This window comes from Patescibacteria group bacterium, from assembly GCA_041664365.1.
GTDB lineage: Bacteria > Patescibacteriota > Patescibacteriia > UM-FILTER-42-10 > UM-FILTER-42-10 > JAHJEX01.
On the sequence record JBAYKW010000001.1, the window covers coordinates 1 to 57,671 of the forward strand.

Sequence of the window (57,671 nt, forward strand, 5' to 3'; positions counted from 1 at the left end):
AAAAAGTATGTCACAAACTACAGGAAAAATATCACAAATTATCGGTCCGGTTGTTGATGTGAAATTCGACAAAGACCTGCCACTTATTTATACCGCTCTGGAAGTGTATAAAGAGGAAAATGGAAAAAAGCATAAGATTGTACTGGAGGTTCAACAGCAGTTAGAAGGTAACGTAGTCCGGACTGTTTCCATGGACTCTACTGACGGTCTGAGTAGAAACATGGAAGTTATCAATACTGGCGGGCCAATAACAGTTCCGGTTGGAAAAGAAACATTAGGTAGAATGTTCAGTCTACTCGGCGAACCCCTGGATGATAAAGAACCGGTTAAGACGGCAAAAAGATATCCGATCCACAGACCGGCGCCAAAGTTTGAAGATCAGACTACGCAGTATGAGATTCTGGAAACCGGAATCAAAGTTATCGACTTAATCTGCCCGATTTTAAAAGGTGGAAAAGTCGGTCTGTTAGGCGGAGCCGGAGTTGGTAAAACGGTGGTTATTCAGGAGTTGATCAGAAACATTGCCCAGGAGCACGGCGGATTTTCTGTTTTTGCCGGAGTTGGTGAGCGAACCAGAGAGGGTAACGATCTTTACCATGAAATGAAAGATTCTGGCGTGCTGGAAAAAACAGCATTGGTTTTCGGTCAGATGAATGAGCCACCAGGAGCCCGTGCCAGAGTCGCACTATCCGCGCTAGCAATGGCTGAATATTTCCGTGATGAAGAAAAACAGGATGTATTGCTATTTGTAGATAATATTTTCCGATTCACTCAAGCCGGTTCAGAAGTATCCGCATTACTCGGACGCATACCTTCTGCTGTAGGTTACCAGCCGACATTAGCGACAGATATGGGTGAATTACAGGAACGCATTACCTCCACAAAGAACGGATCGATTACTTCCATGCAGGCTGTGTATGTTCCCGCTGACGATTTGACTGATCCGGCACCGGCCACAACGTTTGCCCATTTGGATTCCACTGTAGTATTATCCCGCGCGCTTTCCGAACTGGCTATTTATCCGGCGGTTGATCCACTCGATTCCGCTTCGACAATCCTTGATCCGAGAATTGTGGGACAGGAGCACTATGATGTCGCTCGCGGAGTACAGAAGATTTTACAAAGGTATAAAGATTTGCAGGATATAATCGCGATTTTGGGGATGGAAGAACTGTCGGACGAAGACAAAATTATCGTTACCCGCGCCAGAAAAGTTCAGAAGTATCTGTCACAGCCTTTCTTCGTAGCGGAAACATTTACCGGAACTGAAGGAAAATATGTTACGCTCAAAGACACGATTCGTGGTTTCAAAGCGATTCTAGACGGTGAATTCGACACTGTACCGGAGCAGGAATTCTATATGAAAGGCAGTATTGACGATATTAAAAAACAATAATAATTATGGCAAACAAACTACAATTTGAAATAACCACTCCCGAGGGTAAGGTTTATTCCGACCAGGTGGATGAAGTTATTTTACCTACTCCCAAGGGGGAGATTGGTATTCTGCCGAACCATATTCCGCTGGTTTCTTTGCTTAGTCCGGGAGAGGTAAGAATAAAGAAAAATGGGGAAGAAACATATCTGGCGGTCTCCGGTGGTTTTATTGAAGTGAGGCCGGATAAAATTGTAGTGCTGGCTGACACTGCGGAACATGCAGATGAGATTGACGAAGCTCGTGCCGAAGCTGCGAAAATTCAGGCGCAGGAATTGGTCAACGTTAAAAGGACTGATGATAAGGAATTTGCCGCTTTAACCGCCAAGATTGAAAAAGAATTTGCCAGACTGAAAGTTGTCAGGCGCAGGCGCAGAAGACGAGATGTGCCACCAACGTCAGGAAATTAACACTGCATAAACAGAAGATAATAATCAAAAAAATGAAATCAAATTCACAACCGGAAAAAGATAATAAAAAAAATGCCAGTCCGCTCGTGCAGGAAGTTATTGAGCGCAATCTCGAGCAAAGCGCAATCTTCCGCGGTCCGGATGCTTATTTAGCCCGGAAATATTATCGTGCCCAACATCCGACGGAAATATTATGGTTTAAATGCATGGATGGACGTTTGCATGGGCCGGTAATTACTGAAACTCCGGTGGGAATCATTCAGCCGCTACGTAATTTAGCTGGTTCATTTGAACTAGGTTGGGGTTATCTGGCTGACATTTTCCTGCAGTGGGTAATGTACGCTGTGCAGAACGGCAGACGGTGTCTGCCATTCATTACTTACCATTGGTCCAAAAGTGATATCCATAAAGGGTGCAAAGGCCACAATTATGATGTGGAAAAAGCTAAGACGGATGCCAGTGGCTTGGTTGCCAATATTGAAAAAGCATTTGGTAAAGATCACCAGGTTGTTTATCCGATTATGGTCGGCATTGAAACGGATGAAGATGCAATGGTTTTACATGGAGTTAACGGCAGCTCGCTTAACATGATAAATGAGTTAGAAACAGCGGCTGATATACTGAAAGAAAAAGTTCGTCTGCTATATCCGGACATGCATTCGCAGGTGATTGATGATTTGTTTGCTTTGGTTGCCGGTAATATTAAACATATACTTCATCTACGTGCCAATCCGAGACCGGACCAGCAAACAATGCACAACGAACAGATTATTGCGGTGGGCAGGGGATTTGACTGGTTGCACTGGCAGAACCGCGCTTTGATCATTGGGCCTTTTTCCTATGATGTGGCAACTCCGATCGCAACCGCGGCCACAATTATACTTGATAATATCAATAAAGGTTTAATTCCGGCGGAAGAAGGAGCACTATTGATGACGACAGGAGTTTATCGCCTACCAACCGGTCCGGAACCGATTCTCGCTGAACTGAAAGCCAGCTATCTGGAAGAATTTGCGTTGAATGTAATAAAGACTAGAGTACCGGAATTATATCCTTATCTGCATGTCTTATCCGGCACAGTAGATATGGAAACCCGATTATTCAACATATTGACTGCTAAATAACTAAACTCATATTTGATACTTGTCGTAAGCAAGTAATTGTTTAATTTATTATTTTTCTAAAAGCGCCCGCTGTGGGCGCTTTTGCTTTGTTAAATTATTATAGGGATACCGTTTTTCTAGTTTCTAATTTTCCAGTTACTATTGACTATCCATTTAATACTGGTCAATTCTTTCAAACCGATTGGTCCGCGGGCATGTAGTTTTTGTGTGGAGATACCAACCTCCGCCCCTAATCCGAACTGAAAACCGTCAGTAAAACGAGTTGAAGTGTTTACATAAACAGCAGCAGCATCTATCATTTCAAGGAATTTCTTTCCCACTCTTTTGTCTTTCGTTAAAACTGCTTCTGAATGCCCCGATGTGTGTTCTTGAATAAAGCTGATCGCCTCAGTAAAGTTTTTTATAGTTTTCACTGACATTTGTAAACCAAGAAATTCTTTGCCGAAATCGTTCTTCTTTGCCTTTTGCAACAACTCCTTTGGATAGCATGATTGCAAAATTCTATAACTGGCCGGATCGGCTTTAATTAATACCTGATGTTTTTTCAGTCGAACGGCAGTTTGTGGTAATAATTTCGGGGCAATCGCATGATCCAGAACGAGCGTGTCCAGGGCATTGCAAACTGTCGGACGCTGGGTTTTGGCGTTTTCGATAATTATTGCCGACTTAATGATATCGGCTGTTTTTTCCACATATGTATGGCAAACCCCCGCGCCGGTTTCTATTACTGGCACGCTGGCATTTGCACGTACAAAGTCAATCAATCTTCTGCTACCTCTAGGTATCAACACGTCAATATATTCATTCAGGCGGAGCAGTTGGACTATCATGGATTTTTTTGGAGCGTCCAAAAACTGAACGGTGAATTTTGAAAAACCGTTTTTTTCCAAAGCACGCTGAATTAATGATACAAATATTTTGTTGGTAGAATTCGCTTCCTTACCGCCTTTGAGGATTACGGCATTTCCTGCCTTGAGTGCTAAACTCGATATTTCAACTGTTACATTCGGTCTTGATTCGTAAATTACACCCATGACGCCGATTGGAACTCGTACTCTTAAAATATGCAGTCCGTTTGGTTGTTTGAAATTTTCGGTTATTTCTCCAACGGGGTCGGGTAATTGGATAACAGCTAGCAGGCTTTTTCTGATGAACTTTAAGCGTTTCGGATTCAGCATTAGGCGGTCTGAAAGAGGATGATTCTCACCTTGTCTTTGTATGTCCTCGCGGTTTGCTCTAATAATTGCTGATTCATTTTTCTGTATTAAACCAGCTAGCGTTTTTAACACTGCATTCTTTCTGCTATTAGATGCCTGTGAAAATTCCCGCGAGGCTACCCGCGCCCTTTTCCCGATTTTTTGAATTGGCTTATTCATATTTTTTTGAAATTACTTTTGCTTTTTGATGGGCGGCGTTGATTGCTTCTTTCCAGATCTTCACAAACCCGGGACCTAATTTATTGATTGCCGCTTCGGTAATGCCTTTTTTTGATGTTACTGCTTTTCGTAGTTCCTTTAATGACCGGGAGTCGTTTTCCAAAAGTCGCGCAGCCCCATAGAGAGTTTTATTTACTAATTGTGCTGCCTCATTCTTTGTGAACCCAAATTTCCGCGCCTGCTGTTCTAGTAATTCCGCAGTGTAAAAAAAGTACGCAGGACCGCTTCCGCTGATTGCTGTAACTTTATCCAGCATGGATTCATTCTTAACTTGCATAGATGTACCAATAACAGATAACAAATTCTTGATTGTGTTTATATTATTTTTAGCGCATTTTTCCGGTGCGTACCATGCAGTTATACTACTTCCCACCTTTGCTGCTAGATTTGGCATTGTGCGGACGATGTTTGTATATGCTAAATGTCGGGCTAAGGAATTATATGTTACTCCTGCCATTATTGAAATAACCAGTTGGTTATCTTTAAATTTTCCAGCCAACTGTCCGGTTAATGATTTATACTGCTGTGGTTTAATGGCTAGGAAAATAATTTCTGATTTTGCGATAGCATTGCCCAGGTCGGATTCAACTTTAATTCCCGAGTGTTTTATCTCTTTCAATCTTTCCGGATTATTGTCGCAGGCAGTTATTGTTCTTTTAGTCGCATATCCAGTACTAATCAGACGTTCCATGATGACAGTACCCATATTTCCGCAGCCGATTATTGTGATTGTATATTTTTTCATGCTATATGCAGGTTATTGATATGGATTACTTCTTTTTTTAATGAATGTGGACGGTCTAACGCTTTGGTTAATTCATCAGATGAATAATTTGTTATTCCATAGCCAACAATATTTTCACGGCGGTCCACAACCTCAACAATTTCTTTCTTATCAAAGCACCCACGAATCTTTTTAACCCCGACCATTAGAAGACTTTTTTTCTTTAGTAATGCCTGTGCCGCTCCGTCATCTATAATAATGCCGGCAGAAGCGTTTTTGGCGCATAGGATCCAGCGTTCTTTTTCGGAAAGTTTGCTCACCTTTGCTATTAGATTCGTTCCAATCTTTTTCCCATTGATGATTGCGGTAATATTTTCCGGATGCAGTCCGTTTGCAATCCATGTTGGAATTCCGGCATTGGCGGATAATTGCGCGGCATTAACTTTGGAATGCATACCACCGATGCCGTGGGTGGAACTGGAGTTATCGGAAATAGCAGAAAAAATTTCGTTGACATCCTTTATATTCCGGATTAATTTTGCATCTCTTTTATTCTTTTCTGGATTTGCTGTCATAACACCCTCCTGATTGGTTAAGAGCAGAAGTTTGTCAGCATTCAGAGCAATTGCAGTAGCGGCAGCTAATACGTCATTGTCACCGAAGGAAAGTTCCTCAACCGTCACCACATCGTTTTCATTAATTATCGGTACAATATTATTATTAATCATGCCATATAGCGCGCGCAGTGCATTATCATAGCGTGTTCTGTCCGCAAAGTCTTCTCTTGTCAATAATGCTTGTCCGACAACCACCCCCAGTTTTTGAAAAAGTTTTTCGTATTCATGCATCAGACGCGCTTGACCGACGGCGGCATAAATCTGACGCTGGGTAATACTTTCCATATTATCTGAAAGCTTGGTGATTTCTTTTCCGGCAGCTACCGCACCAGAGGTAACAAGCACTGACTTATACCCCATATTGTGTAGCTCAACCAACTGTTTCACTAGATTACGAATAAGACTGCGATTAAGTTTATCACCGTTGGCTGTCAGGATATTTGTCCCGACTTTGACTATAATAATCCCGGGTTCTTTTTTCATAGTACCGGTAAGTATAACAAATTTTTATCATAAATAAAACGAGGAGCCGTGGGAAGTGATTAGTTTCCGTATGACTCCTAAAGAACAAGAGGTGCTTACTCATTACTGCGAAACCCCCAGGGCTTGCTCCACGGTGTCGAAAAGCTCGAACATCGATGCGATCTGCGTGTTCACCAGTACCTTTTCGACGCTCTTGTTGGAGCCCGCGATGATGATCGGGATAGGCCCGTTGTGGCCAAATTTGATCGCCATCCTGCGGACGATGATCAGGATGCCGATGCCGTTCGAGGACATCGTTCTGACCTTGGAGAGGTCAAAGACGATCCGCTCGAACTGGCGGAAGGTCCATGGCTGGAGGAGCGGTTCACGGTTCTCGATACCTTCGAAGTAGTCGGGAGCATCCTTGTGGAATTCCCCTTCGAGCGTGATCACGAGAACATTGCCCCGCGCTTCCATGGTGTGTTTCATGACGCTAGTCATTGTTCTCACCACCTTAGGAGGTTTGAGGGTGAAAGGTGCTACTTCATGTTCTTTTCCGCACTTTACTGCGGTAAAGAACTGTCAAGGGTAGCATAGCATAATACTTTTGTCAATGGAAGTGGCATGGTCGATGCTGATTTTGCTGTGGATTTGTGATACAATAATCATATGGAATTACTAAAATCATTGAACGCCGAACAGAGAACAGCCGTGATACATGGAAACGGACCTTTGTTGATTGTGGCTGGTGCCGGTACCGGAAAGACTACTGTTATAACCCAGAGAATTGCCTGGTTGATTGATCAGAAAAAAGCCCAGGCGGATGAAATACTGGCACTGACCTTTACCGATAAAGCGTCGGGTGAAATGGTGGAACGCGTCGATCAGCTACTGCCTTATGGCTATGTAGATTTATGGGTCTCAACATTTCATGCTTTCGGCGAACGCGTCTTGCGGGATTATGCACTGGAAGTTGGACTTGATTCCGGATTCAAACTGCTTTCAAGTATCGATCAATGGATGCTCCTAAAAAAGCATCTGGATGAATTTGAACTGAAATATTACAAACCGCTCGGCAACCCTACCAGATTTATTTATGCGCTGATCCAGCATTTCTCCCGCGTAAAAGACGAACATGTTTCGGCAAAAGAATATCTGGCTTACGCACGGAAATTAAACAGCCGAAAAAACCTGAAACCGGATGAGAAGGAAGATGCGGAAAAGATATTGGAAGTGGCAAAAGCTTATCAGCAGTACCAGTTGCTGTTGCAAAAAAACGGATATCTGGATTTTGGCGATCTAATCATACAAACTCTTGAGCTATTTAAAAAAAGAAAAAAAGTATTGGAGCAATTCAGGAAGAAGTTCAAATACATATTGGTAGATGAATTCCAGGATACTAACTATGCTCAATATGAATTGATCAAGATATTGGCATCTCCTAAAAACAACATAACGGTTGTGGGTGATGATGACCAGGCGATCTATCGTTTCCGCGGGGCATCCATGAGTAATATTTTGGAATTTAAAAAAGATTATCCGAAATCAAAAGAAGTTGTATTAATTAATAACTACCGTTCCCGGCAAAATATTTTGGACTTGTCTTATGAATTTATCCAGAAGAATAATCCGAACCGCCTGGAATATCAGCTGAAACAGGATGCCGTGCAGAAGAAAAATCCGAAGATAAAAAAAGTGAGTAAAAAACTGGTTTCAAAAATTGATGGTGAAGGAATTATCAAACATATTGAATCAGATACTCAAGAAGATGAAGTGTTCAATATTTTGCGGGAAATTGAAAAGATTAAAAAAAGCGATCCGAAACTGACCTGGAATGATTTTGCAATACTAGTACGCGCGAACAGCCAGGCGGATATTTTTGTAAATGTTTTTACCAACCAGGAAATTCCCTACCAATACGTAGCCGCCCGCGGTCTTTACCAGCAGCCCGAAATTCTGGATATCATCGCCTGGCTCAAGATGCTGGATAACTATCATGAAAGCCCGTCGCTATTCCGTGTTTTATCAATAGATCTGTTTAAAATAAAAACATCAGATTTGATCAATCTTTCCAATGAAGCAAAGAAGAAACGCATCTCGCTTTATGAAGTGATAGAAAGTCATCAGGAAGTCGGCGGGATTAGCCAGGATACCAGAAAATCCTTAAACTATATTTTGGATCTGATAAAAAAACAGACAGCACTCGCCAAGGAAAAATCGGTCGGGCAAATCTGTTTTGAATTTCTTAAGGCAATCGGTTATTTGAATAAAATGAGCACTAAAGATGCTGAGGGGTATCACATTAAAATTCAGAATATCAGCAAGTTTTTTCGTAAAGTCCAGGACTTTGAGCGCAATAACGAAGACAAGTCAGTGAAAAAATTCATGGAAGAACTGGAATTGGTTATTGATGTCGGTAACGATCCCGCGCCCGCGCAGATGGAAGAGGGGCCGGAAAGTATAAAGATAATGACAGTACACGGAGCGAAAGGTTTGGAGTTCTCTTATGTATTTATCGCCAATCTGGTGGATAAGCGTTTTCCCAGCATTGAGCGCCGTGAGCAGATTGAAGTTCCCGGTAAACTGATTAAGGAAATTATTCCGGAAGGGGATATTCACTTGCAGGAAGAGCGCCGGCTTTTTTATGTTGCCTGCACGCGGGCGCGGAAAGGCCTTTTCTTCAGTTCCGCCAAAGACGTGGGCGGAAAGACTGCCAAAAAACCATCACGGTTTTTATTTGAGATTGATATGGTAAAAGGGGAAAGATCGGAAAAATCTGAACAGCTGAATCTGGGATTTGATATTGTCAGGAAGAAAAATTTGAAAGTTGAAAAAATTAAATATCCGCTGCCAAAAACATTCAGCTACTCTCAACTCAAGGCCTACGAAAAATGCCCGAAGCAGTATAAATATATGTTTATTTGGAAAGTTCCGGTTTTGACCGGGCGTCACACCTACAGCTTCGGTACCTCGGTGCATAATACATTAAAAGCGTTTTATGCTTTAGCACAGCAGGGGCATAAACCCACCAAAGCGCAGCTGATGAAGTTGTACGAGGAAAACTGGATTGATGACTGGTATGACTCCCGCCAGCATATGCAGGAAAGAAAAAAAGCAGGAAAGCTGATGCTGGAGGAATATTTCAAGACCAATAAAATAATCAAGGCTCCTGTATTTCTGGAAAAGGGTTTCAATCTGAAAATCGGTGATTATTCATTCCGGGGGTTTATTGACCGGGTTGATTCTTTGGATAAGGAATCCGTGGAGATTATCGATTATAAAACAGGCAAGAAGCCGGCGCGTAAAACGGAAATTGACCATGAACAGCTGATGATTTATCATATAGCTATGCAGGAGGTCTTTAAAATGAAGCCTGCAGAACTTAGTTTATATTTTTTGGACGGTAATGTTAAATATTCATTTACGGCATCGGTAAAAGACATTGAAGATCTGAAAGTAAAGATTATCGAATCGATCAAAGAAATTGAAAAAGGGGATTTTACTCCGGCACCGACCATTTATAAATGTGCGACTTGTGATTTCAGGGAAATCTGCGAGGATCGTGCTGTATAAAATATATGATTACAATCAATCAGGAACAAATTGAAAAGATTTCGGGATTGTCAGCCGAAGCCGTGTTGGAGAAGCAGACAAAGTACGGTTACAATGAGCTGAATTCCCAGAAGAAACATAATATATTTCAAATCCTTTTTGAAGTTATCAAAGAGCCGATGCTGGCTCTTTTGATTTCCATCAGTGTTATCTACCTCTTCTTAGGCGAGCAAAAAGACGCCTTTGTTTTAATGTTCGCGGTGGTGGGAGTAGTCGGCATCACACTGTTTCAAAAACGCAAAACAGAAAGAGCGCTAGACGCTTTAAAAAATTTATCCAGTCCTCGTGCATTGGTGATTCGTGAGGGAAAACAAATCAGGATTCCCGGCAGAGATGTGGTAAAAGAAGATATTATGGTTTTGGCCGAAGGAGACAGGGTGCCGGCGGATGCAGTAATTCTTTCCAGCGTTAATCTGCAGGTAGATGAATCATTATTAACCGGTGAATCGCTTTCGGTAAAGAAAACGCAATATGAAGGGCAGGATCTGCCGAAAAGACCCGGTGGGGATAATCTGCCCTACGTTTATTCAGGCACGCTGGTTGTTCAAGGTAAAGCAACAGCCAGAGTTGAAGCAATCGGCGCGGATACGGAAATGGGGAAAATCGGCAAGGCGCTGGATTCCATAAAAGAAGAGGATACCCTACTGCAGAAAGAAACCGCCCGGCTGGTGCGTTATATCGGCAGTATCGGTTTGTTGCTTTGTGTTTTAATATTTCTGATCTACGGGCTGGCAAGAGGGGAATGGATTGCCGGTTTACTGTCCGGTCTGACTTTAGCCATGGGAATACTGCCGGAAGAGTTTCCGATTGTTCTGTTAATATTTTTAGCCCTAGGAGCATGGCGGATATCAAAGAGAAATGTTTTGACCAGGCGCATGCCGGCGATTGAGACTTTGGGAGCCGCTACTGTTTTATGTGTCGACAAAACCGGAACAATCACACAGAACAGAATGTCTTTAAATACTATTTATGTTGATGGTGAATACTATGACGTCGCTGAAAAAAAATCATTGCCGGAAAAATTCCACTCACTTTTAGAATATGCCATGCTGGCCAGTCAGGAAGACCCATTTGATCCGATAGAACAGGAAATTAAAAAAGTAACTGTGGGTCTTCTTGAAAATACCGAGCATATCCATAAAGCATGGCAATTGAATAAGGAATACCCATTTACTAAAGAACTGCTTTCCATTGCGCACGTTTGGGAATCCAAAGATATGAAGGAATACACTGTCGCCGCCAAGGGCGCTCCGGAAACAATCGCTGATCTGTGTCATTTTACGACGGAAGAATTCAAAGAGCTTGAGGAAAAAATTAATGTTTTGGCCAATCGCGGTCTTCGGCTTCTCGGAGTGGCGAAGGCGACTTTTGAAAAAACAAATCTGCCTCAATCACAACATGATTTCAAATTTGAATTCGTGGGACTGCTCGGATTCTTAGATCCAATCCGTACGCAGGTACCGGGCGCATTGCAGGAAGCATACAGCGCAGGTATTCGTGTAATTATGATTACCGGTGACTATCCGGGAACTGCCAGTTTTATTGCCCGGCAGATCGGGTTGAAAGATCCGGATAATTTTATCACCGGTCCACAGCTGGAAGCGATGAGCGCGGAAGAATTGAAAATTAAAATTGATTCGGTAAATGTTTTTAGCCGGGTTGTACCGGAACAGAAGCTGGCGATAGTCAATGCCTTGAAGGCACATGGTGAAATTGTGGCGATGACCGGCGACGGGGTAAATGATGCCCCTGCTCTGAAGTCGGCAAATGTCGGTATCGCTATGGGTAAAAGGGGAACAGATGTTGCACGTGAAGCCGCTTCACTTGTTTTACTGGATGATGATTTTACTTCAATCATCCAGGCGGTAAAGCGGGGGAGGATTATTTTCAAAAATCTAAAAGAGGCCATATCGTATATCTTCGCGGTACATGTGCCGATCGCCGGACTGGCATTTTTACCAGTTCTGTTTGGCATGCCGGTTATTCTCCTACCGATTCATATTACTTTCTTGGAATTGATTATTGATCCTGCCTGCACGATTGTTTTTGAAGCGGACCAGGCGGAAAAAGATGTTATGAAGCGCCACCCTCGGAATTTGAAAGAGCCATTATTTAATCGTAAGGCACTATTTTTTAGTCTAATTCAAGGGTTGAGTGTATTGATGATTACATTTGCGATTTATTTAATTACTTTAAACATTGGCAGAGGAGAACTTGAGGCTAGGACGCTGACATTTATCAGCCTGGTTGTAGGTAACTTGATTATGATTGCGGTAAATCTGTCCTGGTCGGAAAGTATCTTGAGTATTTTCAAATCTTCCAATCGCATAATGTGGTTGGTAATATCCGGCACGCTTGCTTCGTTAGTATTGATTTTTTCAGTTCCCTGGTTGACTGATCTGTTTCATATGTCCAGGATGAATTTGCAGAATGTGGTTTTGATTCTGATATTTGGTATAGTTGTTGTATTCTGGTTTGAGCTCATGAAGAAGATTTTCAAGAGAAAGTATAAGGAGATTTAAATAATAATCATTAGGGTGCGAAAAGAAGTTAAGAAATTATAAATGCAATTCTACTCATAAAGGAAATTAACAATCATAAATATTATGGATGTAATAGCTACAATCTGGAAGGTACCATATTATTATGACCGTAATCAGCGGATGATAGATAGGGGTGTGGATTGTTTTAGGGTGAAATGCTCACACAACAGTGCTGATGAAATTATAAATTGCCTGCGGTCTGCCCGTAAACAGATTAATCAGAGCGGAAAACCAGTAAGACTATTAGCCGATCTTCCGGAAGCCAAAATTCGTTTGGGAGAATTCCCGCAAGAAAAAATTAATTTACCAGAAGATTATCAGTGTCTTTTCAAAAAAGCACAAAATTCTTCGGATCCTCTGGAATTTATTCCAATTAGAAATGAGAACGTAGGGAAATATTTGATTGTGGGGGATGAATTTTATTTAGGGGACGGGCAATTATCATTTACGGTGATTAAAATTAATAGTACCAATGAATTTGTTGCAAGGACCAACAATTCCGGCAGGCTTATTTTTCGGTCTTCTATGACCATACCAAAGATGATGGATGAGATTAATCACATTACCCCATTTCTCGATGAAATAATCCCTCGGCTTCCCGAGGCTCAACCCGAAATGGTCGCTTTTTCTTTTGTTAGTTCCAAGGAAATGCTCCAGGAATTATTAACTAAATTGTCTAAATACACAACTCCTGATTGGCAGCCAAAAATAATCGCAAAAATTGAATCTCAAGCAGGAGTGGAAAATATTGATGAAATATTGGAATTGGCGGACGGGATTATGGTGGCAAGGGGAGATTTAGCATTAACTATGCCCTATGCAAAATTGGGGATTACTCAAAAAATGTTAGTAAGCAAAGCACGCAGTGCCGGAAAGTACGTAATTGTTGCTACACAAGTCTTGCAGTCTTTACTTGATAATTATCTTCCGATGCGTTCTGACATATTGGATATCACTAATATGTGTTTAGATGGAGCATCTGCCGTAATGCTTTGCGCTGAAACGTCACATAGTGATCATCCAGAGAGAGCGGTAGAGGTTGCCAAAGAAATAATAACCGCGGTGAATAATACTATAGTTTAAACTAATAACATCGTTTAAGTATTTATATGAAGTAATAGTGTCGGGTCTTGACACTTTTTTTATTTTTTGTAATATGTAGTCTCGCGCATAAATGGTTTCTGATCTGAAGGAGTCAGCTGATGACTAAAGAGCAGGGCGACAGACTGCCCACACCCCCTTCACAAACCGACCATCATGGTCAAAAGCCTCTTGCGACGACCTCCGATTTCGAAAGGGTTCAACAGTTCTCTGATGAGTTCCTGGAGACCTACGGCGGCCACGATCAGATCCCTCAAGGTCTCTTTCTCGGCTAGATGCCTCATTGGCGGCCGTCTGTGCGGGCTTCCGGCCTTCATTGAGGTTTCGCACCCTCGGACCAATCTCTCCGGTCCGGAGCCCCCGACCTAATAAGCTGCGCGCGGATCGCTCGTTCTCGGGCCTTGCTGTTGTTTTTGACAGCGGGCCTTATTTTATTTGCATTGAAATTCGCCTTGGGGTCTTGACCCCGTTAGAGAAATTCTCTAACGGGGTTGACAAAATGAGTGTTTTGCTGTATGATGACACGTTTGCAGTATTGTCACAGTGACAGTACCTGTGAGCAGTCTACAGCGTTTCACTCCGAAGCGCGTAGACAGTACCTTAGCTAGGGGAGAGTGTCATGCCGTATTTCCTTCAGGCACTGCTCGTAAGCGTCGTCTCCATCATGGTGCCGATCGCTTTCGGCGCTGTGCTGAAGTACCACCGTCCCACAATCGCTTGGGCAGGTGGTTTCCTTGCCACTGTCCTGTACACTCTCATCGTGTTCTGGCTTTTCTGGAGCGGCGCTGTCGGCGTGTACGGACCGACTCCGTTCGCTGATGCGCTCATCTTCGGGTTCGCCCTGTCGGGTGTCTTCATCGGCCTCGGGAGCGCCAAAGGGGGGTACAGAAACGAGTTCTCCGGCCGGAGTGTCATTGGCTTCGGCTCGGGCTGTGCTGCGATGCTGTGGGTGCTCGGCGTGAGCGTGTTCGGATCTTCGGACATGGTGCATGCCGAGAAGAAGGCAAGGGTGATCGGTACGGTCGCGGAAGTGACCGAGATCGCTGACGTCATCCAGCCCGCGGATCCGGCACACATCTGTCTTGTGTCCGAGTCGATCGCGCGCGTGAAGGCCAACCAGGCGCTGTCCGAGTTCAAGATGGACGGCGGTGTGGTGGCAGGATCGCGTTTCAAGATCGGTGACCCGACGAAGCAGTTCGTCTCCGGACAGCTGTGGTGGATCTTCCCGGTGGAGTTCCAGGGCTGGCTCAAGTGGCGTCAGTCCAAGGAAGTCCCCGGCTATATCCGCGTTTCGGCGGAAGATCCGTACACGGAAGGTCAGGCTGTTCAGCAGGATAGCAACGGGCAGCCGATCGTCATCCGGTATCTGGAGAGCGCCTGCTGGGAGTTCCGGGCTGACCGCTACCTGCGGGGACACGGGTATATGAGCGTGATCCTGAAGGATTTCACGTTCGAGGTAGACGACAACTGGCGTCCGTTCTATACGGTTTCAGTCATGAAAAGAACCGTCGGTTACGCCGGCGAAATCACGACCGGAGTCGTCACGCTTGATCTGCAGACCGGCGATGCCAATCCCTACGGTATCGCGAACCTCCCTTCGTGGATCGACCGCGGTGTTCCGCTCGACGTGATCGACAAGAATCTCAAGCGCTGGGCGAAGTACCGGCTTGAGGGATGGTGGTACTGCCTCCTACACAACGACAAGTCGATGGAACCAACGGAAGGATGGTTCCTGATCACCGATCCCGACGGTACCAGTCAGTGGTTCACTGGGCTCACCTCAACCAACGCGGGCGACGAGGCACTCACCGGCTACACGGTTTCGGACACACGCACAGGTCTCACGACATACGTGAAGGCCCAGGGTGTGACCGAGTCTGTCTCGGCTCAGGCTGCGAAGTCGCTCTGGAGCAACTTCGATGGGTACGAACCGACCGAGCTCGTTCCGTACAATCTCTATGGACGTCTGACGTATGTCATTCCGATGGCGTACAACGGACAGTTCAAGGGCGTCAGTCTCGTCTCGCTCTCCAACCAGGAGGTTGCGGCGAAGGGAGCGACGCTTGAAGAGGCGCTTCGTGAATACCGCAATGCGCTCGCGCGTTCGGGCAGTAATGCCCTTGCACCGAGCGGTGGAGACCTCGCGCAGCTGACAATCACCGGCGTGGTGGGGCGGGTCGGGCAGCCGATCAGCCAGCAGACTGGGCAGCCGGTCATTCCGTTCACGATTGATGGCGTGGCCAAGGTGTTCACGGCCATCTACACGTACGACAATCCTGCCGTACTCGTGATGCGATCCGGCGACGCTGTGACAGTCGAGTACCTCCAGACTGGCGAACGCGTGATCGCTTGCGAATCGGTGATCCTGTCGGGCATCCCGATTTCCGACGAGAACCCGGTGCAGGCACGCGCGAATGAACATCGTGCAATCGCCGATCGTGAACGCGGTCGGATCGATACGCAGCAGGAGCGTAACCAACTTCTCGAGAGCAACCGGATGAACAACGTTGATCCGGAAGCACTCAAGAAGTTCCTCGACAGCCAGTCCGACAGCACTGCTCATTAGTCCTTCGGGACCGCTACGAAGCCAGCGCTTGGCTTCCGCAAGACCCTATCATCCTCACCGATGATGCGATACCGGGGTCTTTTTCTTTTGTGTAATTTTCCTATTTGACACAAAGTCAATCTTATGGTATGATATCAATATTAATATGTGACTAAATAAATAAACATGTGGATTTATTATCCATTTCTGCAATCAACCCGACAATATGATTTGGTTGTTTTTGTTTATGTTGACTAAATAGTACATCATGAAAAAAATTATAACGTTTTTTCTGACATTAACGATATCAGTAATTTATTTAGTGGGTGTATTTCATAATGCTTATGCTGAATCAAATCAAACTGAGGATTCTAATATTGCTCAATTACAAAATGAGGACGGGAAGGAAACATTAACTGATCTGCAAAACAAGTTGGGAGATAATCTGCAATACACTATCGATCAGAATACTGGCAATTTATCTTTTATAAAAAGCCAGGGTAATGGAATACCGCTTACTGGTGCAAGTAGTAATGCAGTGGGTGGAACAAGTATGGCCGGGTTATTTTTGAAAGAATACGGCGCGTTGTTTGGGATTAATGATCCGGTGTCAGATTTATCCGTAATGAAAGAGACAACGGATGCATTGGGCATGAAACACATCCGATATAATCAGCGCTATGCCGGCGTGCCGGTCTTTGGTGGAGAGGTGATTGTCCATTTGAATGGTAATCTGACGGTTGCTTCGGCCAACGGCAGGGCTATATCTAATACATCTTTAGATGTTACTCCTGTAATTTCCAGTGAAGTTGCTGTAACAAAAGCGAAAGAAATTTGGCAAAATCAATTCGATACAGATAATCCGGAAGTGCTGAAAACAAACCTGTATGTTTTTAATAAATCGCTTTTTAACAAAAATAATGAAGATCAAAATTATTTAGTTTGGCAAATAGAATTATATAAAAAAACTCCCAGTCTGCATGAATTTTATTTTATTGATACCCGAGACGGCAGTCTCGTTCACCAAATTACAGGTATCAAGAACGCCATTAGTCGCCGTATCTATGACTGTTCTTACGGAGATGGTTTTTGTTACTTAGATGCATATGATGCAGTCTCCGCTTATACATTAGGCCGTTCCGAAGGAAAGCCGATCCGCGGTACCAACCCCTGGTATGGTCTAACCGATGTGGATAATTTGTACAGTATAACAGGTTATGCTCATAATTATTTTTTAAATACATTTAGCCTTAACGGTGCAAATAATTTAGGCGGGCTGGGAGATGGAACTTATGTCCCATATACAAGGACTGAAGGCCTAGCTTATATAGACCCGGTGTATCCAGCATGTCCAAATGCTTTTTATGATGGTTACGCTATAAATTTCTGTACTGGCTGGGTAACTACCGATATTGTTGCTCATGAGTACGGTCATGGTGTTACTCAATTTTCTGTAGTAGATGGTTATGGAAATCCTGCCGGTTTGATTTATTCTGACGAATCGGGTGCTTTAAGTGAGTCTTATGCTGATGTTTTTGGTGAAGCTGTTGAGAATTATAGTGATGGATCTGGTGATTGGTTGATTGGCGAGGATTTGACCGGTGGTGCCCTGCGCAGCATGAGTGATCCGATGAGTATGTCATATCCCGATCGTTTTAACAGTCCTTATTTTTATTGTGGTGATTCTGACCAGGGGGGAGTTCATATCAATAACTCAGTACCGAATTACGCCGCATATTTAATGGCTATGGGTGGTACTTTCAACAATTGTACGATTAATGGTATCGGGCGGGCTAAGGAAGAAGCAATATATTACCGCGCACTTACTCAATATCTCACCACCAGTTCCGGTTTTAATGATGCATATAATGCTCTAGTCACTTCCTGCCAGGATCTTTATGGAGCTTTGAGCAGTGATTGCCGGCAAGTAGTTAAGGCTTTACGTGCGGTGGAAATGAATCAGGGTGGATACTGCAGTGGACAGACAGCTGTTGACCCGGGTTGTGCTGTTATTGATGCGACGCCAAGTGTTACTCAAGTTTCATCTGATAAAGCTGACGGTACTTATATTGCCGGTACCGTGATTGATATTGATGTTACTTTTTCTAAAGCGGTTACTTCAAGTGGTGAAATTACTGTAACTTTGGAAACGGGCGCTACAGACAGAAGTTGTACTTTCTCAGTTAGCAACGCTGCTTTCGGCAGTTGTGACTATACCATTCAAGCCGGTGATAACAGTAACGATTTAAATGTTAAAAGCATTTCTGGCTCGATAACAGATGCTTACGGTAATACGGTAACTGACCTTACACCCGGAAGCGATTTGTCTAGTAATAAAAATATTAAAATCGGTGCTCCTACGCTTGGACTGTTACTTTCACAAGCATCTGATACTGAACCTTTCATCAAACGTGTTGGTCATCATGGCAACAAAATTAAATCATTCGCTGTACACAAAGGAAAAGGAGGGGTATTAAGTGTTGAAGCCGATATTAATGGTGACGGAATTAATGAAATTGTCGTTGCGCCAGAAGCCGGACTCGGAGGTAAGGTAAAGGCTTATACAAAAAACGGGGCAGCGCTTGCTTCTTTCAGTCCTTTTGGCAGTAAATTCAATGATGGAATCAGTCTTACTTCGGGCGATGTGAACAACGACGGGAAAAAAGAAATCATTGTTTCCCCGCTCACTAAGGGAACGCCAAAAATAAAAGTTTTCCGCTACGCAAATAAAAAATTTACACTGCTGAAAGAGATTAAAGTTTTTGGCAGTAGTGTCCCGGGCGGTCTGATTGTAAGTTCCGGTGATGTCAATGACGATAATATTGACGAAATTATTGTTTCGCCGTATCAGGATCAGGATAAAAAAGATCGGGTGGTAAAAATCTATGCTTACCGTAACAACAAACTGGTTAAACTTGCTTCAAAACAGCTCTATAGTAAACGCACTGAATATCAGGGAATTAAAACTACCACTGCCGATCTGGACGGTGATGGCAGAGATGAAATTATTGCCACTCCTTCGCTAAATTTTGGCGATGACATCCAGGTCTACGGATATGCAAACGGGGGGTTAACGCATCTGGATGATGTATGGGCATACTCCGCGTCTTTTAACGGGCTTACATCTCTTGCAACCGGCGACATTAATTCTGACGGCAGAAATGAAATTATGCTTACGATAAAAACCGGTGGATTACCTTATGTCTTTATCTATAAATTTAACAATGGAAAACTTGTTCTGCATGACAAATTCCGCGCATATGATAAGGAATTTACCGGCGGTGTCAATCTTGCCGTGCTTGATATTGATGGAGATAATAAAGCGGAAGTGATCACTGCACCATATAGTGGTAAACAGAAAGTAAAAGTATGGGACGTCGAATCAACTAAACAAAAACTGCACTCTTCCTTTTGGGGGTTTGGCAAGGATTTTGAAGGTGGAATCAATTTTGCCCGGTAATTTTGTGGACAATATATATTAATTCTTCATGAAAGCAACGTAACACTTTGATTGCTATATTTTGTGTATTTGAATAAATAATTTCGGTAAATAAGATACCGCTTTGACATGCACTAATATGTATGATAATTTAGTTTTTCCGCGCTCCAATTGTCTGTGTCGTTCCAGGGAGGGCAGAAATGAAGTTGCTGGATGCCGGCGTCATGCTGGTGCTCGTGGTGCTGATGGCATGCTGCATGATCAACCGTGATGATGTGGCAACCAACAAGCCGGATATCAGTACGGCTCAGGCGGCGGTGGATACCGTCTCCTACGATCCACTCAATACTCCGCCGTCAGGGATATCGGCGGTCAACCGCTTCTACGCCATCGTGGCGGAATACTTCCGCACTGTCGAAGAAGAGAATTCCGCCTGGATGAGTAATGAGCAGCATTCCAAGACCCGGTTCGAGAAGGAAAATCTGACCAGCTTTTTCACCTGGTGCTGTTTGAGGGACTATTACCAGGACAAGCTGACACCGGAAGACAAACGCTGGCTGTTTGCCAATCTGGACGGATCGCGCCCACTGCCAGTCGGCATCGCGTTCGACTACTGGGGTCCGATCACGGACGTCCTGGGATTTGAGCCGACGGGTAATCCGCGTGCAGATTTTGAGGACTTTCTCCTCAACTCCTTTCCGGATACGGATTACCAAACGGGGTTCGACGCCTTTCATGACGCAAAAGCCATGAAGGCAATTCACCAGACGGTCCGTGCGCGGATGAAATCGCTAGGGGTCGAATATCCCAATGATCTTTCGCAGGCCGAGAGTCTGCTCACGTCCGAATAGAAGCAACCGCTTCTGTCCGGATTTTTTTATTTTACCCCCACACCAATATTATTAATAAAAATGGACGGATATTTAATTGTAATTATGTTAGATTTATAAAATGTAAATTAAACTACCATATTGGTGTGGGGATAAAAAAACGAAGACATGGTTAGTCTTCGCAGGAAAGAGCGGTAGCGGGCGAGTGTTCGTCAGATTGTTCCGGAATCCTCCAGATGGCCAGCGAGCGACTTTTGGTCTTCCGGTATCCGATACCGTCGTCCGTGGCTATCAGATCGCGCATTGCGCGCAGGATCCGTGTTTCGCTGACGCCCCAGCCTTTGGCATTGAGGCGTTGCCGCACGTCGTTCGGTCGGATCTCCTTCAATGGCTTTGCCATAGCCAGGATTCCGCGGATTTCCGCGAACAGGAGTTGGTCCGATTCCGCAGTGTCGGGGTAGTCGCGTGTTCGTACCTGTTCGGTACAGGGTACGATATGACGTAGCTTCGCCCTCTTGAGTGTCTCCTTTTCGCGCTTGCGATAATCCCTGATGACGGGGACGGCGAGCAGGGCGACCCAACCCAAGACACAGATGGCGATCAGCAGGTCCCCGTACTGACTGGCTCCCTGAGCGGTGGTCGTGACCGTGGTGTCCATAATAACCTTTCTTGTTCGGTTACTCTCCCGTCTGGCAAACATCGGTTCCACGGCGTTTGCAGTAATAAAACCTAGCACCACTAGTCTTGTTTGTCAACGAGTGATATAATTCTATAATAATAATTGATTGTAATAATATGCCTGAAAAACAAGAAAAAAAAGAAGAATTCGTAATTTCCGGCGATAAAGTTGTGGAAAAAGTGAAGGAATTGATCAAAGAGGGAAATGCCCGTCGGATTATTATTAATAATGAAAAAGGCGAATCAATTATTGAGATTCCCGTAACAGTAGGGGTAGTTGGTGCTTTGATTGCGCCAGTTTTAGCCGCTATTGGTGCGGCAGCCGCTCTGCTGACAAAATGCACAATAGTCGTGATTAAAAAATAGTGTATGCCAGAAGCAATTATCAGTGTTAAGAATTTTTCTAAATCCTTCGGAGACAATAAAGTTGTAACTGATCTTTCTTTTGATGTACAAAAAGGAGAAGTCTTCGCCTTGCTCGGTGCCAACGGATCGGGGAAAACAACAACTATCCGCTGTCTTTTAAACATTCTACAACCGGATACCGGATCGCTTCTGATTGATGGAAAAAAATATGACCAGTCCATGTCCGGTCACGTCGGCTATTTGCCGGAGGAAAGGGGATTATATACTTCCGAAAGAGTAATTGATACCATGGTCTATTTCGGCGAACTGAAAGGAATGTCAGCTAGCGATGCCAAAAAATGGTCCTATGGATATCTGGAAAAAGTCGGATTGCATGATAAGGCAAGATTAAAAGTTAAAAAACTGTCATCCGGCCAGCAGCAAAAGATTCAGCTCGGGATTACGATTATCAATCAGCCGGATTTATTGATACTGGACGAGCCGACCAAAGGGCTAGATCCGGTAAACAGGACTCTGCTCATGGATATGCTTTTGGATATGAAGGAAAAGGGAAGTACGATAATATTTATTACTCATCAGATGGAAGAGGTGGAAAAGATAGCCAACCGTCTCCTTATGATCCAGGACGGCAAACGGATTTTATACGGAGCGGTGGATGAAGTAAAAGCGCAATTCGGCGAGGATCGGATACACGTTCAGTTCAGAGGTATATTGCCGAAAAACGACCAACTCTATTCCATCGCTAATGACACGACTAATTCCGCCTCCTTGATTTTAAAAGAAGGAATCACCCCGAAAGACACGCTATCATATTTAGCTGGGACAGAACTGAAAATTACAAAATTTGAAGTGGCGGCACCTTCATTAGAAGAAATATTTGTAATGGTATCAAAACAACAATGAATACAATCCTGAAAGTTGCGAAAAAAGAATATTTGAAGATAGTTCAGAAACCATCTTTTTGGATTATGATTGTAATTGTTCCAATTCTCTATCTGGGCTTAGTCGCCATTTCGGGAACATCAGCAACTCAGGTTGAAAAAAAGATAGCGGAAGAAGTAAAAAATATCGATAATGTATTGATCATTGATCAGTCAGGGATTGTTAATAAAGATTCGATTGTTCCCCCATATTTTGTTGCTACGGATATTGACCAGGCTAAAGAGCAGGTTAGGGAAGGAAAAGCAGATGCGGCGTTTATCTATCCAGAGAATATACTGAATGATAAAGTGATTGAAATATATGCTATTGATACTAGCCTCATTTCACGTGACCGGTTTAATATTGTGGCAAAAGAAATACTGAAGCAGAATATTTTAATGGAAATCCAGGATCCGGCAAGAATTGCATTATTCTCAAGTGAAATAAAACTGGAAAAAACTTTATACAAAGACGGGGTGGTGGTAGATCAGCGATTTGAAATATTCATTATTCCGATAATTTCCATATTGGTTTACTTTGTGATGGTCATGTTCTCATCCGGATTTATGTTATCCAGTGTCTCAGAAGAAAAAGAGAATCGGATGATTGAAACAATACTGTCTATTGTTAAACCGCGCCAGCTAATCTGGGGGAAACTGATCGGACTTACCGGTGTGTCTTTGACTTCACTGTTTGCCTTAGGAGCTCTGATGACCGGGATCGTAATTGTTTCGACAAATATTTTTCCGATCACGATTGACTGGTCGGCCGTCGATGTAACATTCGGACAGGTACTTTTATCCATATTTTATACGATCGGCGGATATCTATTTCTGTCCAGTATCATGGTGGGAGTAGGTGCGGCAATGCCGAAATACCGTGATGCCCAGCAGTTTTCCTCTGTTTTTATTATCCTTTCAATAATCCCGGTCTATTTCGCATCATTTTTGCTGGCGGAACCATCAGGAGTATTATCGAGGACGGTAAGTTTTACCCCATTTACTGCCCCGCTGATTTTGATTTTCCGCAGTTCAATCGGTGCGTTAACCACCTGGGAGTCAATAATGGGAGTCGTAGTTGTATCGTTATACGTTATGATTGGATTCTATTTTGCATTCAAATTGTTTGAGGTCGGATCGCTGGAAGTAAATAAGAAAATATCCTTTAAATTTCTCTTACAGAAGCAAAAGGAAAAGAAGTAAATTATATCGATAAAAGACCTGCCGAATCAGCCGGTCTTTTTTGTATTACCCGCATGGCTTGACTTCTACCCCTACACTTGAGTGTGGGGGTTGACAAAAAATTTTATTCTGGTAGTATTGGCAATTACTGTCGCAGGTGGACGAAAAGTTCGCCACATGGATGTGAACCAAAGCCTCTAAGGGGACTGGTACATGCGTAAGCAGGCAAGTGCTTCCGTCGATCGCGTGGAAAAACTCCGCCTCTGGGTGGAACGCTGTGATGATCATGACACGGGGAGTCTCTTCATGTCGATCCGGCCGGGTGCTTCAACACATGAAGGCGGCGTATATATCAGCTGCCAGGAAGGTACGAGGTACCTCTTCGCTGGTGAAGCAATTAACCTCAAGTCGCTGAATGCTGCTCTCGCGAGTAATATTCGCGACGAATTCGAGGTGATTGTGACTGGCGTTCTCTACCAAGTCATTCATGGCGCCTTCGAGGTAGTTACTCAGGCACATCTGGCCGACACCGAGGATGGTGAAGGCAAGGTTGTGGCACCGAACTGGTCAGAAAAAGAACTGGCACGCATGCGCCGGGACTTTGCTCCCATCCACTTCATTCAGGCGGAAACGCTTGTCGTAAACCTGTAGACAGTCCGTTCTTTTGGTCTTAACCGGCCGCCCGTAAATCCCCATTGGAATTTGCGGGATTTTTTTATTTATGAATTGGGGTGCTTAACCCCGTTAGAGAAAATTATCTAGCCAGATTGACGGAATATTATTTTCTGTTAAGATACTTATTCACAGTCAGGTATATTTCGATATCTGAATTGTGACCAGGCACATTCGAGGAGTGGAGAGAGGAGTGGAGAATGGAACAACAGGGCAGACATCATTCAGCCAGCGTGGAGAAGATTTTCGTTGCAGTGATACTGCGTCCTGAAGCTCTGCCCCAGGGCATGAGTTTTCTGGGAGACACGAGGGTTAACTTTTCCATCGGAGAAGTTGCCTTTCCCGAACTGCTTCCTTCGGATTCCTATCATGTCGACGGAGAGTTGGATCAACTCACGGACGCTGGTCGGGAGAAGGTCAGGCCCGTCTGGAATCGTGCTGTGGATCAAGCCAGGACCCGACTGCCGGAATTGGCGACTGTCTTCCCCGATTGGGAGGTGCGCTCCATCTTCCTTTATCGGAACGTCAACAATACCATGGTTCGTGATGTGGATCGATTTGATCTTAAACTTTAGTTGCCATAGGCAACTCCCGCAATATCCCACTTGGTATTCGCGGGATTTTTTATTGTAATATATTCAATTTTTGCATCAGAATTATGGTTTGGAAGACGGGGGTTGACAGAATATTAAATTAGGTATATCATTGCATGTTTTGCTATTAATAAACGGTTGAAACAGATATTATCAAATAAATGTTCTAATCTTAGCCAAATAATTTTGTAATAAGATGATTGCGACAAAACAGGTTACCGATGCCCTGAGAAAAGAGGGTATCTTATCCAAAGAAACATCGCATAAACTCAAGGAGTACGAAAAACTCCAGATGGGTAATGTTTTGGATTTTTGTATTGAGCAAGGCATGGTCCCGTCATCTAAGCTGATTTCATTACTGCAGGAATCTCATTCACTGCAGGTAGTTGATTTGAATCAGGTAAAAATATATCCGGAAGTGGTTAAAAAACTTCCTTCTTCAATTTGTCTGGAACATTTGGTACTGCCCTTCCAGGAAGATAAAGCATATATTTATGTGGCAATGGCCCGACCGGAAAATACGGAACTGATTACTTATGTAAAAAAGTCGCTGAAAAAGGATGTGGCGGTGTATCTGGCCAATCAGAGGGATATTAAACAATACCTGGAGGAAACATTTAATAATTCCGCGGAATCAAGTAAAAAAGCAATTGATGAACTGATTGTCAGGGCATGCCGGATAAATAACACGCCGGAAACAATGGGACAGGAAGCCCCGATCATTTCATTATTAAACCAGATGATAATCTTCGGTATAAAAAGCGAAGCAAGCGACATGCATATTGAGCCGCGCGAAGATTCAGTTGCTGTGCGTTTTCGCATGGACGGCATGCTGCACCAATTTTTCACCCTGCCGAAAGAACTGCTAGCTCCGATAATTGCGCGTACTAAAATATTATCTCAGATCCGTATTGACGAACATATGCGTCCACAGGACGGGAGATTCAGTTTTGACGAATCGGGATATAAAGTGGCGGTCCGTCTTTCTATCATCCCGACTCTGCACGGCCAGAAAGCATCCTTAAGATTTTTAGATACGGATAACGAGAACCTTTCGCTCAATACTTTGGGCCTGGAAAAAAACAATCGGGAAAATTTGAAAAAAATTCTTGGGTTTACCAATGGAATGGTTCTAATTACCGGCCCGACCGGCTCGGGTAAAACAACAACTTTGTATTCATTGATTAAAGAGATTAATAATCAGCAGGTTAATATTTCAACAATTGAAGATCCGATAGAATACCATCTGACCGGAGCGAACCAGATTCAGGTAAATCCGCATGTAGATTTGAATTTTGCGAGCGGTCTGCGTTCAATTTTGCGCCAGGATCCGGATATTATTATGATCGGAGAAATTCGGGACAAAGAAACTGCGACCATTGCCATTAATGCCGCGATGACCGGTCATTTAGTATTAACATCTTTACATACCAACAGCGCCGCCGCCGCAATCCCGAGACTTTTGGATATGGGTGTGGAGCCGTATTTAATAGCTTCCACCTTGAAAGCAATTATCGGCCAGCGTTTGGTGCGTAATATATGCGCATCCTGTAAAACGGAATTTGTTGTCGATTCAATTCCTAAAGAACTGGTAGAAAAATACTCTGCCACAGAAAAACCAATCGCTGCAAAAGGACAAGGGTGCCCTGAGTGTTTAAATACCGGATATTCAGGCCGAACCGGAATTTTCGAAGTTTTAAATGTCGATGAAGATATCCATGATCTGATTATTAATCGGGCACATTCTTCATCAATAGAAGCAGCTGCCATAGCAAAAAATATGAAATCGATGTATGAAGATGGAATAATCAAAGTACTTAATAAACAAACTACCTTAGAAGAGGTAATAAGGGTTACTAAATAATTACAAACATGAGCAATTTTGAATATACATTTATTGATCTGGAAAACACCATCCACCGTGGATTAGCACGGGGTTGGACCAAGAAAAGAGTCTCAAAACAACTGTCCAATGAAGGCAATTCAGTTGTTACTTTAGTAAAGATAAAAAATAGAAATGCAATTTTTCAGAGTATGTTCCGGTATATTTCCAGGATTGACCGTATTCTTTTCATGCGCAGTCTGATGACTATGATGAAAGCGGGACTTAATTTACCGGACGCGCTGGCATCATCCCGGGAACAGAACTCCAATCCGAACATGAAAATAATTATTGCGGATCTTGAAAAGGCTGTTAATTCGGGAAAAACACTTTCATCCGCACTGGAAAAATACAAAAATGTTTTTTCCCCAGTTTCAATTGCCATGATCAGAATCGGCGAACACGGAGGAAAACTAGTTGATGTTCTGCAATTTCTGACTACTCAGCAAGAGAGTGATTATAAATTACTCAGGAAGATCAGAAATTCTTTGGTATATCCGGCTCTTATTTTTGTAACAATGATTGCAATCGTGGCTGTGATGATGGTGGTGGTAATCCCGAGGATTGCAGCAATCTATGATGATGTTTCTGCGGAACTGCCATTATTCACCCGCGCATTGATTGCGATCAGTAACTTTATCGTAAGCTACGGTTTGCTTCTGGCAGTCGGAATTGCGTTATTGATAATTTCTTTTCGGCTTGGTATTACGTATTCCGAGAAATTCAAAAAATCAATCCATCGTATGACACTTCGTTTGCCGATGGTTGGAATGGTTGTTAGAAAATTAAATTTAGCAATGATTTCCAGATCTCTACATATGTTAACCAAGTCCGGCGTTTCAATTGATCAAAGCCTGATATTAGCCAGTAATGCCGCAAGCAATGTTGTCTATCGTGATGCTGTCCGGTCAGGTGAAGTTTTTGTCAGACGCGGTGTTTCACTTTCCGATATCTTTAAAGGCGAGCCGGATCTGTTTTTACCGTTATTTCAGAAGATGGTTTCAACCGGTGAAAAGACCGGTTATCTGGATGATATGCTTCAGCATTCGGCAAAATATTATGATGATGATATTCAGAATTGGAGCGATAATCTTTCAACGTTAATTGAACCGGTAATGCTCTTAATCACCGGCGTGCTGGTCGGCGGACTGGCCTTGGCAGTAATGTATCCGCTCTGGAACTTTGCAAACATATTATGAACAAACTAAAAAAACAACCCGGGTTTACTGTAATTGAAGTATTGATTGTTATTATCGCGATCAGCCTGATTGCCGGTGTGGCTGTAATTTCATTATCAAAGGGAAAAACAGGAGCGCAGGCTGTAACGGAAGCGGAAAAAGTCGCCCAGATTATCCGAGATGCTCAAGCGCGATCACAGTCGGCGGAAACAGGTCGCGCATGGGCGGTTCGATGTAACGGCAACTCAGTTGATTTAATGGCAATTAATCCGGAATCAATATCTGAAACATACAGCTTCCCGGAAAGATTTACGTGTTCTGCAAGCGATGACATTATTTTTGATAAACTAACCGGTATCCCGAGTCAGGATTTGGATTTATTCATCCGTCTTGATGGTGCTAATAGTTCGCGCATTGAAGTCAGAGTGCCAGGAACTGTTAAAATATCATCTTTATGAACTGGAAAGACCAAAAAGGAAGTTTGTTGATTGAAGTGCTGCTGAGCATCAGCCTGGCAGCGGTTTTTTCTTTGGCGATCGGTAATCTAATCGGAGTTAATCACCAGTTAGTTATCGCATCAAAGCAGGAGGTGGAAGCAACAGCCTATGCAAAAGAATCAATGGAGCAAATATTTGCCATAAAACAGTCCGATTGGAATAAAATCAGCGGTTTTTCTGAGGGGTTTTATCATATTGAAGAGGTCGGTAGTGAATTTCAAATAGTCGTGCCAAGCGATCCGACACACCCTGAACAGGAACTTGACGGCAAGTATTACCGGACAGTCCATATCGGCAATGCTTATCGGGACATTTCAGGTAATTTGAGTGATATGGGAACCGAAGATGCTCAAGCGAGAAGACTTGATGTAAAAGTGTCCTGGCAGGAAAGAGATAGCACAAGAAATATTGAATTTACCAGTTATGTTACTAACTGGAGGGGGCAATAATGAAGAATAAATTATTTAAATTAAATCAAAACGGTACAACATTAATGGAGTTGATGGTGTATTTAGGTATATCCAGCGTGGTTACTCTGATGCTGACGATGTTTCTGGTGAACAGTACCGAGCAGCGAGTTATGACTAATGATCAGCAGATGGCTCAACATAATGCCAGACAGGTGATTGAAAAGATGACTTACTCTTTGCGCAACGCTTATAGTGTTGATGTTCAAGCAAGCGGGACAAAAGCGGTGATTTATTCCTATTACTATACAAATCCGGGTATTCCAGACAATGTAATTACGGTATATGAGCTGAATGGCGGAAAAATGTATTATGGGCAGGATATTAACACGATTCCTGATCCTTCCGGTATGAAACTTTTGACCGATGAAGATGTGAATGTATCACTAGTTTCTTTTAAAAAAGTTTCTTCTTCACTTCGAATTAATCTGAATGTAGAAAAAGGAGAAGGGAAGTCGGATATTAATTCTACTGTGTCTTTCAGACAGCAATAACATGAAAAATAATGTTGTAAAGAATCAGCAAGGAAGCATAACCATTTTAATGGTCTTCTTTACAATGATAGTAATGTTTCTTTTTGTCTTTTCTAATAATGTTACCGCTACCAGGGAAAAAGTCATTACCCGTAATGCGATTGCGACAGAAAAAGCATTTTACTCGGCACAAACCTGCATTGAAGAAGGATATCTGCAATTACGCACAGATGAAAATTATGCCGGTACAACAATTAATATTAATGGAGTAGAATGCGAAGTAATTCCCCAGCATAATGCCGGTGTAGCTTCGGGCAAACTGGTTGGTACCGGAACATTTTCTGAAAGTGTCAGAACGGTTGCCAGTTATTATGCCGACGCTGGCGCATCAACTGTACGAAACGATACAACGATCTATCATATCATAGACCGCTCAGGCAGTATGGACGATGACGGCAACGGATGCACAGTCGCGGGTTTATATAATCCGACAGACTGTACGAATAACGGCGGTGTGTGGGGTCCTCAGCCGATGATATTTGCCAGAGAAGCGGCAAAGTCTTTTATCAATGAAATGGATCCCGCTTACGACAAAATCGGCGTAGTGCATTATGACGATGTTGCCGGATGTGATTTTATCGCTTCTGCTGATTTATCAGCTGCTCGAGTTGCTGTAGATACGGTTCCGGACCCGGACGGCGGTTATACTAATATCGGTGATGCGATTGCTCTGGCAACAAGTAATATTGTCACATATGCACCAGGTACAGATATAAAGGTGGAAATTATGCTGACAGACGGGGTTACTAACCGACCAAATAATGAGACATACGCCGAACAGTTTGCATTGGATCAGGCAAATATTGCCGACAGCAACGGTATACTAATATTTGCCATTGGACTGGGTAGTAGTGTCAATGAAGATTTTTTAAGAAATGATATAGCTACAGACCCTACTATGTATTTCTACGCGCCTTCGCCGGAAGATTTAGAAGGTATTTATAACCAAATTGCCAACATCATTCTTTCCTACAACATCAGCCAAGACGGCTGGATAGAGGAATAGTTTAATATTTTTTGAGTGTGCAGGCGCGACATCGATGTCGCGCCTGCTTTGATTAGGTATTGACCCCATTAGAAACATTGTTTCTAATGGGGTTGACAATCCTTCTCTGATATGATACCATCCTCGGTCACGCGTGGATCAGGTTTTCACTGAAATGCCCTTGCGCGTGAGGGTGTTTCGCACACGGAAGTGTAAAGGTGGGAGAAGTATGAAGACGGCCATAATCATCGTCCTTGGTCTCGCTATCCTCGCAACCGTGATCGGCGTCAGCGTCTACAGGACGAACCAGGTGTTCGCTCTGCGGGCGATGACCAGCATCCCCGTGCTGGCGCTGACCGACCTCGCCGAAGGAGTGGATTACCGGCTGGAATCGTTCCAGCCTTTCATCCTGCGCAAGGACACGCACTTGAACGAAGCGTACATGGTAATCGTCAGATCCGACAAACTGCCGGTTTCGAGTTACAATCACTTGGCCGCCCTCGTGGTAGCCAAGCAGCTGGTGGAGATCTGCCCCGCAGACTCAACCCAGTCGGCTTCGGCGACGGTGACCACCGTGATCAGCGAAGGCGAAGGAGGCATGACTCGTATTCTGCACCTCCGCCCCCAGTACCTCTGCACGGAGCCCGAACCCAGGTCCATCCCCGCCGGCATTTATTAGCAGCTCTTTCCTTTGCCTCGTTCCCCGAAAGGTTCCCATTCATATCTTGGATGTTCGGAGCCTTTTTTCTTTGGAAAAATGTGGTTTTTTGCCTCTAAATAATGTTTGCTGAAACTGGTAAAATCTGTTACAATCTAAGTGGAAATCTCTTCAAAAAACTACGATGAGATAAGATTCTTTAGTGTCATATGCCTCTAAGAAGATACCTGTTAATTATGGGATTCGGGACCCTCATTTCGTGGGGGGCTTTTGTATTGGTTATTCTGAATATTGACCCGTTCAGCTCCGGATTTGTCGGCCTTTTTTCCTTTTATATCATGCTTTTTTTGGCGTTAATGGGTACATTTGCCTTATTTGGTTTCATTGTACGGGCCGTATTTGTTAAAAGATCAGTATTATTCAGGCATATCGGGGTTTCATTGCGACAGTCAGTATTATTCTCTTCCCTGATTATGGTTTCCTTAATGCTCCAAGCCAACAATCTTTTTACCTGGTGGAACGCGATCTTGCTGATTTTGGGGTTAGGGCTGCTGGAATTCTTCTTTTTAGGCAGGGAAAATCCATTAACTCAACATGAACAGCATCAAGAATAATATTTTATGAAAAAAACACTGGAACAACTGAAACAAAAAGCGCTGGAAGAAATCCAGAAAATTAACGACTCCGAAGGATTAAAAAATCTGGAGATCGAATATTTGGGCAGAAAAGGAAAAATTACTAAGGTACTGAGGGAAATAAAAGATATTTCGGACGAAATGAAACCGGTAATCGGCAAACTGGCCAATGAAATCAAAAATGAATTAGCTGACGCGCTGAAAACAGCGGAAACAAAATTTTCCGTAAATTCGGAAAAAGATACGGATTTTTTCGATCCCACTTTGCCTGGCGTCAGGATGCAGGAAGGACATCTTCATCCGATCACCCAGATGCTGGAAAAAATATGGGACGTTTTCCGTTCCATGAATTTTGATATTGTCGAAGGGCCGGAAATAGAAAATGATTATTACAATTTCCAGGCTTTGAATGTACCGGCGGACCATCCGGCACGTGATATGCAGGATACTTTTTATATAAAGCATGAAAAAAAAGCGCCTCTCGATAAATATGGCGAATTGCTGTTAAGAACCCATACTTCTTCCGCATCGCAGGTCAGAACGATGGAAAAAAACAAACCACCACTACGTGTGATTGTCACCGGCAAATGCTATCGCCGTGATGAAGATATTTCCCACACACCGATGTTCCACCAATTCGACGGTGTTGCAGTCGATACCGATATTACTTTTTCCGATCTGAAAGGAACGCTCCATTATGCCATGAGGGAGATTTTGGAAAAAGATATTAAGGTCCGTTTCAGAATTTCTTATTTTCCGTTTGTTGAACCGGGGGCGGAATTTGATATCTCCTGCACCATCTGTGACGGCAAAGGATGTCCGACCTGTAAAAATACCGGCTGGCTCGAGATGGGCGGTTGCGGGATGATCCATCCGAATGTTTTGAAAGCAGCTAATTACGATCCGAAAAAGTACCAGGGGTTTGCATTCGGCTTTGGCATTGAAAGACCTTTGATGATTAAACACAAAATTGCTGACATCCGCGCTTTGTTTGAAAATGATATCAGATTTTTAAAACAATTTTGATATTGGTAGGTAGTAAGTAGTATGTGGTGGGTCGAGAGTCGGTGGGGGGTAGGTAGCTATTAAAACTATTATAATATAGATTATGGCGAAAAATTATGAAAACTTAGATGTCTGGAAAAGTAGTATTGTACTTAACAAGGATATTTATTTGATAACTCAAGATTTTCCTAAGGAAGAATTGTATGGTCTAACTTCTCAGATTAGAAGAGCGTCAGTTTCGGTTGCTTCTAATATTGCGGAAGGTGCGGGTAGAGCTTCTAAGCCGGATTTTAGCAGATTTATTAATATTTCTTTAGGTTCGCTCAATGAGGTCGAGAGCCTGTTATTTATTGCGCGTGAATTGAAGTATTTGAATTCAAATAAATTTAATGAGCTTAAAGGTTCTATAGAAAAACTAGGTGCAGGACTGGGAGCTTTCAAAAAGTATTTATCTAAAGAATGAAATAACCTTCAATTGTTAAAATCCTACCTACAAAACTTATCCAATAACCACCAACAACGTTCAACATTCTACCTACTAATAATATGAAAGTTTCCCTTAATTGGTTAAAAGAATATGTCGCGATCCGGACAACTCCAGAAAAACTGGCAGATGATTTGACGATCCGTTCGGTTGAAGTGAACACGATCGAAAAAGCGGGTGGCAATATTTCTAAAGTGGTAGTCGCAGAAATTTTAGCTATCAAAAAACATCCCAACGCCGACAAACTTAACTTGGTCACAGTTGATAACGGCAGTGAAAAATTTGAAGTGGTCTGCGGGGGAGTTAATATCGAACCGGAATCTGTCGGCAGGAAAGTGCCGTTCGCGATGGTGGGTGCGAAATTACCGAGCGGCATGGAGCTGAAAAAAGCGAATATCCGGGGCGTGGAATCCTGCGGGATGATCTGCTCGGCTGAGGAATTGGGATTGCCGAAAAAGGGTGATCATGAAATTTTATTTTTAAGAGACAACGCAAACCTTGGAACTGATGTAGTCAAAGAACTGGGATTGGATGACGTTGTATTAGATTTGGATGTACTGGCAAACCGGCCGGATCTGATGGGGCACTTCGGTGTTGCCCGTGAGATTGCGGCGATTACGGGATTGAAACTCAAAAAGGAATTATACGATATTAAAGAGACTGCAAAAAAGAACAAAACTGTAAATGTGGAAGTAAGTGATGTTAAATTATGCCCGCGTTATTCAGCGCTGGTAATCAGCGGAATAAAAATCGGACCATCACCGGATTGGATGCGGAAGCGCTTGGAGTCAGTCGGAGTGCGGTCGATCAATAATATTGTGGATTTAACAAACTACATCATGCTGGATCGCGGTCAGCCTTTGCATGCATTTGATTATGATAAAATTAAAGGGAATACGATGACAGTTCGCCCGGCAAAAAAAGGCGAGCAGATAAAAACATTGGACGGTAAAATTTGGAACCTTGAACCGGGTATGTTGATTATTGAAGATGGAGAGAGAATAATCGACCTAGCCGGAATCATGGGCGGTGCGAACAGCGAAATCGGCGATAAGACTACGACCATTGTTTTACAGGCAGCAACCTTCGATCCAATTTCTATCCGTCGTACTTCGCGCAAGCTGGGGCACAGGACTGATGCGGTTGGCCGTTATGAAAAAATGGTTGACCCGAATCAAACGCTAGCGCATTTAACTTATACATATACGCTTTTGAAAGAAATGTTGCCGGATGCAGTACTGGAGCAGGTTATTGATACAGGAAAATGGCAGATTGAACCGGCAAAAATTACAGTCGGTACTGACCGGATTGAAAACATTTTAGGAATTAAAATTCCGGTCAAAGAAATTATTTCCATATTAAATTCACTGGGCGCTGAAGTAACCAAACGAGGAAAAAATTCACTGGATGTATTAGCACCAACATTCCGCCCGGATCTGAAAATTCCGGAGGATATTATTGAAGAAATATCAAGAATCTACGGGTATAACAAGCTGGGTGAATCCGTCCCGACCGGTGATCTGGAACCGCCGAAGGAGCCGAAATATCTGTCCCGGATCAGAAAGATTAAAACATATCTTAAAGGAAAAGGATTTACAGAAGTCTATAATTATTCCTTCACCAGCGGTGAAAATATAAAGAAACTCGGGTTGAAGACCATGGATCATATTGAAATCGCCAATCCGCTGGCCTCGAATCAGCAATATATGCGGACGGAACTGCTGTCGAGTCTTTTAAATAATGTCCACGAAAATCTGAAACATACAGAAAACCTGAAACTGTTTGAACTGTCCAATGTATATTTTCCAAGGACCGGTGGCGAGACTCACGAAGCGCCGTTATTAACCGCGGTTGTCTGTGGTCAATCAAAAGATGGAAAAGATTTCTTTGAACTGAAGGGGTTTTTGGAACAACTTTTCGAAGAGCAGAATGTAAAATATGAAAGTGAACTGCTCGAAAAATCCGGAGCAGGTGATTGCCCGTATTGGGATGCATATAATACAAATAAATCATTAAAATTCAGTCATAACGGCAAAGTAATTGCGACAATGTCACAACTATCCGGAGCAGTTGCCAAAAATTTTGATCTGGACCGGCCGGTTTACTTTATGGTTGTGTTTCTGGATTATCTGACAAATTTAAAAATATTTAATGTATTACCAAAATACCCCAGTGTAATGCTGGATGTAGCTTTTATAATTGATCAGAAAATTTTGTACAAGGAGATTGAGAAGGTAGCCTGGCAAGCCGGCGGAACATTGCTCGCGCGGGTAGAACTGTTTGATGTTTATATCGGCAAGCAAATCGGCGAAGGAAAGAAAAGTATGGCGCTCCATCTGGATTACCGTGCCAATGACCGGACATTAGCACTTGCAGAAGCGCAAAAATTTCATAATCAAATAATTAAATCATTAGAAATAAAATTTAATGCTCAGGTTCGAGCAGAATAACACTTGAAGAAAGGCAGAACAAATTTATGGCAAAAAAGAAAGTAACTAAACCAGCGAAAAAAACCGCAGTACCAAAGCCGTCTAAAAAGGTTTCGGACGGCAAGCCGGAATATACCGCCAAACAGATTACTGTTTTGGAAGGATTGGCGCCGGTCAGAAAACGTCCCGGAATGTACATCGGCAACACCGCCGAAGCCGGATTACACCATTTGATTTGGGAAGTGGTGGACAACGGAATTGACGAGGCGATGGGCGGTAATGCCAATCTGATTGAAGTAAAACTCCTGCCGGACGGAATGGTATCAGTATATGACAATGGACGTGGTATCCCGGTGGAAAGACACAGTGTGACAAAAAAATCCGCGCTGGAAACAGTCATGACCACACTGCATGCCGGCGGTAAATTCGGCGAAGGCGGATATAAAGTTTCCGGTGGTTTGCACGGAGTCGGTGTTTCGGTTGTAAACGCATTGTCGGAATATCTCCGTGCGGAAATAAAAAGAGACGGTAAGTTATGGATGCAGGAATATAAAAGAGGAAAAGCCGTCGCTAAGGTAAAACCAATCGGCAAAGCGGTGGGGACCGGGACAAAAGTTATCTTTAAACCGGATCCGGAAATATTTACCGTCTTGGAATTCAACTGGAAAACGGTATTGGACCACATCAGACAGCAGGCATATCTGACAAAAGGTGTCCGCCTGAAAGTCGATGATCATCGAGATAAAAATAATTTAAAAAGCCATACCTTTTATTTTGAGGGAGGTATCGCTTCCTATGTTAAACAGCTGAATACTAATAAAGCTGCCAAGCAGGAAAATATTTTTTACGTGGAAAAAGAAGAGGACGGTATCAATGTTGAGGTTGCTTTCCAGTATAATGACGATTTTACGGAAAATGTATTTTCTTTTGCGAATAATATTCATACGGTTGAAGGCGGTATGCATCTCGTCGGTTTTCGAACTGCATTAACGAGAGCACTGAATAACTATGCTAGGAAACAGGGATTCCTAAAGGAGAATGATGACAACCTGTCAGGCGATGATGTGCGGGAAGGACTGACGGCGGTAATCAGCGTGAAAGTACCGAATCCGCAGTTTGAAGGTCAGACCAAAGCGAAACTGGGTAATGCTGAAGTGCGACCGGCCGTGGAAACTGTTTTTTCTGAAACACTGCAGAACTTTTTGGAAGAAAATCCCCGTGATGCCCGTGAGATAATCGGAAAGACCTTGCTGGCTGCGCAAGCCAGAGTCGCGGCCAGAGCGGCCCGTGATTCTGTTATCAGAAAAGGGGCGCTCGACGGCATTACGTTGCCGGGAAAACTGTCCGATTGTGCGTCACGCAATCCGGCTGACTCGGAAGTGTTCATTGTCGAGGGAGATTCTGCCGGTGGTTCCGCCAAACAGGGAAGAGACCGCAACATTCAAGCCATCCTTCCATTGCGCGGAAAGATTCTGAACGTGGAGAGAGCGCGTCTCGATAAAATGCTGGCTAATAACGAAATCAAATCATTAATTCTGGCGCTGGGCACCAATATTGGTGAACAGTTTGATATCGCCAAGATCCGTTATCACAAAGTTGTAATCATGACCGATGCTGACGTGGACGGCGCGCATATCAGAACACTGCTTCTCACAATCTTTTACCGCTATCTGCCGAATATCATCGAGCAGGGATTTCTGTATATCGCACAGCCTCCTTTATACCGTCTGCAAAAAGGAAAAGATGTCCGCTTTGTTTATACGGATGCGGAAAAAGAAAAAGCAATTGTCTCCATGCAATCGGTAATCAAAGCTAAAGCGGAAGAAAAAAAGAAACCGGTAAATGTGGAAGTTGTGGAAACAGATGAAAATCCGGCAGAAGTGGGCGTGGGAGAAAGTATTTCCGGTATCACCATTCAAAGGTATAAGGGTTTAGGAGAAATGAGCCCACAGATGCTTTGGGATACAACCATGAATCCGGCGACCAGAATGCTGATGCAGGTAAAGATTGATGACGCGGAAGCAGCAAATGAAATATTTGATGTTCTGATGGGTGCGGACGTAGCGCCACGCAAGCGGTTTATCCATACGCACGCAAAAGCGGTCAAAAATCTGGATATTTAGCGCAATTTCACAAATTTTAAGCGAAGCACTTGCAAATTATTTCGATTTCGGGTATGATTTAAATACAGAAAAATCAGAGCCCGACAAGGGCTTTTTAAAGACCAAAAAATGCCTATAACCAACAACAAAATATTTCGATATTTCAAAGAATCGAAAGACGAACTTAGGAAAGTAACCTGGCCCAGCCGCAAGGAGGCGATTAAGCACACTTTGATCGTAATTGGTGTCAGTGTGTCAGTAGCCTTGTTTTTAGGACTGGCCGATTTTCTTATGAATATGGGTCTTGAGCAATTAATAAAATAAGCAATGCCAAAACAAACCGCTAAACATGGAAAACGTTGGTATGTATTACATACTTATTCGGGATATGAAGAAAATGTTTCCCGAAATCTTCGACAGAGAATTGAATCAATGGATATGGAGGATAAGATTTTCAACGTTTTGATTCCTACCGAAAAGAAGATCAAGATAAAAAATGGTAAACGTAAAATTGTAACGGAAAAAATATTCCCCGGTTATGTGCTGGTGGAAATGATCGTTACTGATGAATCATGGTACGTGGTGAGAAATACACCGAATGTTACCGGATTTGTGGGTACCGGCACTACGCCAACACCTATATCTGAAGATGAAGTGAAGAATCTACAGAAAAGAATGGGAATTGAAGAGCCGAAATATAAGATTGACGTGTCAGTCGGCGATCCGGTACGGATTGTGGACGGACCTTTTAAAGAAATGGAAGGAAAAGTTTCTGAAGTTGATGATGCCCGTGGAAAAGTTAAAGTACTGGTATCGATGTTCGGCCGGGAAACGCCTACCGAACTGGATTCACTTCAGATTAAGAAACTGTAAAGAATATTAACGTGAAGGATGTAGAATACAACAAACTGGTACGTGACCGTATCCCAGAAGTGATCGAAGCTTCCGGTGACGAGTGTCAGTATGAACAAATGGAAGAAGATGAATATCGGACAATGCTCAGAGAAAAGTTTGTTGAAGAGGCAAAGGAACTAATAGCTGCTGACGGTAAAGATGAGATTATCAACGAACTCGCTGATTTACTGGAACTGGTTGAAGCGGTTCAAGATCTGGAACAGATATCTCCCGATGATGTCGCAGATAAGAAAAATATGAAAAAGGAAGAGCGGGGAGGATTTGAAAACAGGATAAAATTAATCAGTATTAAAGAGTCTTAAAAAGCTTTAAGGTTGAACTCCGTGGTCAGTACATTGCTTCTAGATGTATTTAACTCCGGAAACTTAAATCTTCAATCGAAAATCTCATAACTTAAATCTATCAAAATGGCAAAGAAAATAAAGACAGTCATCAAACTACAAATTCAGGCGGGAAAAGCAAATCCAGCGCCTCCGGTCGGGCCGGCATTAGGCCAGCACGGCTTAAATATCCAGGAATTCTGTACTAAATTCAATAACGAAACAAAGGATCTCGGCGGAGATATTATTCCGGTTGAAATCACTGTATTTGAAGACAGGACTTATTCCTTTATCCTTAAGACACCACCGGCAGCAGAACTACTCAAAAAAGCGGCTGGTATTCAAAAGGGCTCCAGTAATTCATTGATCACCAAAGTGGGCAAAGTAACCAAAGCGCAAATCAAGGAAATAGCCGAAAAGAAAATGCCGGATCTGAATGCCAATGACATCGAAGGTGCGATGAAAATTATTGAAGGTACTGCCCGTCAAATGGGGCTTACAGTCGAAAAATAATTATTAATCGACAAATTCAATGGATGAACAACAACCAAGTAAGCAAAAAAAAGGGAATCTAATCAGACACATATATTTTTATATTGCGTCATTTATTACTCTGGCACTGGTTGTCGGTTCTTTGATTGCATTAATCAACCTGGGTTTGAAAACATGGGTATTTTCTGATGCCAATAATGATCCGTATCGTGTCGGACCACCACCCGTACTCTATTTCAATTCGGATGTAGATCCGAAAGCGATTGAGGATGCTGATGGCATAGACTGCGCAGAGGAATGCCAGATTACAGATGATAATAAGACCATCATTAGTTCCTGGGAAGATAGCTATGCGATCTGGAAGGAAACAGCCGAGAATCCTAATTATCAGAATTCACGTTCCGCAGTTGCCGCGCTGTCATTCCTGATTATCGCGCTACCGATATTTATTATCCATTTCCGATCCGTGCAGAAAGATGCCAAGAAAGAGGGCAATTCAACTGTTATGCGCCCAATTTATTTCTACTTAGTGTCTTTGGGAGCACTGTTAATGTTTGTGATTGCTGGTGGTATAATGATCAACCTAGTTTTGAAAACCTGGATTTTCCCGGCCGCATCAGAAGCTGACAGATTGAACCAGAAAGTATACAGTCAGGAGAATTCCATGGTTATGGAAAAAGGCACTGTACAAAGCATTATTGACTGCGCGGAAAAGTGCCAGCTTGAAGAAGCGACTGTTACGAACGCTAAAGGATGGCTGGTTGATTACGAAACTTGGCAGAATTTATCCCAAACTTCATTTGATAATACTCAAACTGAAGCCGCACGCAATCTACCGTTTATCCTTTTAGGTATCCCGTTGTTCTGGTACCATTGGCGGACTGTGCGCAGGGAACAGGAATCTCATAAAAAATTAGAAGAATAAATAATAATTAACTTGTGGGACCTCGGCAAAACCGGGGGTTTGCACCACGAAGGGAAATACAATGACCAAAAAAAGTAAGCGTTATATCGAAGCAAGCAAGAAAATCGACAAAACTAAGGTCTATCCGATAGCGGAAGCGATTAATATTATCAGAGAAACATCTACCACCAAGTTTGATTCTTCGGTGGAGGTGCACATCAGTCTGGGAATCGATACCAAGAAAGCGGATCAAATGATCAGAGGAACCTTTTTGATCCCTCATGGTTTGGGTAAAAAACTACGGATTGCAGCTTTTGTATCTCCGGAAAAAGAAAAAGAAGCGAAAGAGGCAGGTGCGGATATTATCGGCGATGAATCAGTGATTAAAGAGATAAAATCCACCAAAAAATGCGATTTTGACATTGCTATTGCTGAACCGCAGATTATGAAAAATTTGGGCAGTATTGCCAAAATTCTGGGTCAGAAAGGCTTAATGCCAAACCCTAAAACCGATACCATTACCAAAGATGTGAAGAAAACTATTTCCGAATTAGTATCCGGCAAAGCTATGTACCGTTCCGATGATTCCGGTAATGTACACCAGATGATCGGCAAGGTATCTTTTGATGATCAGAAACTGAAAGAGAATTTTGAAGTACTGATGGATGCGATTAAAAAAGCCAGACCGGAGTCACTGAAAGGTTCATACATTAAGCAGGTCCATATGGCGAGTTCCATGGGACCAAGCGTAAAAGTAGCTTTTTAACCATAAACTTTAGGGAGAGGAATATGGAAAAAGAAACCAAAAAACATGTTCGCCCGTCGTGGGATGATTATTTCATGGCGATTGCAAAAATTATCGGAACACGCAGTACTTGTGACCGCCTTTATCAAGGCGCTGTTTTGGTTAAAGACCGGAGAATTATTTCCACCGGCTATAACGGTTCGCCTCCCGGTCTGCCGCACTGTGATGATATAGGGCATCTAATGGAAGAGGGGCACTGCGTCAGAACCATTCACGGAGAACACAATGCTATTCTTCAGGCTGCCACAATTTCGGGAACAAATACTCAAGGGTCGATATTGTATATGAAATACAGCCCCTGCATACATTGCACAAAATATATTATTGCCGCTGGCATTAAAAAAGTTGTGATGGGAAAAGTATACCGCAATTCGAAAGTAGTGGATTTCCTTAAAGAAGCGGGGATTGAAGTGGAGGTCTATCAGGAAAATAAAGAATGGCAGGAACAATTGCAGGAAATATTTGCGGAAGAGATAGAAGTAATGAAACCGGATGAGGGTGATGTGGAAATGAAAACCAAAAAATAATAGATTATCTACATGGACAGACAAGTTCTTGGATTCACAGGACTGATCGCAAGCGGAAAAGGTACCGCTTGCAAATATCTGAGCGAAAAATACGGAGCCGAAAGTTTCCGTTTTTCGACTATTCTGCGGGATGTGGCGGACCGGGTGTATTTACCGCAGACCAGGGAAAACCTGCAGAATATTTCTCAAGTGCTGAGAGAAAACTTTTCCCAGGATATTTTATCGAAAGCAATCGCTGAGGATGTGAAAAAAGCCAAAGTAGATGTGATAGTAATTGACGGTGTCCGGCGTTGGACGGATATTGAACATCTGAAAGCGATCCCGGGATTCAAACTGGTCAGCCTGCAGGTAGATGCGAAAACCCGTTATGAACGGCTCGTAAAAAGGGCGGAAAATCCTGGTGATGAATTAAAAACTTGGGAGGAATTTCAGAAAGACAGCGCAGCGGAAGCGGAAGTACATATTCAAGAAATGATTGAAAAAGCAGATGTGATTATTGATAATAACGGAACGATGGAAGATTTTAATAAACAATTAGATAATCTGCTCGGATGAAGATAAAAATAAAGCGACTACATCCGGATTTGCAGATCCCAAAGTACGCACACCCGGGCGATGCTGGAATGGATATTTATTCCTTGGAAGAGATAACATTAAAGCCGGGTAAAAGACATCATTTTAAAACCGGGTTTGCCCTGGAATTACCGGAAGGATACGTGGCATTGGTCTGGGATAAAAGCGGGCTGGCTTCAAAATACGGAATCACTAGTTTTGGCGGGGTGATTGAATATACTTATCGTGGTGAATACGGAGTAGTTTTATATAATGCCGGCGAGGAGGATTTTGTCATTAACAAGGGGGATAAAATCGCACAACTTTTAATTCAAAAAATTGAAACAGCGGAAATTGAGGAAGTGGATGAACTCTCTGAATCACCCAGGGGTGAAGGCGGATTTGGAAGTACGGGCAAGTAGATTAGGGTTTAGGGATTAGGGAGTAGGTGGCGAGCTTGCTCGCCTTATAAATAAGAAGCATCAAGTTGAATTTTAGATAGTAATGAAACAATATCTCGATTTATTACAAACGATTGTTGACAAGGGTGTCGATAAATCCGACCGCACCGGAACGGGAACGCGCAGTCATTTTGGCTATCAAATGCGGGTGAATCTACAGGACGGGTTCCCGCTTTTAACCACCAAAAAAATGTTTGTGAAAGGAATAATTCACGAACTGCTTTGGTTTCTAACCGGTGATACGAATATCAAATATCTGGTGGACCGAGGAGTAAAAATATGGAATGAATGGCCGTACGAAACATATAAGGCAAGTTCGGAATATCAGAATGAATCGCTGGACGAATTTGTGGAAAAAATAAAATCAGAAACAAGTTTTGCGGAAAAATGGGGAGACTTAGGTCCGGTTTACGGCAAGCAGTGGATCCGCTGGGAAGCGCCGGACGGAACAAAAATCAACCAGATTCAGAACGCGGTGGATATGATTAAATCTAATCCGGATTCCAGAAGGATTCTGGTCAGCGGGTGGAACGTAGCGGATATCCAAAGTTTAGTTCAAGGTAAGAAATCTGCTCCGCCACTCTGCCATACCGTGTTTCAGTTTTACGTAGTAAACGGCAGATTATCCTGCCAGCTTTATCAGCGCAGTGCCGATGTATTTTTAGGCGTGCCTTTTAATATTGCCTCATATTCGCTACTCACGATGATGATGGCGCAGGTGACCGGACTTGAGTCGGGAGATTTCATCCATACGTTCGGGGATGTACACATTTATAATAATCACATGGATCAGGTAAAACTCCAGCTTTCCCGCTCCCCGAAGAAACTTCCGGTGATGAAAATAAATCCGGATGTTAAGGATATATTTCAATTTAAGTTTGAAGATTTTTCTCTAGAGGATTATGACCCGCATCCGAGGATTGTCGCCCAAATAGCTGTTTAGGATGACGGGAAGAAAAAAATATCTGAATCTTGATATAAAAATTATGTCCAAGTCTCATATCAATATCATCTGCGCTTTATCCGAAAACCACGCCATCGGTCGGAACGGCAAACTGTTATGGAGTATTCCGGAAGATCTAGCAAGGTTTAAAGAGATTACAACAGGACATCCGATAATTATGGGACGAAAAACCCATGAATCGATCGGGAGACCATTGCCGAACCGTACAAATATCATCATATCGCGCAACCTGAAAGCGACTAAAGGCGGGTTCGTATCTTCATCTCTGGAAAATGCAATAGAATTTGCATCGAAGCAGGAAGGCGGGGACGAAATATTTATAATCGGTGGTGGGGAGATTTACAAACAGGCACTGCCACTCGCGGATAAACTGTATCTGACTGTCGTTAAAGGCGATTATGATGGGGACACTTTTTTTCCTGATTATTCCGCATTTGAAAAAGTTACGGTGAAAGGTAACGGAAGGCACGAAAATTTTCAATTTACATTTTTAGAACTGGAAAAATAATGTTAAAAGGCAAGCTGATTGTTTTAGACGGAACGGACGGGTCCGGTAAAAAGACCCAGACGGATTTATTGTTGGCGCGTTTAGAACAGGAGGGAATCGGCAAAGAATACGCGGATTTTCCGAGATACGGAAAGCGTTCCGCCGCGATGGTGGAGGATTATTTGAACGGAGAGTTCGGCAAAGCGGACGAAGTTAATCCTCACACGGCCTCGCTTTTTTACGCTTTGGACCGTTATGCTGCCAGTAAGGATTTATACAGAAGTCTAATTGATGGAAAGATTGTTATCGCCAACCGGTATGTATCATCCAATATGGGGCATCAGGGCGGAAAAATCAAAGATGATAAGGACAGAGAAAAGTATTTTGATTGGCTTGATAACATGGAATATAACATGCTTGGAATTCCGAGGCCAAATGCTACAATTCTGCTTTATGTCCCGGCCAGAATCGCGCAAGGACTGGTTGCGAAAAAAGAAGCGAGGGAATATTTGAAAGGCAAAACGCATGATATTCATGAAGAGGATTTGAATCACCTAGAAAACGCGGAAAAAACCTATCTGGAAGCGGCAAAGAAATACGGTTTTCAGATTGTGGAATGCGTGGAAAATGGCGAACTGCTTTCCCGCGATGCAATTCATGAAAAGGTGTGGGAAATAGTATCAGGATTGATCAAATAGCCCCGGCGTGGGAGCGACTTGACAGATATTTCTAATATGCGCTAGTGTATAATTACATAGTAAGAAAATATTGGGCGGCCTAAAGGTCGTTTATTTTATTTAGAGGAGGGTTTTCTAGATCACTAGCTGAGATTGTTTTGGCTGGTGATTTGGGGAATAGCCCTTTGACAATTGGCTCTGACGAAAGGGGAGATTATGTACCGACTTGCGAGGATTTGCATGCTTGGTTGTGTGCTACTTTTACTGGTGACTGTCGATGCAAGCGCACAGTATGTGCTTGCCCGGTCAGTTGTCGGTGCAGGGCACGGACCTAGCACAAGCGGTCAATGGACGCTTCAAGCGTCACTTGGCCAGAGTGTTTCCAGTCGGGCAGGCGGGATGGTTTTTCTGGTCCACTTCGGTTACTGGAATGAGATCAGTGTCGTTTCCGGTGTTGATATCCCTCTGGTGCCGATGTCGACTTCACTTGACCAGAACTATCCCAATCCCTTCAACCCAGCTACGGTGATTCCATTCTCCATCGGAGGCAGCGAACCTGAGCAGGTTTCACTTCGCATCTACAACCTGCGCGGCGCTCTAGTGCGGGAACTGACCACGGGCTCTTGCCTCCCCGGATTCTACAAAATCCAGTGGGATGGTACTGATACCCAAGGGTTACAGGTTGCGACGGGCGTTTACTTCGTCCGGCTCGTGACAAACCACGAAACCTTCAGCAGGAAACTCCTGCTGGTCAAGTAAGGGAGAAACGGAATGAAGACATTCGGCATTCTTATGGTGGCACTGCTTGTGGCAGTCGCGGCACTTGCTGCCGTACCCGCGCAGGTGTCATACCAGGGACAGCTCACGAACGCCGGTGCTCCGGCTTCCGGCGAGCTCGTCTTTGCTTTCCGCATCTTTGACCAGAACACTGCCGGATCACTCCTCTGGAGCGACACCGACACGCTGACCGTCACGAACGGTTTGTTCGATGCATACCTCGGCTCCAACACGCCTCTGCCGAAGGAAATTTTCACCGGAGCCGCGCTCTGGCTGGAGATCGACGTGGCGGGTGAAACTCTAGAGCCGCGCCAGCAGATCGTGACGGTTCCTTACGCCTTCCGTTCAGCCATGTCTGATACTGCGATCGTCGCGCTCAACGCGAGCGGTGGCGAGTCTCTGTGGGAGACGAACGGCACGGACGTGTACCGGCCGACGGGGAATGTTGGGATTGGGACTAATAATCCCACAAGTAATCTGGATATTCGTGGGATTGTCCAAGTTGTTGATGAAGCATCTCCTGACACGAAGGACTATGCCAGTCTTGGTGTTACGAGGGCGAATGTCGCAACCAACAACAGCTACATTGGACTTACTAAGCAGTCAATTGTTCCCTGGGGCATTGGCATCAGCAGTACAGAAAAGTTCATTGTTGGCGTTGCATCAAGTAACCCGGCAAGGACGATTCCGGCTCCGCTTTTGACCATTGAACCTTTCACTGGTAACGTCGGCATCGGAACAACAAGTCCGATACAAGAACTGGATGTGGCTGGAACGATTTATTCCAGCAAGGTGAAGTCCAATACTCCTCTGGATGATGAATTCTCCGGGAGTAACGGATATTGGGGGCTGAGAACCGACACTTCCAACAGGTTCAACCTGGATGTCTATAATGGTGGTAGCCCCAAAGCGGCAATCACAGTTACAAACACTGGAGATGTCGGCATTGGGACGACGGTACCAGGAAGAAAATTAGATGTAAATGGACAAATCTACAGCTCTGTTGCGGCATCGGATATTATCAATTCCGGTGGTAACTTCTTGGGAAGCGGGGGATACTGGAGTTTTAGAACTGGAGTTGATAATCGAATGGGGTTAGATGTCTACAACGGAGGATCATCACTTGAAGCTCTAACTGTCTTACAGAATGGCAAGGTCGGCATCGGGACCACTTCGCCGGCCTACACACTGGACGTCAACGGCACGATTCACGCCACGAACATCATCGCCGACAGCTTCGACGACGGTGATTGGACGATCGGGAGTGGGGTGCTCTGGACGAACGACAAGGTCGGGATCAATCTGTCTTCACCGAGTTACCCGCTTCATGTTCAGGAGAGCAGTTCAGCAGACAACAAGCGAGCTGTTTACGGTAAAGAAACTGCGACTTCTGGTAACGTGTTCGGCGTTTACGGGGAGACTCTATCAAACGCAAGGAGTACAACCGACACTCCGGAACGTTCGAGTGGCAGTGCAGCTGGGGTCTATGGACTCTCAAGCAGAACGGGTGCGGTCGGCGATGTGTTCGGAGTGCTTGGAGAAATCCGGGGAGAAGGAGGGGATGGACCTACTCCGGACTTTGCTGCAGGAGTCTACGGCGTCAGCTATGCAACAACTGGCAAGTCAGCTGGTGTCATCGGTGATTCCAAATCTGCAAGCAACTACGGTGCTGGCGTGTTCGGTGTCAACAGCTCCACCAGTGGAGCTACGCGGGGAGTGTGGGGCGAGGTACACTCACACGATGGTGCTGGTGTTTATGGTCGCAATGTAGATGAAGATACGCACGTACTCTACACGGCAGGGTATTTCGAAGGAAACCTTGAAGTGCTCGGCACATCCACTATGGCGGCCACACTCTATGTTCCGGACATCGCTCAGTACGCTGACACCAAGGACGGCATGGTGCAGTCCTACGGCATGACGTCGGCGTCGCCCATGGTTTCCGACCAGGGTTTCGCCGAACTGCGGAACGGCACTGTCCGGGTAACGCTGGATGACACGTTCTTTGAACTCATCTCCGAGACCGAGGAGCCGCATGTGCAGGTGACGCCTTACGGTCCGACCGGGCAATTGTGGGTGGAAACGCACACTGACGGTTTCACCATCCACGATCCCATCGGATCCTCCGCGAAGGTGGCGTACACCGTGACGGCGGTAAGACGCGGCAAGGAGGGAGTCCGTCTCGAACAAGTTGACCCGCAGACCTCGGAGCGTCTGAGGGAATTGGAATCCGCTCGGTAACACGAGTGTGAGAATTGAACATAAGTGACATGCGTTTTCTGTACAACATGCATATGTTGGCCGGGGAGCGCATTTTTTTATTGAACAAAGTGTAATTAGTGTCATGCTGAATTTATTTCAATATCTATTAATGAGAGATTCTGAAATAAATTCAGAATGACGATTAGAAAATTGGTATTATTGAGCTTATTGGTGTGTATATGATACAATTACCCCATGAAACTGGAAACAATCATCGGTCTGGAAATACATGTACAGCTCAATACCAAGAGCAAGATGTTTTGCGCATGTTCCAATGACAGCGATCAAGCCAAGCCGAATACCAATGTCTGCTCAATCTGCATGGGACATCCCGGGACACTGCCGGTAACCAACCAGCAGGCGGCTGACCATGCCTTGCTCACTGCACTGGCGCTACACTGCAAGATAAATGAGTATTCCAAATTTGACCGGAAAAACTATTTTTACCCTGACTTGCCGAAAGGCTATCAGATTTCTCAGCTTGACCAGCCGGTCGGTGAGGACGGGCGCTTGATTATTACCATCGGTGAAGAGCGGAAACGCATCGGGATAACCCGCCTGCATATGGAGGAGGACGCGGCAAAGTTGATGCACCCCAACGATGCGGATTATAGTCTGGTGGATTTTAACCGCGCTGGTTCGCCACTTATTGAAATAGTCACAGAACCGGATATTAGGACGCCGGCGGAAGCCAGAATATTTTTAGCTGACTTGAAACTGCTTTTAGAATACTTGGACATATCCGACGCTGACATGGAAAAGGGCAATTTGCGCTGTGACGCGAATATTTCTCTCCGGCCGGAAGGTGACAGGAAATTTTATGCAAAGACGGAAATAAAAAACATGAACTCTTTCCGTGGTGTGGAAAGAGCGCTTATCTTTGAAATAGAAAGACAGTCCAAATTATGGGAAGCGGGTACTCCACCTGATAAGCTGATAACCAGGCGCTGGCTGGACGACCAGGGGATTACCAAAGAAGAGCGCAGTAAAGAGGAAGAACATGACTACCGGTATTTCCCCGAGCCGGATTTGGCGCCACTTCATTTTACTGAGGAATATGTCAGAAGTATTGAAACAAAATTGCCGGAACTGCCGGATGAAAAAAGAAAAAGGTTCCATTTGGAATTGGGCACGACCTATTCTCAGGCGGTTACTCTGACTTATTCCCGGACAGTTGCTGACTTTTTTGAAAACACAATTACTGAACTTAAAGCATGGGTAGCGAGCCAGGAAGACAAATCTGAATTGGATGAGGAGACGAAAAAGAAACTGGTGAAGATGACAGTTAACTGGATCACTACAGAACTTTTCATGCTGATTAAAGAAAGCCAAATTGAACCTGAAAAAATCAAAGTAACACCGGAGAATATGGCCGAACTGGTTAAGATGGTTTATATGGAAGAAATAAACAGCAGTGCCGCGCAACAAGTTCTGAGGATAATGTTTGAAAAAGGTTCCGATCCTTCTCAGGTTGTTGAAGAAAAGAATTTGAAGCAGATGAATGATTCATCAGAGATTGAGCTGATTGTGAAAAAAATTGTTGAAACAAATGAAAAAGCTGTTATTGATTTTAAATCAGGAAATGATAAGGTACTGCAGTTTTTAGTAGGATTAGTAATGAAGGAAACTAAAGGGAAGGTCAATCCGAAAGTAGCCACCGAAATGCTGAAAAAGATTATGGGTCAGTTTTGAATAGAAAAAAACTGTGGAAAACTCGGTATTAGATGGGGGTTTACAGGCGGTTTGATAACTGATACACTGCGATTGAAATGATTAACAACCACACCGACAATTTGTTCCGAAAATATATTGCGCGGTGATTTATTCCCTGAAAAAGGGATTTTTTTTATCCTAAGGAAACAATATGAACAAAATCAACTTCAAAAACAGGGACGTTATCTCAATCAGGGATTTTTCCAAGCAGGAAATCCTCCATGTACTGAAAAAAGCCAAAGAATTTAAAAGCTCACCAAAGACCGACCTGCTCAAAGGAAAAATCATGGCCAGTTTGTTTTTTGAGCCGTCTACCAGAACCCGCTTCTCGTTTGAATCCGCGATGCAGCGGCTGGGGGGTTCCGTCATAACTCTGGCTGACGCGAAAACCAGTTCTTCCGCGAAGGGCGAGTCGCTATCTGACTCTATCCGGATCGTGGAAAAGTACTGCGACGTTATCGTCATGCGCCATTCACTGGAAGGCGCGGCACGTCTGGCAGCGGATGTTTCGAATAATCCGATTTTAAACGGCGGTGACGGTGCCAATCAGCATCCGACCCAGACTTTCCTGGATCTGTTTTCCATACTGGAAACGCAAAAAAAACTGAATGGCTTAAATGTGGCGATGGTCGGAGATCTGAAATACGGACGCACAGTTCACTCTCTGGCGTATGCGCTGTCGCTGTTCAACTGCCGGCTGTACTTTATCTCACCGGAATCCCTAAAAATGCCAAAGCATGTATTAAATGAGATTAAAGAGAATAAAACTAAATACTCCGAACATACCCGGCCGGAGGGGCTGATGCCGAAAATGGATATTTTCTACGCGACTCGTATCCAGAAAGAAAGATTTGCGGACGCGATGGAATACGAAGAAGTGAAGGATGTTTACATCATCAATAATGAACTGCTGAAAAAGGTAAAAAAGAATTTCCGGATCCTGCACCCGCTGCCGAGAGTGAATGAGATTAATTATGAAGTGGATGATACTCCTTACGCTTACTACTTTCAGCAAGCTTCCAACGGCCTTTGGGTACGCGAAGCACTTTTAGCCTTAACCTTAGGAAAATAAACTATGCGCGCCTATAAAGTTTACGCAATCAAAGACGGTACAGCAATTGACCACATCCCTTCGGGAAAGGGTATGGATGTGATTAATCTGCTGGGAGTTGCTAATGACCAGGACATTGTTACCCTGGGTATGCATTTCAACAGCAAAAGGAACAAGAAAAAGGATGTGGTGAAAATTGAAAACAGAGAACTCACACCGGAGGAAGTTAGCAGATTGGCAATCGTTGCGCCAAATGCTACGATTAATATCATCCGGAATTTTGAAGTTGCAAAAAAGATTCCAATCAAAATCCCGGAACAAATAAACGGGATAATAAAATGCGGTAATCCGAATTGTGTCACCAACCACGAACCGGTGGTAACAAAATTCACGCTAGTCAAGGAAAAGCCGATTGAATTGTACTGTTTCTTTTGCGAGCGGACGTTTGGGATAGATGAAATAACACTTGCCTGATTTATGCCTGATATTTCCATCAATTTAGCGGGAATTAAATTTAGTAATCCGACAATTCTAGCGTCGGGGATTCTTGGTGTTACCCGGGATTCGTTAAAGTACGTTTTTCAGAACGGCGCGGGCGGTTGTGTGATCAAGTCCATCAGCCGGGAAGAGCGCAAAGGGCACGATGCACCGAACATGCACGCGATTGAAGGCGGATTTATGAACGCGGTAGGATATTCCAATCCGGGACTGGAAAAGGCAAAAGAAGAATTTGTTAAGCTTAAAGATTTAGAAGTGCCGGTTATTGCTAGTATCATTGGCAAAGACGCGGATGAGTTTGCTTACATGGCGGAGAATTTTCTGACTGACGAATTTTCGGCGGTAGAAGCGGTTTTATCTTGTCCCCACACTCCGGGTTACGGAACAATGGCCGGGCAGGGAACACCGAAAGCAACCGAAGAGATTACACGCAGAATCAGGGAAAAAACCAAGCTCCCTTTATTTATTAAAGTTTCACCGGAAAGTCAGCCAATCGGAGAAGTAGCAAAGGCGGCGGAAGCGGGCGGTGCGGACGCAATCTCCGCAGTCAATTCTATGGGTCCCGGGATTCACCTGGATATCTATGCCAAAAAACCTATCTTACATTTCGGCATGGGTGGTGTCACCGGTCCGGCACTGAGGCCGATTGCGGCGCGGTGCGTTTCTGATATTTATCAGTCTGTAAAAATTCCGGTGATCGGTATTGGTGGAGTCACAACAGGAAGAGATGCGATTGAAATGATGATGCTGGGTGCATCCGCAGTACAAATTGGAACGGCGGTGTACTATCGCGGAGCGGAAGTATTCAAACTGATTTGTGATGAGATTATGGAATATATGCAAGCGGAGGGTTTTGAATCAATTAATGAAATAATCGGGCTGGCACATAAGAAGTAATTCGTAATCGGTAAGTGGTAATTCGTAATTTGTAATTAGTAATTGGTAATATAATGAATCATTGGATCAATAAGCTGGATAAACCGTTAATGATGCCGATTGTCAGGCGCGAAAAAGAAAACGAGAATGTAGACACATTTTATTTTAAACATGCTTTGAATTCGCAGGCTGGCCAGTTTGTTATGCTTTGGATTCCGGGACTGGATGAGAAGCCTTTCAGCATTGCGTACGACACCGGTGATGAACTGGGTCTGGCAATTGCAAAGGTTGGTCCGTTTACTGAAGAGCTTTTTAAACTGAAAGTCGGGGACCGTGTTGGAATCCGCGGGCCATATGGTCATGGTTTCTGGAAAGAGGCCGGGGCCAAAAAAGTAGTAATGGTTGGCGGTGGATACGGCGTAGCACCATTATTAAACATGGCGGAAGAACTGGTTAAAGACGGCGTTGAAATCCATTTTATCAACGGCGCCAGGTCAAAAGACCTGCTGTTGTTTCAGGATCGCATTAACAGTTTAAAGGCAAAAATTTATACAACAACCAATGACGGATCATTTGGTATTGAAGGTATGGTTACAGTTCCCTTGCAGGAAATTATAGCCAAGGAGAAAATCGATCTGGTTTATACCTGCGGACCGGAATTGATGGAGAAGGCGGTGTTCGATTTTTGTGAAATATCCAATATTAATTGTCAGATCAGCATTGAACGCTATATGAAATGCGGTATGGGTGTTTGTGGTGCCTGCTCTGTGGACGGTACTGGTGAGCCGATGTGTGTAAAAGGTCCGGTGGTTGATTCGGAAAGAGCGAGGTTGATTTCAGAGTTTGGAAAATTTCACCGGAATGGATCCGGAGTGAAAAAGGATTTTTAGTATGAATATTACGCTGAAGAATTGCATTTTGGAATCGGCAGAGACGGATGTTCATATCTCAGATGGCATTATAAGTAAAATTGGCAAAGGTGCGGAAGGGGAAATAATCGACTGTTCCGGTCTTGTTTTACTTCCCGGTTTGATTGACGGTCATGTACATTTTCGTGAACCGGGTGCAGAACATAAAGAAGACTGGCTCACCGGATCGCGCGCGGCGGTCAAAGGGGGCGTCACTACAGTTCTGGATATGCCGAACAACAACCCGCCGATTATTGACGAAGCGTCTTTACGATTAAAAAGAGCAAAAGCAGAAAAAAGCGTGATTAATTACGGTTTTCATATTGGAGCCACAACCGGCAATCTGGATTTTATTAATTCCGCTGAAAATATTGCCGCAGTAAAAATATATTTCGGCTCATCTACCGGTGATCTCTTGGTGGACAAAATGGCCGATGTGGAAAAAATATTTGAAGGAAGCAAAAGACTGTTTCTCGTCCACGCTGAAGATGAAGCTTTTATTCAGGAAAAGAACAAAGAATACAGCGGGACGGATGACCCGATGATCCATACCAAGGTTAGGGCGCCGGAAGCTGCAATACTAGCAGTCAAAAATATCTTAGCCATTGTTGAACGGACCAAAGCGCGCGTGCATTTTTGCCACGTCAGTACGGCGGGCGAATTGAAACTGATCAAATCAGCCAAAGCCAAAGGCCTGCCCGTCACCTGCGAAGTCGCACCACACCATTTATTCTTGAACAGCAGTGAATACGGCAAACAAGGTAACTGGGTGAAAATGAACCCGCCGCTCAGACCGGAGTCGGATCGATTGGCACTGTGGCGCGGGCTTTTCGACGGCACAGTTGATACCATCGCTACCGATCACGCGCCACATACTAGAGAAGAAAAAGAACAGCCCTATTGGCAGGCGCCGGCCGGTGTTCCGGGGGTGGAAACTATGTTACCATTACTACTGAACGAGGTGAGTAAAGGCAGAATTGATTTAAAAAAAGTAATTCAATTAACCTGCGAAAATCCCGCTCGAATATTTAAAATTAAGCATAAAGGAAAAATTGAAGAAGGGTATGATGCGGATTTGGTTTTAGTAGATATGCAGATGGAAAAAGAAGTGATCAATGAAGAAATGGAGTCCAAATGCGCCTGGACCCCGTTTGCCGGGAAGATCCTGACCGGCTGGCCGGTCGCGACGATGGTCGGTGGAAATATCGTTTACAATTCTTTGGAAATTAACGAACAATTTAAAGGTAAGGAGATAAATTATGAGTTATAAGAAAGATTTTATAGAATTTCTAGTGCGATCAGAAGCTTTGAAGTTTGGCGAATTTACCTTAAAAAGCGGACGAATTTCACCGTATTTTTTCACTACCGGCAATTTTAATACCGGATCGTCTATTTATAAACTGGGATATTTCTATGCTGCGCTGATCCGTGAGGAAGTGGTGGATTTTGACGTGATCTTCGGACCAGCCTACAAAGGAATCCCGCTGGCAGTCGCCACGTCCATGGCGCTGGCTAAAGATTTCGGCATGGATAAAGGATACCTTTTTGATCGGAAAGAGGTAAAAGATTACGGCGATAAAAGTGCGTTTGTCGGTTATGAACCTACACCTGGGCAAAAGATTATTTTGATTGATGATGTAATGACAACCGGAAAGACCAAGGAAGATGCTGTAAATATAATCAAAGAAAAATTTGAAAATGTCAGTTTCGCGGGACTGGTTATTGCATTCAACCGCCAGGAAAAAGACAATGACGGCAATGATGCGCTTTTGGAATTTGAAAAATCATTCGATATTCCGGTAAAAGCAATTGTGACAGTCAGAGAGGTAATTGACGTTCTACACAACCAGAAAATTGACGGGCAAATTTACCTGGATGACGCAACTAAAGATAGAATGGAAGAATACCTTGCCAGGTATGGTGTTTCTCAGTAAAATAGCGGTAATAATTTATCAAAAAATATGAACAGCGAACCATCATTTCCGAATGATCAAGATCGCGAGCAGTCAGCGGAGATGCCGAGGGAAATAGAAACAAAAATTGTAAATTTAGGTGATCCGGAAGAATTTAAAAAACGCCTATTGGATCTGGGCGCTGTACTTGTTGATGGCAGGCGTCTTTTACAGGACCGCAGTTTTAAGCGGGAAAAAGATAAACAAGTGGATAGTACCGACCTTCCTTTTAATACCGCCGAGGTTAAAGACCCGACCGATTTACAGAATGTTCTGGAGCTGTTGGGAGTAGATATTGTCTCTGAGCCGGATGAGAGTGGAGTTATGATGATTCGTACACGTGCAGGCGCTCCTGTCCGTATGGTGCGTTTAAGAAAAGAAAATGATACGACAGTCCTGACAATCAAGGAAAAAAGAAATAAAGCACAGACAGTGGATAATCGGATGGAAACCGAGGTGGAATTGATTGATGAAAATTCGCTGAATCAATTATTGGCATCAATGAGGTATTCGCATTTGGCTGATAAGGAAAAATACCGGACAACATACGGATTAGACGGATGTAAGGTTGAATTAAACGAGGGTCCGATTGGAGCGCCTTGGGCGGAGATTGAAGCGGGAAGTGAAGAACAGGTTATAGCGCTTGCCAATGCGCTGGGTTATCAGCCGGAAGATTTGGCCGGTATGTCGGATGCGGATTATTATGCACTTAAAGTTCCTGATCTTACACCAGAGGAACTTAATAACATGACTTTTGCCAAAATGAAAGACAGGGCACCAAAAGACCAACCGGAATAATTAATATCACACTATGAATAAACAAAATCAAACATACCTTCAAAGGGCAGAAAAAGCGAAAAACCCGGTGGCTGTAAAATTACTCCAGCTCATGGGGCAGAAACAAACCAACCTCGCGCTGGCGGTGGATGAGCCGGAGGCCGATTTGGTTTTAAAACTGGCGGACACTATCGGACCGGAGCTTTGCCTGTTAAAAACGCATATAGACATCATTGAGGGTTTTAACGAGGGATTTATCACAGAATTATCAAACCTCGCTAAAAAGCACAATTTTTTAATCTTTGAGGACCGGAAATTCGCTGATATCGGCAATACAGTCAAAATGCAGTATGGCGGGGGGATGTATAAAATAGTGGAATGGTCTGATATGGTAAATGCGCATATTGTCCCGGGTCCCGGAATTATTGAAGGGCTAAAGGAAGTGGCTGAGGCAAGCGGAAAGGAGCGGGCATTAATCCTGCTGGCACAGATGAGTTCCAAAGGAAATCTGGCGACGGACGAATATACCGAAAAGGCGGTAAGGATGGCGCGCGAGTACGCTGATTTTGTGATCGGATTTATCGGGAACGGGGGAGATGTGAAAGAACTGAGCAAACTGACTGGACTAAACAGTGAAGAGTTTATTATAATGACTCCGGGTGTTAAACTGGGTGGCGGGGATGATGCGCTGAAACAGCAATACACCACACCATCCGATGTAATAACCGCCGGTTCTGATATCATCATTGTCGGACGGGGGATTTACGGCGCGGACGATCCGGTTGCGGAAGCCAAGGAGTACAGACAAGTCGCGTGGGACGCATATTTGAAAAGAATTGGATAGAAACTAGTCCGATGCATTTACGGAGTAAATGCCCGGGCGCAATGGTTACATATAAATACCACTTACGAATTACAAATTACCAATTACTAACTTACTAATTACCAAACCCAAATGAGACACTGTCTTACTCTAAAAGACTATTCCAAAGAGGATATCCTGGAAATAATCCGCAAGGCGCAGGAGATCAAAGCCAATCCGGAAAGATACGGGGATGTTTTGAAAAACAAAACACTAATCATGCTGTTCCAGAAGACATCCACCCGCACACGTCTATCCTTTGAAGCCGGCATGACTCAGCTGGGCGGACATGCGATATTTTTGGACAGCCGGACATCTCAGTTCGCATTAACCGATTATAAAGACGAGATCCAGGCGGTGATGCGTTTTGGTGATGTGCTGATGTTCCGGGCAAAATCCTTTAATGACGTAAATATTGCCGCATCCCTCAACAAAATTCCGGTCATCGATGCCTGTTCCGAGAAATACCATCCTTGCCAGTCACTGGGAGATCTCTTGACCATGGTGGAACACAGCGGGGGAATTGAAAATATCAAAAAAGTAACTTGGCTCGGCATTGAAAACAATGTCAGCAACACACTGAAACTGGTCTGCGCCAAACTGGGGATCGATATCTATCTGGCGGCACCAAAGGTACACGAAATCAGCGTTGATGAAGAGCTAAACCAAATGGCAGAAGCAACCGGGAAGGTACACAAAACTGTGGATATGGAAGAAGCAATGAAAGATACGGATTACGTTCACACCGACACCTGGATGGATATGGAATTTTTTGAAGACGGCAAAGTGAAGCCGGAATTTCAAGCGGAATATGAGAAGAGAATAGAAGAATTCAAGCCGTTCCAGCTCAATGCCGGAATCGTGGATAAATACAGCCCCAAGGTCGGAATTATGCACTGTATGCCGTGCCATGTCGGCTATGAGATATCACGTGACGCTATTGATCATCCCAACTCCATAATTTTTGATCAGGCGGAAAACAGGATGCATATTCAAAAAGCCATCATTTTGTGGCTCATGGGGAAATAGATAAAAACCTTATTTCACAAAACAGGCTCTGAATATTTCAGGGCTTGTTTTTTGTTTAAGTGTGTAATTCGGAGACCCACAAAAAGTAATGGATTCTCGGATCGCCTCCGATGTCGGTGTCCAAAAAACCTCCCCCGGAAATTATTTCTCAATCTAAGAACCCGACACGTCCTTCCCCTCCTTATCAAGGAGGGGAGCAGATTATTGTTACTATTTTAAAATCATGTTCCGGAGGGGTGGTAAACCCAAGGGTAATTTACGGCAATCCCGTTCCTATGTTATTGCCATTCTGAACTTGTTTCAGAATCCATTATTGCT

General features: G+C 43.8%; 56 protein-coding genes. 51 read left to right on the forward strand and 5 right to left on the reverse strand.

Annotation, left to right across the window (positions count from 1 at the left end; genetic code table 11):
* Nucleotides 1–7 precede the first annotated feature (7 nt).
* Genes atpD through WCW66_00015 form a run of 3 tightly spaced genes read left to right on the forward strand, consistent with a single transcriptional unit; the run spans nucleotide 8 to nucleotide 2,969 of the window.
* Nucleotides 8–1,396 carry a F0F1 ATP synthase subunit beta gene (gene atpD / locus WCW66_00005; protein ID MFA6391119.1) on the forward strand — a complete coding sequence of 463 codons (1,389 nt, stop codon included), beginning with the start codon at nucleotides 8–10 and terminating at the stop codon, nucleotides 1,394–1,396.
* A 5-nt stretch (nucleotides 1,397–1,401) separates the two neighbouring features.
* Complete coding sequence (locus WCW66_00010) at nucleotides 1,402–1,845, forward strand: F0F1 ATP synthase subunit epsilon (GenBank protein ID MFA6391120.1); 444 nt, start codon at nucleotides 1,402–1,404, stop codon at nucleotides 1,843–1,845.
* 32 nt (nucleotides 1,846–1,877) lie between these two features.
* Nucleotides 1,878–2,969 carry a hypothetical protein gene (locus tag WCW66_00015; GenBank protein MFA6391121.1) on the forward strand — a complete coding sequence of 364 codons (1,092 nt, stop codon included), beginning with the start codon at nucleotides 1,878–1,880 and terminating at the stop codon, nucleotides 2,967–2,969.
* 116 nt (nucleotides 2,970–3,085) lie between these two features.
* Here WCW66_00015 and WCW66_00020 read toward each other — a convergent pair whose 3' ends face one another.
* From WCW66_00020 to WCW66_00035, 4 genes are all read right to left on the reverse strand, one after another.
* Nucleotides 3,086–4,345 (reverse strand): glutamate-5-semialdehyde dehydrogenase, encoded by a 1,260-nt coding sequence (locus tag WCW66_00020; GenBank protein ID MFA6391122.1) that lies wholly within the window; start codon nucleotides 4,343–4,345, stop codon nucleotides 3,086–3,088.
* Nucleotides 4,338–5,150 carry a pyrroline-5-carboxylate reductase gene (gene proC, locus WCW66_00025; GenBank protein ID MFA6391123.1) on the reverse strand — a complete coding sequence of 271 codons (813 nt, stop codon included), beginning with the start codon at nucleotides 5,148–5,150 and terminating at the stop codon, nucleotides 4,338–4,340. Before proC ends, WCW66_00020 begins: the two co-directional genes overlap by 8 nt.
* Nucleotides 5,147–6,229 (reverse strand): glutamate 5-kinase, encoded by a 1,083-nt coding sequence (gene proB / locus WCW66_00030; GenBank protein MFA6391124.1) that lies wholly within the window; start codon nucleotides 6,227–6,229, stop codon nucleotides 5,147–5,149. The genes proC and proB overlap by 4 nt, the downstream gene beginning before the upstream one ends.
* 102 nt (nucleotides 6,230–6,331) lie before the next feature.
* Nucleotides 6,332–6,697 carry an STAS domain-containing protein gene (locus WCW66_00035; GenBank protein MFA6391125.1) on the reverse strand — a complete coding sequence of 122 codons (366 nt, stop codon included), beginning with the start codon at nucleotides 6,695–6,697 and terminating at the stop codon, nucleotides 6,332–6,334.
* Between the two features lie 180 nt (nucleotides 6,698–6,877).
* On the opposite strand from WCW66_00035, the gene WCW66_00040 reads away from it, so the two are divergent.
* The 7 genes from WCW66_00040 (at nucleotide 6,878) to WCW66_00070 (ending at nucleotide 20,299) form a co-directional block, all read left to right on the forward strand.
* Complete coding sequence (locus tag WCW66_00040; protein ID MFA6391126.1) at nucleotides 6,878–9,781, forward strand: UvrD-helicase domain-containing protein; 2,904 nt, start codon at nucleotides 6,878–6,880, stop codon at nucleotides 9,779–9,781.
* A gap of 5 nt (nucleotides 9,782–9,786) precedes the next feature.
* Nucleotides 9,787–12,342, forward strand: coding sequence for a cation-translocating P-type ATPase (locus WCW66_00045; GenBank protein MFA6391127.1), 2,556 nt, complete (start codon nucleotides 9,787–9,789; stop codon nucleotides 12,340–12,342).
* An 84-nt stretch (nucleotides 12,343–12,426) separates the two neighbouring features.
* Nucleotides 12,427–13,446, forward strand: a complete 1,020-nt coding sequence (locus WCW66_00050) for a pyruvate kinase (protein ID MFA6391128.1) — start codon at nucleotides 12,427–12,429, stop codon at nucleotides 13,444–13,446.
* Between the two features lie 119 nt (nucleotides 13,447–13,565).
* Nucleotides 13,566–13,739: a hypothetical protein gene (locus WCW66_00055; GenBank protein ID MFA6391129.1), complete on the forward strand. Its 174-nt coding sequence runs from the start codon at nucleotides 13,566–13,568 to the stop codon at nucleotides 13,737–13,739.
* A 344-nt stretch (nucleotides 13,740–14,083) separates the two neighbouring features.
* Nucleotides 14,084–16,030 carry a hypothetical protein gene (locus WCW66_00060; GenBank protein MFA6391130.1) on the forward strand — a complete coding sequence of 649 codons (1,947 nt, stop codon included), beginning with the start codon at nucleotides 14,084–14,086 and terminating at the stop codon, nucleotides 16,028–16,030.
* A gap of 247 nt (nucleotides 16,031–16,277) precedes the next feature.
* Nucleotides 16,278–19,469 (forward strand): M4 family metallopeptidase, encoded by a 3,192-nt coding sequence (locus WCW66_00065; protein ID MFA6391131.1) that lies wholly within the window; start codon nucleotides 16,278–16,280, stop codon nucleotides 19,467–19,469.
* 179 nt (nucleotides 19,470–19,648) lie between these two features.
* Complete coding sequence (locus WCW66_00070) at nucleotides 19,649–20,299, forward strand: hypothetical protein (protein MFA6391132.1); 651 nt, start codon at nucleotides 19,649–19,651, stop codon at nucleotides 20,297–20,299.
* Nucleotides 20,300–20,450: 151 nt separating this feature from the next.
* Here WCW66_00070 and WCW66_00075 read toward each other — a convergent pair whose 3' ends face one another.
* Nucleotides 20,451–20,936, reverse strand: coding sequence for a hypothetical protein (locus WCW66_00075; GenBank protein MFA6391133.1), 486 nt, complete (start codon nucleotides 20,934–20,936; stop codon nucleotides 20,451–20,453).
* A gap of 137 nt (nucleotides 20,937–21,073) precedes the next feature.
* Between WCW66_00075 and WCW66_00080 the strand changes: the two genes are divergently transcribed.
* From WCW66_00080 to WCW66_00280, 41 genes are all read left to right on the forward strand, one after another.
* Nucleotides 21,074–21,322, forward strand: a complete 249-nt coding sequence (locus WCW66_00080) for a DUF4342 domain-containing protein (protein ID MFA6391134.1) — start codon at nucleotides 21,074–21,076, stop codon at nucleotides 21,320–21,322.
* 3 nt (nucleotides 21,323–21,325) lie between these two features.
* Nucleotides 21,326–22,225, forward strand: a complete 900-nt coding sequence (locus WCW66_00085) for an ATP-binding cassette domain-containing protein (GenBank protein ID MFA6391135.1) — start codon at nucleotides 21,326–21,328, stop codon at nucleotides 22,223–22,225.
* Entirely contained in the window at nucleotides 22,222–23,445 is a 1,224-nt protein-coding gene (locus tag WCW66_00090) for an ABC transporter permease (protein ID MFA6391136.1), read from the forward strand. Before WCW66_00085 ends, WCW66_00090 begins: the two co-directional genes overlap by 4 nt.
* A 192-nt stretch (nucleotides 23,446–23,637) precedes the next feature.
* Complete coding sequence (locus tag WCW66_00095) at nucleotides 23,638–24,075, forward strand: hypothetical protein (protein ID MFA6391137.1); 438 nt, start codon at nucleotides 23,638–23,640, stop codon at nucleotides 24,073–24,075.
* 221 nt (nucleotides 24,076–24,296) lie between these two features.
* On the forward strand, nucleotides 24,297–24,671 hold the full coding sequence (locus tag WCW66_00100; GenBank protein ID MFA6391138.1) for a hypothetical protein: 375 nt from the start codon (nucleotides 24,297–24,299) through the stop codon (nucleotides 24,669–24,671).
* 214 nt (nucleotides 24,672–24,885) lie between these two features.
* On the forward strand, nucleotides 24,886–26,553 hold the full coding sequence (locus WCW66_00105) for a GspE/PulE family protein (protein ID MFA6391139.1): 1,668 nt from the start codon (nucleotides 24,886–24,888) through the stop codon (nucleotides 26,551–26,553).
* Between the two features lie 8 nt (nucleotides 26,554–26,561).
* On the forward strand, nucleotides 26,562–27,770 hold the full coding sequence (locus tag WCW66_00110) for a type II secretion system F family protein (GenBank protein MFA6391140.1): 1,209 nt from the start codon (nucleotides 26,562–26,564) through the stop codon (nucleotides 27,768–27,770).
* On the forward strand, nucleotides 27,767–28,207 hold the full coding sequence (locus WCW66_00115; GenBank protein MFA6391141.1) for a type II secretion system protein: 441 nt from the start codon (nucleotides 27,767–27,769) through the stop codon (nucleotides 28,205–28,207). The genes WCW66_00110 and WCW66_00115 overlap by 4 nt, the downstream gene beginning before the upstream one ends.
* The gene (locus WCW66_00120) at nucleotides 28,204–28,695 is read left to right on the forward strand and encodes a hypothetical protein (protein MFA6391142.1); all 492 of its coding nucleotides are present in this window, start codon (nucleotides 28,204–28,206) and stop codon (nucleotides 28,693–28,695) included. The genes WCW66_00115 and WCW66_00120 overlap by 4 nt, the downstream gene beginning before the upstream one ends.
* Nucleotides 28,695–29,207, forward strand: coding sequence for a hypothetical protein (locus tag WCW66_00125; protein ID MFA6391143.1), 513 nt, complete (start codon nucleotides 28,695–28,697; stop codon nucleotides 29,205–29,207). Before WCW66_00120 ends, WCW66_00125 begins: the two co-directional genes overlap by 1 nt.
* Before the next feature lies 1 nt (nucleotide 29,208).
* Complete coding sequence (locus tag WCW66_00130) at nucleotides 29,209–30,252, forward strand: vWA domain-containing protein (protein ID MFA6391144.1); 1,044 nt, start codon at nucleotides 29,209–29,211, stop codon at nucleotides 30,250–30,252.
* Between the two features lie 208 nt (nucleotides 30,253–30,460).
* The gene (locus WCW66_00135) at nucleotides 30,461–30,910 is read left to right on the forward strand and encodes a hypothetical protein (protein ID MFA6391145.1); all 450 of its coding nucleotides are present in this window, start codon (nucleotides 30,461–30,463) and stop codon (nucleotides 30,908–30,910) included.
* Nucleotides 30,911–31,098: 188 nt separating this feature from the next.
* A complete protein-coding gene (locus WCW66_00140; GenBank protein MFA6391146.1) occupies nucleotides 31,099–31,503 on the forward strand; it encodes a hypothetical protein in 405 nt (134 codons plus the stop codon).
* A gap of 6 nt (nucleotides 31,504–31,509) precedes the next feature.
* Nucleotides 31,510–32,550, forward strand: coding sequence for a phenylalanine--tRNA ligase subunit alpha (pheS, locus tag WCW66_00145; protein MFA6391147.1), 1,041 nt, complete (start codon nucleotides 31,510–31,512; stop codon nucleotides 32,548–32,550).
* 82 nt (nucleotides 32,551–32,632) lie between these two features.
* Nucleotides 32,633–32,992, forward strand: a complete 360-nt coding sequence (locus tag WCW66_00150; GenBank protein MFA6391148.1) for a four helix bundle protein — start codon at nucleotides 32,633–32,635, stop codon at nucleotides 32,990–32,992.
* A gap of 83 nt (nucleotides 32,993–33,075) precedes the next feature.
* Nucleotides 33,076–35,463 (forward strand): phenylalanine--tRNA ligase subunit beta, encoded by a 2,388-nt coding sequence (gene pheT, locus WCW66_00155; protein ID MFA6391149.1) that lies wholly within the window; start codon nucleotides 33,076–33,078, stop codon nucleotides 35,461–35,463.
* 26 nt (nucleotides 35,464–35,489) lie between these two features.
* Nucleotides 35,490–37,565, forward strand: a complete 2,076-nt coding sequence (gyrB, locus tag WCW66_00160) for a DNA topoisomerase (ATP-hydrolyzing) subunit B (protein MFA6391150.1) — start codon at nucleotides 35,490–35,492, stop codon at nucleotides 37,563–37,565.
* Nucleotides 37,566–37,673: 108 nt separating this feature from the next.
* Nucleotides 37,674–37,868: a preprotein translocase subunit SecE gene (gene secE, locus WCW66_00165; protein ID MFA6391151.1), complete on the forward strand. Its 195-nt coding sequence runs from the start codon at nucleotides 37,674–37,676 to the stop codon at nucleotides 37,866–37,868.
* A gap of 3 nt (nucleotides 37,869–37,871) precedes the next feature.
* A complete protein-coding gene (gene nusG / locus WCW66_00170; protein ID MFA6391152.1) occupies nucleotides 37,872–38,417 on the forward strand; it encodes a transcription termination/antitermination protein NusG in 546 nt (181 codons plus the stop codon).
* 11 nt (nucleotides 38,418–38,428) lie between these two features.
* Complete coding sequence (locus WCW66_00175; protein ID MFA6391153.1) at nucleotides 38,429–38,761, forward strand: nucleoside triphosphate pyrophosphohydrolase; 333 nt, start codon at nucleotides 38,429–38,431, stop codon at nucleotides 38,759–38,761.
* A 105-nt stretch (nucleotides 38,762–38,866) separates the two neighbouring features.
* Nucleotides 38,867–39,292, forward strand: a complete 426-nt coding sequence (gene rplK, locus WCW66_00180; GenBank protein ID MFA6391154.1) for a 50S ribosomal protein L11 — start codon at nucleotides 38,867–38,869, stop codon at nucleotides 39,290–39,292.
* A 19-nt stretch (nucleotides 39,293–39,311) separates the two neighbouring features.
* Nucleotides 39,312–40,196: a DUF5671 domain-containing protein gene (locus WCW66_00185; protein MFA6391155.1), complete on the forward strand. Its 885-nt coding sequence runs from the start codon at nucleotides 39,312–39,314 to the stop codon at nucleotides 40,194–40,196.
* Between the two features lie 61 nt (nucleotides 40,197–40,257).
* Entirely contained in the window at nucleotides 40,258–40,941 is a 684-nt protein-coding gene (rplA, locus tag WCW66_00190; protein ID MFA6391156.1) for a 50S ribosomal protein L1, read from the forward strand.
* A 23-nt stretch (nucleotides 40,942–40,964) separates the two neighbouring features.
* Complete coding sequence (locus tag WCW66_00195) at nucleotides 40,965–41,507, forward strand: cytidine/deoxycytidylate deaminase family protein (protein ID MFA6391157.1); 543 nt, start codon at nucleotides 40,965–40,967, stop codon at nucleotides 41,505–41,507.
* A gap of 12 nt (nucleotides 41,508–41,519) precedes the next feature.
* Complete coding sequence (locus WCW66_00200) at nucleotides 41,520–42,062, forward strand: AAA family ATPase (GenBank protein MFA6391158.1); 543 nt, start codon at nucleotides 41,520–41,522, stop codon at nucleotides 42,060–42,062.
* Nucleotides 42,059–42,481, forward strand: coding sequence for a dUTP diphosphatase (gene dut / locus WCW66_00205; protein ID MFA6391159.1), 423 nt, complete (start codon nucleotides 42,059–42,061; stop codon nucleotides 42,479–42,481). The genes WCW66_00200 and dut overlap by 4 nt, the downstream gene beginning before the upstream one ends.
* Before the next feature lie 82 nt (nucleotides 42,482–42,563).
* Nucleotides 42,564–43,463, forward strand: a complete 900-nt coding sequence (gene thyA / locus WCW66_00210; protein MFA6391160.1) for a thymidylate synthase — start codon at nucleotides 42,564–42,566, stop codon at nucleotides 43,461–43,463.
* 43 nt (nucleotides 43,464–43,506) lie between these two features.
* Nucleotides 43,507–43,992, forward strand: coding sequence for a dihydrofolate reductase (locus tag WCW66_00215; protein MFA6391161.1), 486 nt, complete (start codon nucleotides 43,507–43,509; stop codon nucleotides 43,990–43,992).
* Complete coding sequence (locus WCW66_00220; protein MFA6391162.1) at nucleotides 43,992–44,669, forward strand: thymidylate kinase; 678 nt, start codon at nucleotides 43,992–43,994, stop codon at nucleotides 44,667–44,669. The genes WCW66_00215 and WCW66_00220 overlap by 1 nt, the downstream gene beginning before the upstream one ends.
* Nucleotides 44,670–45,047: 378 nt before the next feature.
* A complete protein-coding gene (locus WCW66_00225; GenBank protein ID MFA6391163.1) occupies nucleotides 45,048–45,407 on the forward strand; it encodes a FlgD immunoglobulin-like domain containing protein in 360 nt (119 codons plus the stop codon).
* Nucleotides 45,408–45,419: 12 nt separating this feature from the next.
* Nucleotides 45,420–47,666: a hypothetical protein gene (locus WCW66_00230; protein MFA6391164.1), complete on the forward strand. Its 2,247-nt coding sequence runs from the start codon at nucleotides 45,420–45,422 to the stop codon at nucleotides 47,664–47,666.
* Nucleotides 47,667–47,882: 216 nt separating this feature from the next.
* Nucleotides 47,883–49,379, forward strand: a complete 1,497-nt coding sequence (gatB, locus tag WCW66_00235; protein MFA6391165.1) for an Asp-tRNA(Asn)/Glu-tRNA(Gln) amidotransferase subunit GatB — start codon at nucleotides 47,883–47,885, stop codon at nucleotides 49,377–49,379.
* A 172-nt stretch (nucleotides 49,380–49,551) separates the two neighbouring features.
* Nucleotides 49,552–50,472, forward strand: coding sequence for an aspartate carbamoyltransferase (gene pyrB, locus WCW66_00240; protein MFA6391166.1), 921 nt, complete (start codon nucleotides 49,552–49,554; stop codon nucleotides 50,470–50,472).
* A 3-nt stretch (nucleotides 50,473–50,475) separates the two neighbouring features.
* Nucleotides 50,476–50,925, forward strand: coding sequence for an aspartate carbamoyltransferase regulatory subunit (gene pyrI / locus WCW66_00245; protein MFA6391167.1), 450 nt, complete (start codon nucleotides 50,476–50,478; stop codon nucleotides 50,923–50,925).
* Between the two features lie 3 nt (nucleotides 50,926–50,928).
* Nucleotides 50,929–51,846 carry a dihydroorotate dehydrogenase gene (locus WCW66_00250; protein MFA6391168.1) on the forward strand — a complete coding sequence of 306 codons (918 nt, stop codon included), beginning with the start codon at nucleotides 50,929–50,931 and terminating at the stop codon, nucleotides 51,844–51,846.
* A 53-nt stretch (nucleotides 51,847–51,899) separates the two neighbouring features.
* Entirely contained in the window at nucleotides 51,900–52,715 is an 816-nt protein-coding gene (locus WCW66_00255) for a dihydroorotate dehydrogenase electron transfer subunit (protein MFA6391169.1), read from the forward strand.
* 1 nt (nucleotide 52,716) lies between these two features.
* A complete protein-coding gene (pyrC, locus tag WCW66_00260) occupies nucleotides 52,717–54,003 on the forward strand; it encodes a dihydroorotase (GenBank protein MFA6391170.1) in 1,287 nt (428 codons plus the stop codon).
* Entirely contained in the window at nucleotides 53,993–54,667 is a 675-nt protein-coding gene (pyrE, locus tag WCW66_00265; protein ID MFA6391171.1) for an orotate phosphoribosyltransferase, read from the forward strand. The genes pyrC and pyrE overlap by 11 nt, the downstream gene beginning before the upstream one ends.
* 27 nt (nucleotides 54,668–54,694) lie before the next feature.
* Nucleotides 54,695–55,483 carry a hypothetical protein gene (locus WCW66_00270; protein MFA6391172.1) on the forward strand — a complete coding sequence of 263 codons (789 nt, stop codon included), beginning with the start codon at nucleotides 54,695–54,697 and terminating at the stop codon, nucleotides 55,481–55,483.
* Between the two features lie 13 nt (nucleotides 55,484–55,496).
* A complete protein-coding gene (gene pyrF / locus WCW66_00275) occupies nucleotides 55,497–56,306 on the forward strand; it encodes an orotidine-5'-phosphate decarboxylase (protein MFA6391173.1) in 810 nt (269 codons plus the stop codon).
* Between the two features lie 111 nt (nucleotides 56,307–56,417).
* Entirely contained in the window at nucleotides 56,418–57,353 is a 936-nt protein-coding gene (locus WCW66_00280; GenBank protein MFA6391174.1) for an ornithine carbamoyltransferase, read from the forward strand.
* Nucleotides 57,354–57,671: the final 318 nt, after the last annotated feature.

Coding starts and splice junctions, on each gene's coding strand:
- atpD (MFA6391119.1), top strand. CDS start 8: ATGTCACAAACTACAGGAAAAATATCACAAATTATCGGTCCGGTTGTT.
- WCW66_00010 (MFA6391120.1), top strand. CDS start 1,402: ATGGCAAACAAACTACAATTTGAAATAACCACTCCCGAGGGTAAGGTT.
- WCW66_00015 (MFA6391121.1), top strand. CDS start 1,878: ATGAAATCAAATTCACAACCGGAAAAAGATAATAAAAAAAATGCCAGT.
- WCW66_00020 (MFA6391122.1), bottom strand. CDS start 4,345: ATGAATAAGCCAATTCAAAAAATCGGGAAAAGGGCGCGGGTAGCCTCG.
- proC (MFA6391123.1), bottom strand. CDS start 5,150: ATGAAAAAATATACAATCACAATAATCGGCTGCGGAAATATGGGTACT.
- proB (MFA6391124.1), bottom strand. CDS start 6,229: ATGAAAAAAGAACCCGGGATTATTATAGTCAAAGTCGGGACAAATATC.
- WCW66_00035 (MFA6391125.1), bottom strand. CDS start 6,697: ATGAAACACACCATGGAAGCGCGGGGCAATGTTCTCGTGATCACGCTC.
- WCW66_00040 (MFA6391126.1), top strand. CDS start 6,878: ATGGAATTACTAAAATCATTGAACGCCGAACAGAGAACAGCCGTGATA.
- WCW66_00045 (MFA6391127.1), top strand. CDS start 9,787: ATGATTACAATCAATCAGGAACAAATTGAAAAGATTTCGGGATTGTCA.
- WCW66_00050 (MFA6391128.1), top strand. CDS start 12,427: ATGGATGTAATAGCTACAATCTGGAAGGTACCATATTATTATGACCGT.
- WCW66_00055 (MFA6391129.1), top strand. CDS start 13,566: ATGACTAAAGAGCAGGGCGACAGACTGCCCACACCCCCTTCACAAACC.
- WCW66_00060 (MFA6391130.1), top strand. CDS start 14,084: ATGCCGTATTTCCTTCAGGCACTGCTCGTAAGCGTCGTCTCCATCATG.
- WCW66_00065 (MFA6391131.1), top strand. CDS start 16,278: ATGAAAAAAATTATAACGTTTTTTCTGACATTAACGATATCAGTAATT.
- WCW66_00070 (MFA6391132.1), top strand. CDS start 19,649: ATGAAGTTGCTGGATGCCGGCGTCATGCTGGTGCTCGTGGTGCTGATG.
- WCW66_00075 (MFA6391133.1), bottom strand. CDS start 20,936: ATGGACACCACGGTCACGACCACCGCTCAGGGAGCCAGTCAGTACGGG.
- WCW66_00080 (MFA6391134.1), top strand. CDS start 21,074: ATGCCTGAAAAACAAGAAAAAAAAGAAGAATTCGTAATTTCCGGCGAT.
- WCW66_00085 (MFA6391135.1), top strand. CDS start 21,326: ATGCCAGAAGCAATTATCAGTGTTAAGAATTTTTCTAAATCCTTCGGA.
- WCW66_00090 (MFA6391136.1), top strand. CDS start 22,222: ATGAATACAATCCTGAAAGTTGCGAAAAAAGAATATTTGAAGATAGTT.
- WCW66_00095 (MFA6391137.1), top strand. CDS start 23,638: ATGCGTAAGCAGGCAAGTGCTTCCGTCGATCGCGTGGAAAAACTCCGC.
- WCW66_00100 (MFA6391138.1), top strand. CDS start 24,297: ATGGAACAACAGGGCAGACATCATTCAGCCAGCGTGGAGAAGATTTTC.
- WCW66_00105 (MFA6391139.1), top strand. CDS start 24,886: ATGATTGCGACAAAACAGGTTACCGATGCCCTGAGAAAAGAGGGTATC.
- WCW66_00110 (MFA6391140.1), top strand. CDS start 26,562: ATGAGCAATTTTGAATATACATTTATTGATCTGGAAAACACCATCCAC.
- WCW66_00115 (MFA6391141.1), top strand. CDS start 27,767: ATGAACAAACTAAAAAAACAACCCGGGTTTACTGTAATTGAAGTATTG.
- WCW66_00120 (MFA6391142.1), top strand. CDS start 28,204: ATGAACTGGAAAGACCAAAAAGGAAGTTTGTTGATTGAAGTGCTGCTG.
- WCW66_00125 (MFA6391143.1), top strand. CDS start 28,695: ATGAAGAATAAATTATTTAAATTAAATCAAAACGGTACAACATTAATG.
- WCW66_00130 (MFA6391144.1), top strand. CDS start 29,209: ATGAAAAATAATGTTGTAAAGAATCAGCAAGGAAGCATAACCATTTTA.
- WCW66_00135 (MFA6391145.1), top strand. CDS start 30,461: ATGAAGACGGCCATAATCATCGTCCTTGGTCTCGCTATCCTCGCAACC.
- WCW66_00140 (MFA6391146.1), top strand. CDS start 31,099: ATGCCTCTAAGAAGATACCTGTTAATTATGGGATTCGGGACCCTCATT.
- pheS (MFA6391147.1), top strand. CDS start 31,510: ATGAAAAAAACACTGGAACAACTGAAACAAAAAGCGCTGGAAGAAATC.
- WCW66_00150 (MFA6391148.1), top strand. CDS start 32,633: ATGGCGAAAAATTATGAAAACTTAGATGTCTGGAAAAGTAGTATTGTA.
- pheT (MFA6391149.1), top strand. CDS start 33,076: ATGAAAGTTTCCCTTAATTGGTTAAAAGAATATGTCGCGATCCGGACA.
- gyrB (MFA6391150.1), top strand. CDS start 35,490: ATGGCAAAAAAGAAAGTAACTAAACCAGCGAAAAAAACCGCAGTACCA.
- secE (MFA6391151.1), top strand. CDS start 37,674: ATGCCTATAACCAACAACAAAATATTTCGATATTTCAAAGAATCGAAA.
- nusG (MFA6391152.1), top strand. CDS start 37,872: ATGCCAAAACAAACCGCTAAACATGGAAAACGTTGGTATGTATTACAT.
- rplK (MFA6391154.1), top strand. CDS start 38,867: ATGGCAAAGAAAATAAAGACAGTCATCAAACTACAAATTCAGGCGGGA.
- WCW66_00185 (MFA6391155.1), top strand. CDS start 39,312: ATGGATGAACAACAACCAAGTAAGCAAAAAAAAGGGAATCTAATCAGA.
- rplA (MFA6391156.1), top strand. CDS start 40,258: ATGACCAAAAAAAGTAAGCGTTATATCGAAGCAAGCAAGAAAATCGAC.
- WCW66_00195 (MFA6391157.1), top strand. CDS start 40,965: ATGGAAAAAGAAACCAAAAAACATGTTCGCCCGTCGTGGGATGATTAT.
- WCW66_00200 (MFA6391158.1), top strand. CDS start 41,520: ATGGACAGACAAGTTCTTGGATTCACAGGACTGATCGCAAGCGGAAAA.
- dut (MFA6391159.1), top strand. CDS start 42,059: ATGAAGATAAAAATAAAGCGACTACATCCGGATTTGCAGATCCCAAAG.
- thyA (MFA6391160.1), top strand. CDS start 42,564: ATGAAACAATATCTCGATTTATTACAAACGATTGTTGACAAGGGTGTC.
- WCW66_00215 (MFA6391161.1), top strand. CDS start 43,507: ATGTCCAAGTCTCATATCAATATCATCTGCGCTTTATCCGAAAACCAC.
- WCW66_00220 (MFA6391162.1), top strand. CDS start 43,992: ATGTTAAAAGGCAAGCTGATTGTTTTAGACGGAACGGACGGGTCCGGT.
- WCW66_00225 (MFA6391163.1), top strand. CDS start 45,048: ATGGTTTTTCTGGTCCACTTCGGTTACTGGAATGAGATCAGTGTCGTT.
- WCW66_00230 (MFA6391164.1), top strand. CDS start 45,420: ATGAAGACATTCGGCATTCTTATGGTGGCACTGCTTGTGGCAGTCGCG.
- gatB (MFA6391165.1), top strand. CDS start 47,883: ATGAAACTGGAAACAATCATCGGTCTGGAAATACATGTACAGCTCAAT.
- pyrB (MFA6391166.1), top strand. CDS start 49,552: ATGAACAAAATCAACTTCAAAAACAGGGACGTTATCTCAATCAGGGAT.
- pyrI (MFA6391167.1), top strand. CDS start 50,476: ATGCGCGCCTATAAAGTTTACGCAATCAAAGACGGTACAGCAATTGAC.
- WCW66_00250 (MFA6391168.1), top strand. CDS start 50,929: ATGCCTGATATTTCCATCAATTTAGCGGGAATTAAATTTAGTAATCCG.
- WCW66_00255 (MFA6391169.1), top strand. CDS start 51,900: ATGAATCATTGGATCAATAAGCTGGATAAACCGTTAATGATGCCGATT.
- pyrC (MFA6391170.1), top strand. CDS start 52,717: ATGAATATTACGCTGAAGAATTGCATTTTGGAATCGGCAGAGACGGAT.
- pyrE (MFA6391171.1), top strand. CDS start 53,993: ATGAGTTATAAGAAAGATTTTATAGAATTTCTAGTGCGATCAGAAGCT.
- WCW66_00270 (MFA6391172.1), top strand. CDS start 54,695: ATGAACAGCGAACCATCATTTCCGAATGATCAAGATCGCGAGCAGTCA.
- pyrF (MFA6391173.1), top strand. CDS start 55,497: ATGAATAAACAAAATCAAACATACCTTCAAAGGGCAGAAAAAGCGAAA.
- WCW66_00280 (MFA6391174.1), top strand. CDS start 56,418: ATGAGACACTGTCTTACTCTAAAAGACTATTCCAAAGAGGATATCCTG.